Genomic DNA, 45,477 nt, shown 5'->3' with positions numbered 1-45,477 from the left:
GGTTTCATCGGTTCGCCCGCCATGAACCTCATCACGCTGCCTTGCGAAGACGGTGCAATGCGGCTAGGTGAGCAAATGCTCCCTCTGCCACCGCACACTAACCAGCATCAGCAGGTGATTTTCGGCATCCGCCCGGAACACCTTTCCGATGCCCCTGAAGCCGAACAGCATACGTTGCGTCTGTCTGGCATCGTGACGCAACGAGAATTGATGGGCGCGGACTATCTGCTGCACATCAGCACGCCGATTGGCGAACTACGCTACAGCCGCAAAAACCGCGGCGACGCCCCGATGGTCGGCGATACCGTCAACCTCGGTTTTTCACCTTTTGATGTTCATCTTTTCCATGCTGATACACAGCAGAATTTATACCAGGAGACGTCTCATGCATAAGCCCCTGAAACAGCGATTACAGGCGCTCACCCTCGGCATTACGCTGGCCTTCGCCGGTTCGGCACTGGCTAAACAAAACATCGATTTCATGTTCCCAGCCCCCGTGGACGGCAAACTGACGATGGAAATGACCCGCATCATCAAGGAGTTCAACAGCGCCCAGCAGGATGTGGAAGTACGCGGGATTTTCACCGGTAACTACGACACCACCAAAATGAAAGCGGAAGCGGCACAGAAAGCCGGTCAGCCGCCCGCACTGGTGATCATGTCCGCCAACTTCACCACCGACCTGGCACTGAAAAACGAAATCCTGCCGATGGACGAGCTGTTCAAATTCGGCAACGAAAAAGCCGGTACGTTTTTGACCAACGAATTCTGGCCAGCCATGCGCAAGAACGCACAGGTCATGGGTGTGACCTACGCCATTCCGTTCCACAACTCGACGCCAATCCTCTATTACAACAAAACGATGTTCGAAAAAGCCGGTATCACCCAGGCACCGCAAAACTGGCAGGCGCTACTGGAAGATGCCAAAAAGCTGACCGACCAAAGCAAAGGCCAGTGGGGTATCATGCTGCCGTCCACCAACGACGACTACGGCGGCTGGATTTTCTCCTCGCTGGTACGCGCCAACGGCGGCAATTACTTCAACGAGGACTATCCGGGCGAGGTCTACTACAACACCCCGACCACCATCGGCGCGCTACGCTTCTGGCAAAACCTGATCTACAAAGACAAAGTGATGCCGTCCGGCGTTCTGGACTCCAAACAGATCAGCGCAGCGTTCTTCTCCGGCAAACTCGGCATGGCGATGCTGAGCACCGGCGCACTGGGTTTTATGCGCGAGAATACCAAAGACTTTGAACTGGGTGTGGCGATGCTGCCCGCCAAAGAGCAGCGTGCGGTGCCGATCGGCGGTGCCAGCCTGGTCAGCTTCAAAGGCATTTCCGACGAACAGAAAAAGGCCGCCTACCAGTTCCTGAGCTATCTGGTCAGCCCGCAGGTCAACGGTGCCTGGAGCCGATTCACCGGCTATTTCTCACCGCGGAAAGCCTCATACGATACGCCAGAAATGAAAACCTATCTGGAAAAAGACCCGCGTGCTGCCACCGCGCTGGAACAGTTGAAGTACGCCCATCCGTGGTACTCCACCTATGAAACCGTCGCGGTGCGAAAAGCGATGGAAAACCAGCTGGCGGCGGTGGTGAATGACGAGAAAGTCACGCCGGAAGCGGCGGCCAAAGCCGCCCAGCAGGAAGCGGACACCATCATGAAGCCCTACGTGGACCAGACAGCGTTGGCTCCAGTGAAATAATCTTTCTGCACTATAGCGGACGAGATTGACGAGATATTAGTTACGATGCCGGCTTGACCGGCATCGTTTTTTCTCAACGAACCCGATCGCCAGAGCCCTGGCCGACGACGGTTTGTACCAGATAAGTGAAGTAATGTTTTACCGACAGGGTCTGGATCATGCGCTGATCCCACTCTGCCAGTTTCTGCGGCGTGGACATATCGATAGCGTTAACCTGCGCCAGCCCGGTAATCCCCGGCAATACATCAAAGACACCCCGCGCCTGACGCTCGGTAATCAGTTCCTGTTGATTAAACAGACAAGGACGCGGCCCCACCAGGCTCATCTCGCCTTTCAGCACATTAATCAACTGAGGCAGCTCATCCAGCTTGGTTTTACGCAAAAATGCGCCTAACCGTGTCACCGAACTACGGCTGGCAAGATGTGTCGCCACCGACTCAGTCGCCACCGCCATCGTGCGGAACTTGATCAGATTAAACGGGCGTTGATGTCGGCCAACCCGCTGCTGAATAAACACCGGCGAGCCGGTATCAAATAATCCCAAGACATAAACAATCAGCATCACCGGCCACAGGCACAGCAAGCCAATCAGCGCCAGTAACACATCCAGAACACGCAGCATGATAATCGGTCAACCTTCTTTTTTGGATTTGGACTCGGGAACGCCGGACATTTTCGCCAGAAACGCCCGCGCCGTGATGGCAATCGCCTGATGATAAGGGACGGCGGGCTGCCAGCCAAGTTGTTGCCGGGTTTCTCGGATATCCACCTGTAGTGAACCCAGCAGGCGCTCCGCCACCGCAGATTTTCCCAGCAGAGCCGCGGCGCTTTTCAATACCCACGGTGACAGCGGCCAACAGCGGCTTTTCACGCCCAGCGCCGCGGCGATATCCGCCAGCAGCTCAGCGGTGGAAACATCGTGGTCGTCCGACGCCAGCCACACCCGTCCCGGAGCCTGTGGATGGCGCAAACTCAGCAGAATCAAGTCAGCCAGATTGTCCACAAATACCAGACTGCGCTGATTATGAACCGCTGCCAGTGGTAGCGGCACACCTTTGTTGACCCAGTTCATCATCGCCCGGAAATTGGCTTTGACACCCGGCCCGTACACCAGCGGTGGACGAATAATTACCACCTCAATGCCGGTTTCCTGCGCCAGACGCATCAGCCCTTGTTCCGCTTCATATTTGCTCAGACCATAAGGGTCGGTCGGCGCTACGGCTACGTCCGGTTGGAAAGGCTGACCTGGCGGGGTGACCTCGCCATTCACCTTGATGGAACTCACAAAAACAAAGCGCTTAACACCAGCTTCTGCGGCCTGTCGCGCCAATCGTAACGTCCCCGCGACATTGGTTTCCCGGTAAAGCGCTAAGGCATCACCGCCGTCCTGCATCTGGTGCACTCTGGCAGCACAATGCACCACGGCATCGACTCCCTGTAGCGCTGACATCCAGTCTGTCGTGGCGGTCAAATTGGCACGAATTATCGAATCATCGCCTGCGTCGCTATGTTCACTGCCGTGCAAAACACAGGTTATGCCTTGCTCACCCGCCAACGCGACGACCCGGCTTCCGACAAACCCGCGGCTTCCCGTTACTAAAATTTTCAATGTAATTACCTTCCTGAATGGCTCGGCTCATGATACCCGGCATAGCGGCATAACTAAAATTAAGATGAGCACATCTGGTCAAGACATTGTTAGACCACTAAAATACCCCGCTAATACCATTCTATTGTCGCACACGGACATTCAGGCTCTGATGTTTAAACTTATTCCGCTTTTGCTTAATGCAGAGCGCGCCACTAAACGCATAGTGACGGTACTCTATGACGTTATCGCCATCGTTGTTTCACTGTATCTGGCTGTTGCCGTCCGTTTAGGCACCACGGATTTTTCTGTTGGTTATGCTGAAATAGCCAGTGTTGCCGTAACATTATCCATCACCATCTTAGTGTTCATACGCTGTGGCATGTACCGTGCCGTATTGCGTTACATGATGCTACCCGCAATCGGGTATGTATTTTTGTCCGTCTTTTTATCCGCTATCAGCCTGGCACTCAGTAGTTTCTTTTTTCAGTCATTTGTCCCTCGAAGCGTGCCGTTTATCTATGCTGGTCTGGCAACGCTCGCACTGGGTAGCCCTCGAGTACTCATTCGAACATTCTATTACCACTACTATAAACGACAGAAACCGAACGTTTTTATCTATGGCGCAGGGGCTACCGGGCGAGACTTGCTGTACGCGTTAATACAGGGGGACGAGTATCACCCCGTTATCATCCTTGATGATGACGAGAAAAAAATTGGTCAGATCATTTGCGGCATCAAAGTACATCACAGTAGTGAATTTGAGAGACTGAAACCATTGTATCAGCCGGTAAAATTATTATTAGCCATCAATAATATACAAAAAGGGCAACGGCTGAGATTACTGGAAAAGCTCTCTTACTGGCCAATCGAAGTGCAATCCGTGCCCTCAGTTGAAGACATTGCCGCAGGCAAAGCAACAGCGACAGAGATACGTGACCTGGATGTTGCGGACCTGCTGGGGCGTGAAGCGGTTGCTCCGGATAAGCAACTGGTGGCGAAAAATATTACGGGTAAATCCGTGATGGTCACAGGGGCAGGTGGGTCAATTGGTGCCGAACTTTGCCGTCAGATTCTAGCCCAACGCCCAAAGACGCTGGTGCTATTCGAACTGAACGAATACAACCTCTATACCATCGATCAGGAATTACAGGGTATTAAAAAGCGCCTGATGCTTGAGACAAAAATCGTCGCGGCATTAGGTTCGGTGCAAAAGCAGAACCGCGTACAAAAGCTGATACATGCTCATCAGGTCGAAACCATTTACCATGCCGCCGCCTACAAGCATGTGCCGTTGGTTGAGGACAATGTAATTGAAGGGATTCGCAATAACGTTTTTGGCACATTAGCCTGTGCTGAAGCGGCGATCGCCGAAGGGGTACAGAATTTCACACTGATCTCCACAGACAAAGCGGTACGCCCTACCAATATTATGGGCACCAGCAAACGGATGGCTGAATTAATTTTGCAGGCGCTGGCGGAACGCCAAAACCAAACAACATTCACCATGGTACGCTTTGGGAATGTACTGGGTTCATCCGGTTCAGTCGTCCCGTTGTTTAAAAGGCAGATTCGACAAGGTGGTCCGGTCACAGTGACACACCCGGATATTATCCGTTATTTCATGCTTATACCCGAGGCGGCACAGCTAGTCATACAAGCAGGTGCAATGGGGATTAACGGACAGGTGTTTGTGCTGGATATGGGCGAACCGGTCAAAATACTCGATTTAGCCCGCAGGATGATTAACCTGATGGGGATGAAAAGCTATATAGAGGGTCATGGCCCTTCAGAGGAAGGCGATATCGCAATTAAATTCACAGGATTGCGCCCAGGGGAAAAACTCTACGAAGAGTTATTGATCGGTGAGAATGTGGCGGGAACTAGCCATCCGAAGATCATGACGGCGCAGGAAGAGAAGCTGAGCTGGCAAGAGATGGAACAGTTACTAGATAAACTGGATAAGAATTGCCATGAGTTTGATGTCGAGACAATTAAAGAGCTCTTATTAAATGCGCCGACTGGCTACTCCCTTGGCTTGAGAGAATGCCAAAAGTAAAGATGGGGAGGAATATCCACAGACTACTGCCGGCACCGACTGCATCAGTAGTGCGTACAGTTAGGGTGTTAGATAGAACATGTCAACGCAGGGATATACTTTAGCAATCTATTTCATAGCAAGCTGATAAGTCAAAACTGATTTATATAGAACAAATAAAATCGACATACCATGTGTTTTCTGCTCACATTAACCAATGTATATTGAGCAAAAACACTGGAACTTTTACATCTATTCAAAGCACAGGTAAAGTCACATAACATTTGCAGTGGATATAATCAACAGATGATCTTGAATGAGATTAATCTGGGAAAATGTAAGTTGATAGATTAAGGCTATGATACATTAAAGATATTCACAAGATTATATCTATTACTTTCCTCTCATATATGCGAAAAAAAATTAGAATTACAGGAAACCTACAATAAAATGAATCCCGATAAACTTACTTCAAGTCAGTAATTCGGGTGAGAAAAGCTAACACACTTGCAACTGTAAGTATAAAGTGCATATTTTTGCACAAGAAATAAAAAATGTATCGCTTATTCATAAAATAGAAACATATAATACATCAACGGCATAGAATTCATATAACCATTTGGAATAAATTATGGGTATTTATAGATTTATACTTGCTACATTGGTGATGTTTTCGCATTGTCAAATAACATTTTTGGGGAAAAATGAAGGTGTATCTGCTGTTGTTTCCTTTTTCTTGATTAGTGGGTGTGCCATGACACATCTGTTAAATAAGACGTATGCAAAGAAAAACCAACTACTCCAATTTTATATTGATAGATGCTTAAGGTTATTTCCACAATTTGTTTTTTATTTGGCTATAACTTATTTGTTATATTCTTTAATGGGCCAAGGCCTCTCAATTGGCAAGTTGATAATAAATTTAATGATGCTGCCGTTGAATTTTTTACAGTATATAATTATGAATACATAATCATCCCGCAATCTTGGTCCCTGGGGATTGAAATGCAGTTTTATTTACTATTCCCTATAATTATTTTATATAAAAAAGAACTACCAGCATTAGCTTTCTCCGTTCTCTCATTTTTAGTGGCCTTCTTCGGCATTGTTAATTCGGATTACTTTGGGTATAGAATGCTATCCGGCATGCTATTTGTATTCATAATTGGTTCATTTATAGCTCAGGACAAAATAAAGGAGATTTTTATTTTCTACATTTTACTTATAGTAATTCTAATATATCCCACAACAAGAAGTTATTTGGGAAATGGATTCAACATTGAAATAATAGCAGGCCTATTAATAGGAGTCCCTATTGTTTTCTTACTAAATAAAATAAATTCCAAAGGTGCTTTGGATACATTTCTTGGCGACCTAAGCTATGCTATATATCTAAATCATTCAATTCCAATATCTATTATCCATAAATACAAAGGGAATGATGTGAATTTATCAGAATATGTCTTTTATGTTTTCTCCATTTCTTTTCTCATGTCCATCATCAGTAATATATTGATAGAATCAATATCGCAAAAATATAGAAGAAAAATTAGAAAAAAACTAACATTTTGATTGTTTGGTAATTCACTAAGGTATAAACGAGACAGGTATAGAGTTTTGTGGTCTACTGATTTACTAACAAATTCAGTGAAATCATCTCTATGCCTTTTTATGTGTAAATTTGTCATTCCCCCAGAATTTATGATCCTCCCCACCATCAGTGGACACGCGACTAAGTGAGTAAACTCTCAACCAGAGGTGATTACTCATGACAAAACCAGCATCAACCAGCAAAACGGCCCGTAAACAGTATACACCCGAATTCCGCGATGAAGCTCTGAAACTCGCTGAACACATCGGTGTCGCTGCCGCTGCCCGCGAGCTCAGCCTTTATGAATCCCAGCTCTACAACTGGCGCAGTAAACAACAGCAACAGATGACCACCTCAGAGCGCGAGAATGAACTGGCGGCCGAAAATGCCCGCCTCAAACGCCAGCTGGCTGAACAGGCCGAAGAGCTGGCCATTCTCCAAAAGGCCGCGACATACTTTGCGAAGCGCCTGAAATGAAGGTTGTCTTTATCGAAAAACATCAGGCAGAGTTCAGCATCAAAGCCATGTGCCGGGTGCTTCGGGTCGCCCGCAGCGGTTGGTATGCCTGGCGTTGTCGCCGCCATCAGGTCAGCTCGCGTCAGCGGTTCCGACGTGTCTGTGATGATGCCGTCAGTAAGGCATTCAATAACGCCAAACAGCGGTACGGTGCCCCGCGACTGGCTGATGAGCTACCGGAATATAATGTGAAAACCATTGCTGCCAGCCTGCGCCGTCAGGGGCTGCGGGCAAAAGCGGCCCGGAAGTTCAGTCCTGTCAGTTACCGGGAGCACGGGCTGCCTGTGTCTGAAAATCTGCTGAAGCAAGATTTCATCGCCAGCGGTCCAAATCAAAAATGGGTGGGAGATATCACGTATTTACGTACAGATGAAGGCTGGCTGTATCTGGCCGTCGTCATTGACCTATGTCGCGTGCTGTTATTGGCTGGTCGATGTCATCGAGGATGACGGCACAGCTGGCCTGTGATGCGCTACAGATGGCACTGTGGCGGCGTAAACGACCGAAAAACGTTATTGTTCACACTGACCGTGGCGGGCAGTACTGCTCAGCGGATTACCAGAGCCTGCTGAAACGGCATAATCTGCATGGGAGCATGAGTGCAAAAGGTTGCTGCTACGATAATGCCTGTGCGGAAAGCTTCTTCCACTCACTGAAAGTCGAATGCATCCATGGTGAACGCTTTGTCAGTCGGGAAATAATGCGGACGACGGTATTTAATTATATCGAGTGTGATTACAATCGGTGGCGCCGTCACAGTGCCTGTGGCGGTATCAGTCCGGAACAATTTGAAAACCAGAACCTCGCTTAGGGCTGTGTCCACATTACGTGGGTAGGATCACTCTACTGAATGCCCAGAAAAACCATGAAAATCACGGACAGCACGGTAAAATAATGGAATTGTTTCTTCTTCATTAAAAACAGGTACAACAAGAGATATTTTCATTACTCTGCCCTAAATACGATGTAAGTCGAGTATATAAATCCGACGAATAAACTTATCAAAGAGAAGCATAACAGGGTTAAAATTGGACTTAGCTCCACTCTATCCGCCAGATAGCCACAACCTAGAGCGAGCAAGCCCATGAACCCCACATATAAAAAATACTTTGCAGTAGTGTGCTCTACTTGATAAGTCCATTTTGCATTAGCAAAAAAACTAAAAGTAACAGCCATACAGAAAGCAGCAAAGTTACTAATCATTTGCTGTTGACCAAATGATGAATAAACAACTGCAAAGGTCAACCAATGGATGGCGGTGTTGATCCCGCCAATCAGGCATATCTAAGAAAAATTTTCAACATGGTTTTATACAGATTAAGGGTGATGCCTCTAATTAGTTGAATCTGGTATATAATACGGGATTTTGAGGTTCTATTATGGCCAGCGTTAACGTTCATTGCCCCCGTTGTCAGTCTGCTCAGGTTTACCGCCATGGTCAGAACCCTAAAGGCCACGACAGATTTCGCTGCCGTGACTGCCACCGAGTGTTTCAGCTCATTTACGCTTATGAAGCCCGTAAGCCTGGTATTAAAGCGCAGATCACTGACATGGCCTTCAATGGTGCTGGGGTTCGCGATACCGCCAGGACACTGAAAATTGGCATTAACACCGTCATCCTGACTTTAAAAAACTCGCGCCAAAGCGCATAACGTCCTCGCCCGTTACCCATGCTGATGTGGCGCTTATCTGCGAACTTGATGAGCAATGGAGTTTCGTTGGCAGTAAAGCACGGCAGCACTGGCTCTGGTCGCGTACAACACCAAAACAGGCGGTGTACTGGCCTACACGTTTGGTCCCCGAACCGATGAAATCTGCCGGGAGCTATTGGCACTGCTTACGCCATTCAACATCGGCATGATCACCAGCGACGACTGGGGCAGCTATGACCGGGAGGTACCGAAAGATAAGCATCTGACCGGAAAAATATTCACCCAACGTATTGAGCGTAATAACCTGACACTTCGCACCCGCATTAAGCGATTGGATCGTAAAACAATCTGCTTCTCGCGTTCAGTTGAGATCCACGAAAAAGTCATCGGAGCGTTTATTGAAAAATACATGTCCTACTAATTGGATGCATTACCATCCGACAGATACCTGTATAAATAACCGGTAACTGTCAGATCAGGTTTGAGATAATACAGCCACAGTCAACGTAGCAATATACTATCCAATAGTATAAAGTCGAAAATTACTAGCATCTAGCTATCTTATTGTTTTCTTTATACCAAGTATATGTTTTCTCCAGTCCTTCGAATAAATTATAACGAGGAGAAAAACCTATAGTTCTTAAATTACTTACATCATAATCACGCAAGTACTGTCCATCAGGCTTGCTACTATCCCAATTTACTGATCTCTTTAAATTAGAGATCTTAGAAAGCATTTCCACTACTTCATAGATAGTGTGAGTCATACCAGTCGCTAGGTTAATAGGCCCAGTAAAGCTTTCTGCTATCATACGCATTGCATATGCAGCATCATCACTGAACAAAAAATCACGTTTTGCTTTTCCCGTTCCCCATACGCTTACTTCACCATCATTTCTCTCTGCGTTATAAAACTTAGAGATAAGAGAAGGGATAACATGCCCCCATTTCTCATCAAACTTATCATATGGTCCATATAAGTTCGTTGAAATACAAAATGCATAATCCAGATCATATTGATCCTTGTAGGCCTCAAGATGAGCTAGCATAGACCGTTTACTATGAGCATACGGGGCTTCAGAATAGTGAGGAGCGCCATTCCAAACCTGATCTTCACTCATAGGTAAAATCACATTATCTGAGTAGATTGCTGAAGATCCCATGGCTATAATCTTCTTTACTCCACATTTTTGGCTAGCATCAACAACGTTAGTGTTAATTCTTACGTTATCTAGATAGGCACGACCTTTGTTCTGCAGGTTGCCCATGATTCCATAAACGCGAGCAGCCAAATGGTACACTATTTTAGGTTTTACTTCTTCAAAAAACGCTTCTGTAAGAGATTGATTTCTCAAATCAACCTGAGCGCTGGAAATAGAAACGACATTCATATATCCAGCCTTTTCTAATTCTTGTTCCAATGCTCTGCCGATAACACCTGACGCACCAGTAATTAGCACTTTATCAGAATACATTCCACACCCCGCAAAATAATTTTTTTCTATGAAAAATATTGATTAGCGACAGCAATCGCATCACCATCCAATTTAAGTTTTCCGTGTTCAAGCCACAATACTTTATTGCAAATTTTGTATATCAGTTCTTTTGAATGGCTGGCAATAATCAATATATTAGACGATTTCACCATTTCTACCATTCTCACTTCGGCCTTATGCTTAAAATTTTCGTCTCCGACAGAGAGCCACTCATCCATTATCAGGATCTCAGGACGTAGTATAGTAGAAATTGAAAAAGCAAGCCGAAGATGCATGCCACTAGAATAAGTCCTAAGAGGCATATCAATAAAATTACCCAACTCAGAAAACTCTATGATCTCATCAAGCTCCCTGGTAATTCTCGCTTTGCTCATCCCAAGCAACGCACCTCTTATATATATATTCTCTCTTCCTGTAGCCTCGGGGTCGATGCCCAAAGATATATCGATAAGAGAACCAATTTCACCTTGAATATCAACACGACCTGATGTGGGCTGATAGACACCACTCAACACCCGCAGTAATGTACTCTTACCAGCACCATTATGTCCTAACAGTCCAACTCTATCACCATCATTGAGAGTAAAAGTCAAATCCTCTAAAGCACGGACAACTACTTTCCCTTGTCCATCAGCCCCCAACTGACCACCTGTTGTTGCTCGTAAAAGACTATTTTTCAGAGAGCGCTGACTAGCATTATATATAGGAAAATCAACACATACATTATTAAATACAATCGAGGCCATTATATCTTCGCTTCTCAATGTTACAGCCAATATGCAATTCTATTTCTATACCGGCCATATACTAAAATAGTTATACTCCACCCTAAAATAGCTAAACTAGCGGAAACCCCCCAACTAATCAAAGAGGGATAATTGCCAAGGAGAGGAGCTCTTATCACTTCAATCAAATGATATATTGGATTAATATCAAGCAAATATAAACTTGAACGTTTAGGCAATAAATTCGGCATCCACATAATCGGTGTAAGATAAAAAACCACCTGTAATATGCTATTAATAATCTGGGATAAATCTCTGTAGCGCGTACACATTATACCTAAAATTAGTGAAATCCACATTAAATTAAGTATTACAAAAAAAAAGCCAGGGATTGACAGTAACATTATGAAGCCAGGTAATTTCCCGACTGATAAAAAAACCAATGGCAATATAATTATATTGTGCAATAAAATCAAAACATTCCGCCACATCATCCTAAGAATATGAACAAACAAAGGGATAGACAGTTGTTTAATAATTCCTTCAGAGCTAATAAAAGCTGTACATCCTTCAGATACAGTGGCAGACATGAAAGCCCATATAATCATCCCAATAGAAAGAAAAGGGAAAAAATCTATCATAGGAGAATTAAATATCTGACCAAAAACTATACCAATAGTACCGATCATAACGCCCATGCTCATAGTAAGCCAGAATGGCCCAAGAGCAGAACGCCGATATCGTTGTTTTATATCTTGCCACCCTAACATACTAAAAAGAGAATATCTCTTGAAAGATTGGGTTATATCTTTGATAGCGATTCTGCTAGTACAGCCTTGCATCGTTCTAGAACCTCTCCTTAAAAAGGACTTAGTATACCCCTATTGTATAAATAAAGTCTTCAAATTAATATGAACCTAAAACAAAGACAAATTTACCAATTAAGATATTAATAGCCTACATTTGACTGACAGTTATAAATTGATTATCACGAAGTTTATTCAATCATATTTAGCTCAAGCAACAGGCACCTGGTATATATACGATTTACGCAATATTCTCCATATGGAACATAATGAAAACTCGCTTATCTTTACTAAGAAAGATAAATTAAGCAATCCTGATTCAAAATAAAGTAACCTAACGACATCAGTAGCACAGCACTATACGTCGAGACAGCACCGATATTATCGGCAAGCTAAAATTGATAAACAAAATCAGCTTAGTACCATTTAAAACACTCAGCGAATATAATCAGATTCATAAAACATTACAAATATGATATCCAATTTCTTTCAGCTTGCGTTTTCGTAAGAAAGTAAAGAGAAAAATCATAACCTAGAACATCAAACAGCTGTTTATGTTTTTTATATATCTTAAACATATAGCTTGTTGGAATAAGCTTTTTATATAATCCAGGCATCCCTTTCCATCCATGCCGGTTAGGAGTTCTTTGCATATTTTCGATACTATTTTTTTCTAGCATGTCATAAATAGCTTTTTGAGAACCACCGAATCTTTCAACTAAAGTGCCCAACTCTCCAACAGGATCCGCAACACAATCCTCATATCGAATTTTGATAACATTCGGATCTTGCCACCAAAATTCAGATACCGATAATAAATTATATGCACCAAAACTCAATGCATAATCTAAGAAATCAGTTGAGGCAGATGATGCTAGCTTTAAACTATCCGGTATGCTCCCATTACCATCCAGCCACCTTGATGTGGCTTTTTCATATCGAATGTAATGCAAAATAGATAGTAGAACATCTAATGGATGCCGAGCTACACAAATTACTTTGAAATGGTTATCGTCTAACCACTTCTGAAAGCCTGGCTCCCTATACCAGTGTATTTGTAAAAAAACTCTTTCAGGCAACTCATCACGAATATCTGCAATATTGTGCACAGCCATTTCAGGCATATTCAAAGAGCCAGCAATCACACTGCGGATCCATGAATTACCACTTCTAGGCGAACTGACAATAGCAATTCTATTAACTTTCTCAGCTATCACAAAATTACTCACTCTTAATAAAATGAAGCTCTATTGCTGGATTTATATAAGAAACAGCGGTAGATACATTACTTACGACATGATAAAGAGTCCGACAATGGGACATGGTGATCGCATCCCGGATGACTTCCCAAGCCATTCGAAACGACCAACTGTCAGGATCCGCAGCGACGAGATGCTGAACCTGGAATCCTTCAGCCGCTTTATCTTCATCAGATAAGGCGTCATAAAGTTCATCTTCAGAGATCTTCGTCCTGCGAACATCGTCATAAAAACAGACTTTGTCTTTAAAGACATCTTTAAATTGAGCCACAACTCGATCTTGATCTGTCGCTAAAAAGACTCCCCAATTGTCATCATGAATACTAAAACCTAATTGCTCCACTTTTTCAAAAATAGCATTGATGAATAGTTCAGCATGTGCTATGCACATCCCAGGTTGCTCGATCATATGACTCGGATGTTTCACATGAGCGGCTATCATAAATTTTTCATTAAATTTCTGGTGACAAAAATCTTCTATTTCACGCTGATATTCATCTCTAAGATGAATATGCCTCTTATATACTTCATGATATTGTTTCCGGAATCGTTGGAATTCTCCACTAATATATAAGTCATATGCATAGACATAAGTTAATAATGGTTCACGGTGCTGGTTCCAGGTTGTTTCTGGCAGAACAGATTTAGAGTATAAGAAATGCTCATCATTCATCTGTTCATCACTTAGATCATATAATGGTTTAAATATTTTTAACCATATATTGCCATCATCAGGTTTCCCATAACAGAAACTGATTAGTTTTTTATCTCCCTGGCGCTTAAGTAATCTTGATACATCCCAATCAGGTAAAACCATATGACATTTATCTTCATTAACATCCCAACACAGATGGCTCATAAAAGCATTAAATACAGAGAAAAAACCACCATCATGTGCAGGTAAGACATATCTATTTCTGACTGATAGTGATTCGCCATGCTCTCCTAATATTTTCTTTGCTATATTCCTACACGACACTGGGATATGAGAGAATGTAGAGCTTTTTTTTGTATCTTTGAATTTAATTATCTCAGGAACAATAGTTTCAGCAAAACGTACAGCCAACGCAGAAAATGAAAATTCAGCAGCGCGTTGGCGACGTAATCTTATTTCCTCACAAGATGAATGCTGAAGAAATGATTCATAAGATTTTCTTAACCAAAAACGAGCATCTTCGACTGATACACTAAACTGGTGACCAATAATAAGATTATCGATCTCAGGATAACGCGCAGGCGTTCTAATCGAAGCCGTAGCACCATAAGTACCTGGAATACCGAGTAAATCATAGTGGGGACCAATTTCAGATAAAACCAATTGCTTGCCAAGAGCCAGCGCTTCTCTCGGACCTATTGAATATCCCTCACCTCGAGAGAAATTGACAAAAATATCAAATGACTCTAATAAGTTTAACTTCTCAGCATTGTTCAGATTCGAATGACTTAGAACAATATTCTTTACATTTAATTCATTCGTTTTCTTTTGTATATCATTTAAAACGGAACCAATCGCAAGATTAGAATGCATGACAAGCTCAACATCATCTTGCCCTTTGAATTCCTCTATAAATGCATCAATTAATATGTTGCTACCTTTTCTTTTATGAAAAGCTGCAATAGATCCGAATCTGACAACCTGATCATTCTTTCTGAAATCCCGACAAAGAAGTTCATCAAAATCTAAACCAACAGGTAATGTGCCAACTGCAATTTTAATACCACTATTAATAGCAATCTCTTCAAGATGATGGCTAGTAAAATAGGCCACATCGAATCGTTCGTTAAGTATACTCACCCATTTATTAGGAAATAAATCTGAATCGTAAGCAATATGAGCGATACGTAATACATTAGAAGAAAGAGGAATTAGTGTATAATTTAAATCATACTCACCATTCCATAAAACATCAGTATAAAAATAAACCTTTATATTAGAAAAATCCTTACATATAGGAATCAATCTATTATTAGGTAGAGATATATACTCTTGTGCATGTGGAGGTAAATCTGTAGGATACAGACAAACAGGGAAATATCTGGAAAGAAGTTCACAAGCTGAATAGCACACAGCACCAATTCCTGTAGAGAAATTAGTACGGCCGATAATACATATTTCCGGTGTTCCTTGCATAAAATGAATCATTTATAAATCCACTTTTTAATTATACGAAAAAACCAAGTAACTTTCCATGAGCTGCTATTGATAAAAGCAGCAACATTTCCATTCAACATGGCATTGCTTTCATTTAATCGTGTAATCTCATTATTATTATTTTTTATAATTTCGTTAAGCCGTTCAATTTCACGATCCAACTGATGAATTCGAATATATGCGTTATTTCTCTCTTTTTGAAGCGAGCCTATACAACGAGAGCTTTCGAAAAGCTCTTGATAACAACTATCAATTTCTTGATCTTTTTTATAAAGAACTGAATTTAATTTTTTATTTTCTTCATCCAGCTTCATCTTATCCCATTTCTCAAAATTATCAAACCAATTAGGCGGTACAGAAAAATATGACTCTAACAGAGGCAACTTCTCATTAGAAACATAATATCGGTTAAGCCCATCAAAATAAACAAACTTATAACCAGAGTCAATAACAATACTTTCCCAACTAGAGTGATTAGGAATATTAGTGTTCGGTAAGGTAGATTCAATAACAAGGATCCAGGGGCGATATTTTTTAAAATCAGCCCCAAGTAAAACATTTCGCTCATTCCCCTCAACATCAATCTTCAGAAAATGAATATCGTGTGAAACAAACTCTTCGCATATATCAGCTAATGTCCTGACATTTATCTGAACAGATAATACGTCTTTACCTTCTCTACGATATTTTTCAGCTATTTCATCGATAGTAGTAGACAAGCCATTCCCACCATCTACAGAATATAAACTAGCATTTCCATTATAGCTATCAATGGCTATATTTAGATTGATATCACGGCTTCGTTGCGATTTTACTAATTCATAAGCACTCTTTATTGGCTCAATATTAATGCCATACCATCCACGATCATAAAATGACTTTGTCACTGAATCATAAAGTGGATCACAAGCACCTACATCAATATAAAAACCAGGCCCAAATGCATTCAGCGCTCGCCATAGGATTACATCTTCAAAGTTCTGAGCATACGAGACAAATTTCATCGTACTCTCCATCATAAGGTTAGGCTCTACTACAAGTTAGTATTTAGAAAATAATCCATACCCTAAGGACTGAAAGCGCTATCTAACAAACAATACTATCAAGATGACAGCGTATCCTATACTTAGAGATCAACGACTAAACCATTTTCTGGTGAGTAATATAGACTCCTAAACAATAACTTATTAGCAATAAAAATAACAAGAAAACAACACCAATTAATATCTGAAAATTTATAAAATATAAAAGCTACAACTACTAATTCTATAAAAGATATCCCTAGTTTCTTTTTTTAATCAAATTCTCATATAATTCCATATAACTATCTATCATTTTTTCGGCAGTAAAATGCTCAAGAAATCGTATACGTGCCTGCTCACCCATGTTCATGGCGACATCCACATGAGACCATAGATACTGCAAAGCGTTGCTTAAATGCTGTGAGTTGGCAGGGGCAACCGCAAGCCCTGTCACTCCGTGCTGATTAATATAAGTAGTTCCAGTCCCAATATCACATGAGACCATCGGTTTACCATACATTGCAGCTTCAAGCAGTGTCATCCCATATGCTTCAGAACGCAGATGAGACGGGAAAACAACACTATAACAGAGCTCAAATAAAGTCCTTTTATCTTCATCCGTCACTGCACCCAAAAAATGGATATTTTTTAACCCAAGCTTTACTGCCTGAGACTTCAACTCTAATTCATAAGGCCCTTCTCCGACAATCACGAGGGGATAATCTATCCCCGCCAGTGCATCTAATAGATAAGACAGACCCTTATAGTAACGAAGAAAACCGACAAATAGAAAGAAGCGTTCAGGGAATCGGGCACGCCATTTATTAATCTGAACCGACGATGCTCGAGGGTAAGAACTAGGGTCGATACCAAACGGTATAACCTCTGGGGGCTTTTTCAGTGATTGCAGAACCGGGCTAGTACGCACATAATTAGGCGAGGAAGCTACAACGGAATCGACATGATCTAGAAAATATCGCATCAGAGGCTTATAGAAATATAATAGATATTTTTGTTTTACAATATCTGAGTGATAACTTACCACTGTTGGTTTATTAGGCTGAGTCAATAAGTGTAATAAATCCATGTACGGCCATGGGAAATGATAATGTACAATATCAGCTTTTTCAGCAAGTCGTCTGAAGTCACGAATTGCCGACAAAGAAAAACCTGTCGAAGCAATATACAGGTCTTGTTTTGAAGTATGAACATGATGATGTCCGATAACACCATCTTTTGAGGAACCATCCGGGCTGAGAGAAAGCACATCCACAGAGGCCCCTCGCTGAATTGAGCCTTCAGCAATCTGATAAATGACCTGCTGAACACCTCCGTAAGCTACCGGATAATATGTTTTAGTAAAGTGTAGAATTCTCATTAGTTATTAATAACTTTTTGATAAACTTTAATTGTTTGCTCAGCACACTTCTGCCAAGAAAATTCCCTGGCACGTTGCACACCCTTACTAATAATATTCTCTCTCCAGGAATCATCATCGATAGCCTTGGTAAGCAAATACGTCATTTGTTCAATATCATCTGGTTTACACATGAGCCCTGCATCTCCGATTACCTCAGGCAAGCATGATGAGTCAGAACAAACAACTGGAATCCCCGATGCCATAGCCTCAAGCACAGGTAAGCCAAACCCTTCATATAGCGAAGGGAAACAAAATGCCCTTGCGCCAGAAAACAGAATAGGTAAAACCTGAATCGGCAAATAGCCAAGATAACGAACCCATCCCTCTCTTTGCGCCGCTTCAATTCGATGCATGATAGGTTCATTCTGCCACCCTTTGTACCCAGTTAGAATCAAAGGAATTCTTAGTCTATAGTCTAGAGGAAGCCTGGAATAGGCATCCAATAATGCAATTAGATTCTTACGGGGTTCAATTGTACCGACATATAAAGAGTACTGACGATATGTCAATCGATATTGCGATAATACATTTTTGCACTCATCTGAAGTACGCGGATGAAAATCAGTGGAGCATGCTAAAGGTACAGTATAAATGCGTTCAACCGGCCAGCCAAAATAATCTGAAATTTCTTGACGCACATATTCAGAGTCAGTAATCAATGCGTCAGCAGACGAAATCGTTTTGAGTAATTCTTTTTGTGTAAAACGAATACGTTGTGGTGTATTGCAATGTGGCCACGTAAATGGTGACAAATCATGAAAAGTCGCAATTTTTCTTCCGGGAAATGGTGGAAGAAAAAAATTAGGACCATGATATAAATAGTCATCACTCCCTTTAAGCGCTCTTTTTTTCAACAAGGGCATTAGAAGCCGATAAGCTTCTGTTGCAATATAGTTTCCTTGCACTAATTGCTTAAGTCCATGTTTAAAGCCCGCACTTTCTTGAATGGCTGGAAGAGTCGGAATGAAATTCTTGCCAGAAAAAAGTTTCAGTTCAAGAATCTGTGGCATTTGCATTAAAGCAGATGCTAACTCCCATGTATAACGGCCGATTCCCGTTAAAGGAAATCTAATTACATCTACGGATAGTATTACCTTCACATCAATGATCCCAACATCCAGCGGAGAGTTTCTTCAAGTTTTGGAGGTTGCCACTCACCAATTAATGAACGTAACAGGCTGGCATCACCACACAGTGTTCTGACTTCATTGCTCCGGACAAACTCTGGATTAGTTTGTATTTTTGTCTTATGCCCAGAAATAGATTCACAAAGAGTAACAACTTCACGTAGACTATAACTCTCGCCAGAGCATACATTCACAACTCGCTTGAAGGCTTTTACTTCAATAAGCCTCCTGTATGCTTGAACTAAGGATCGAACATCACTGAAATCACGCCATACATCCAAATTACCCAATTCGATGACATCAGCTTTATGTTGGAAATGAGCTACAATTTTTGGCAGGAGAAAGCTTTCTGCCTGGCCGATCCCTGTGTAATTAAAAGGACGGGTAATAATAATTGGTAACCGATCCATCCACAGCCGAGCCATAAACTCCATAGATAGCTTACTAACCGCATAATCGTTTGCAGGGTCTGGCAAACTACTTTCAGATAAAGCACCTTCGGATCTATTACCATAAATATTAGCACTGCTGGCAATCAGTATAGCTTCTGGCGATTGGCGCAACTGCGCTAGACATTCGAGCAAATTGCGAGTACCTATAACGTTTACCTGATAAAAATCATTTGGATTGCCATGACCAACGAATGCTAATGCAGCTAAATGAATAACAACATGAGGTTGAATCTGCTCAATCGCATATTTAAGTGCAGCCTGATCAGTCAAATCAGCCTGATAAACATCTAATATAGGCGACAGCTGGCTTCCTAATCCCATGACCCGGTACCCAGATGCAGACATTTCGGCCGCCATATAGCGGCCAGTGAAGCCCTGAATTCCAGTTATCAAGACACGTTTTTCTGTCATCAGAAAGAGAATCCTGCTTCATTACGACGGATATCTTCTGTTACCATCATCTGGCACAGTTCTTCCAATGTAGTTTTAGGTTCCCATCCCAGTTTGGCCTTGGCATATACAGGATTCCCAATCAGCAATTCGACCTCTGCTGGACGATAAAACTTCGGATTCACCCGAACAAGAACCTTACCAGTATCAGTATCGATACCTATTTCATTTTCTGCAGAGCCTTCAAATTTCAAGGTAAATCCAGCCGCTTTGAATGCCATAGATACAAAATCACGCACAGTTTCAGTGCGATTAGTCGCTAACACAAAAGTATCAGGCTTATCCGCTTGTAACATGCGCCACATACCTTCAACATACTCTTTGGCAAATCCCCAGTCACGTTTTGCATCCAGATTACCTAGTTCCAGAACATCCAATTTGTTCAGCTTGATTTTGGCCACTGAATCAGTGATTTTACGCGTTACAAACTCACGGCCACGTAGCGGAGACTCATGATTAAACAGAATACCACTACAAGCAAAAAGACCATAACTCTCACGATAGTTGATAGTCATCCAGTGAGCATACAATTTTGCCACACCATAGGGACTGCGCGGGTAAAACGGGGTGCTTTCAATCTGTGGTATAGCCTGAACCTTGCCAAACATCTCTGAAGTGGATGCTTGGTAAAATCGGATATTCGGATTTACAATGCGAATAGCTTCCAACAGATTTAAAGGGCCGACCCCAGTAATCTCTGCTGTTGCTACCGGTTGTTCAAAAGAAACACCGACGAAACTTTGCGCAGCAAGGTTATACACTTCTGTAGTCTGAGTCGTTTGAAGAAGTCGAATACTGGCGGAAAGATCTGTCAAATCATATTCAACCAAATGCAGATTTGGATGCTTATCAATACCCAGCTCTTCAATTCGCCAGAAGTTAACGGAGCTAGTACGACGATAAGTACCGTATACAGCATAACCTTTATTTAACAATAATTCAGCGAGGTAAGCACCGTCTTGACCAGTAATTCCAGTAACGACTGCGGATTTCATAGATAATGCTCCAAGTTAAAATATAAACATCATAATAATAAAAAATGCAACCACCTGTTCAAGTAATACTTTTATATGAAATCAGTATTACAGATATCGCATATTCAACATTTTCTTCACGATAAGCTATAATCTCAAGTTATCCTCTAAAAGCTCCTAAAGAATACTTGAGACTTTCGGATAAAGATCAAATTATTTAATCCTTTCCATAAAAATATAAAAACCCAGTAAAACACTTAAATAGCCAGTTAAGGATGAAATAAAATATAAACCACCCTAAAAATCTGAATTTGCCATATAAGAGATGTCTAAAATGTGGCGACATGTCAATTTAGCTCAGCATTAATACCTAATGAAACCAAAAGTTGCTGCGCACTTTGCTTCCATGTCAGCCAGGGCATAGCAATTGATTTGGGGTGTTCGTTCATTTCAAAGAGTGCTAACCATTCAGTGAATTCTTTAGCGATATCTGACACTGATTTACCGGAAAAATAATAAGCATGGTCATCAGCAATCTCACGAAAAACAGGAATATCTCTGGCAATAATAGGAATTCCATGTTGAGCAGCCTCGATTAATGGCAAGCCAAAGCCTTCATCTTCGCTGGCTATAATTAATCCAGAGGAAATTGAATACAAAGACTCCAGGCATTCATCAGAAATACCATTACACCAATAAAATTGCTTATTTAATTTTGGATGCGTTGAAATCTGAGAAATAAGGTTATCAACGCCCCATCCTTTCTTTCCAACAAAAACAAGATTAATATTTAATTTTTGTGACCATAATATATTGAACACATCCAGGATTTGCTTTTGTTGCTTTCTCGGCTCTATAGTACCAACCATTAAAAAAGTAGGATTCCGTTTTAGATGAGATATCATCTCTTTCTCAGCATGGGATATACCTTTGGTTGGCAAAGAAGACTCCATATTGGCACCAAGGTGAAACGAGCCTACGATAAAATTTTCTCTAATTTTTATATCATTTTTTTCAATATAGTGATTAACCTGATTCGCAACAGCCTTTGAAATACACAAAACCCCCTGTGATTTTAAGATAGACTCGAACCAGGTTTTGAACTCTTGGCATAACTCTGGCCAAAAATATTGGGGGAAATTTAATGGCAAAAGATCATATACTACATGATAAACATTGACACCTTTACTAATTAAGTAATCGGTTCTCAGCTCATGTGAGATCGCAAGCGATGGATGTAAGTCTAAGAATAATAGAGTATCTCCGAAGATAAAATCAATATCAATGAGCATGGACGAGTCAAACTGCTCTCCCATAATTTCATCTAAAAGCTCTTTGGCTATTTTAAAAGAATTATCTTCTGGTTTTTTATATATAGGATAAACATCTAATTGTTCTAGCTTACTGCGAACCAACTCAAAAGAAATAGCCCTTACTACACGCTGAATCCCTGTTCGGTCACCATTTACCATAACAGCACTAACATCTAGATAGAGTCGACTTTTTCTATTTTCGATAGCTGGATAGGTCTCGGCAACTGATTGTGAAATACAGGCCAAGGTTGAGTAACTTAATGCATCAATGTCTTTTAAGGAGCTTATCTTACTAATAATCTCATCGACTTTGCCCTCAGAACAGGACTCGGTACAAAGAGAATAGCAATCACGCTGGCTTACTAAATTCTGCATAATCGCTAATAGCGCACAAGCACTTGCATCCCAAGAAAAATTACCTGATTGCTCAACAGCGTATCTTTTTAATCTGGAATAGAAATCATTATCAATAATAGCAGATTTAATTTTTTCAGCTATATCATCGATATCGTAAGGATCGAAGTAGGCTCCATTGAGATTATTAATCTCTATAATACTGGATGTACCTGAGCTTAGAACAGCGGCCCCACAAGACATAGCTTCAAGTACCGGTAATCCAAAGCCTTCTCTATAAGAAGGAAAAACAAAAAGATAACATAAATTATAAAGGGATATCAGAACATCATCACTAATAAAACCAGTAAATACTACATTTTCATTAATACCCAGTTTTGCTAATGTTGCACGGTGTATTAGCTGATCATTCCCTAATTCTTTACCTACCATTACTAGCTGATAGTTTTCTCTTATTTCATCAGGAAGTAAAGAAAAAGCCTTATATAGCCCACCTAGATTTTTATGTGCATCACTGCCACCAGAATAAAGAATAAATGGTTTTATTATTCCTATTCCAGCCAAGATACTAGCTTTTTCATCTTCAGATAAAGCTACAGGTTTAAACTTAACTTTATCTACTGCATTATGAATGGAATAAATTTTTTCAGACCCAACATTACAATATTTTAATATCTCATTTTTCGAATGATTTGAAACTGTAATAATGGCATCAGAATTAATAGCTGCATCAATTTTCTCCTGATACCAAGCTTTTGTTACCACATCATTAAGATAGGTATCCGGCTGGGATAAAGGAATAACATCATGTAAAGTTGTTACATATACCACATTATTAGCATAGTATTTTCGTACAGATGTAGGAGCTGGGTCAAAAAAGCCTTCCTGTAAATTGGTAGAAAAAATAACATCTGGGGAAAATGAATTCAAAAAAGCTTCACGCAATATCTCCGCTGCACTCATTTTTACATAACTATCACGTTGCTGCCCAGCGAAATATAAATACTGTTGCCAAACAACAATATTTGATTGTGGTAATATATCGTTGAAGTAATCTCTTATTTTTCTGATAGATTCAGGAAAGGCTCCGTTGAGAGCAAGAAAAACCTCATGTCCTTTCGAATTATTAATAACCGCTTTTATAAGATCAAGAGTATAACGCCCAACCCCGCGATGAGCAGAGAAAGGAGTCTGAGCTCCTTGCATATCTATAATGATTCTCATCGGGAGTTTTCCTTGTTTTTTATATTCTCTTTCATCTTATAATAAATTTTTAACGCAAATGGACTTAATAATGAAAAATCTACATTATCAAAATTATTTATTGGGAAATAATAATCTCTATTATCTTGATGAATAGAATTAACTGCAATACTTCTAATTCGGCTTTTAATACCTGGAAATTTATTCAAAAAATTAATAGCTATTCGCTTCAAAAAAGGTCGTTTTGATATAAATGAAATACTGTATTTCAATACCTTTTTTATCAATTTCCGAATTAAAGTAATGAGAAGTAATTTTTTAATATGACGACCTACCGTACGCATAGGAGCAGTTATTTTCCATGATCGGCTATGTGTAATTGCGTATAAGTGCTGTTCACACTGTTCTAATCTGAGAAGAATCTTTTTATTCTCATCCTGCAATTCACTTAACTGCTCATAATAAATATCAATTTTTTGTTTATAAATGATATTCATTTCTATACTTTCTCTTAACTGCAGAGACTGTTCTTCAAAACTATGAATGGTAGAAAGTTCTTTTCTATTCATTTTCTCAGGATGCATACTTTCAGCTTGTCGATTAAATGTAATGAGTAGATTTTATAAAAAATATTTCTCAATGTTAATATTTAAGATAACGATATAATTCTGAATAAAACACAAACAACACTAACATTGAATATCGTTCACAGAAACACAACCTATTCTTTATAAGAAAACAAATATAGAAAAATCAAAAAATAGAACTATGTATCTTACATATACAAAAACACATTAACTGGCATCATCATGCACTAACCAAATGATGCCAGAATCACACTATAACAACCTTGATACTCTACTAACTTTTGATTATTTTCTCGACTTCCGCTACTTTCTGCCAGACTAAATCAGTCAAAGCCCGTGTTTCAACATTTAAGCGAAGAAGTGGTTCAGTATTTGATGTTCGAACATTCAGACGCCACTCTGACATATCCATACTCAATCCATCAGTACGATCAATATTAATGGCGTCTAATTTAAAAGTACTTTCAATGCTGGCAATAATCTCTTTAGCATTATTAACTTTATAATTAATTTCACCACTGCACGGATAAGCTTTAACGCGAGCACCAATCATTTCAGATAACGTTATTCCACTGGATGACAGTAATTCTGCTACCAATAACCAAGGGATCATACCACTGTCGCAATAAGCAAAGTCACGGAAATAATGGTGAGCACTCATTTCCCCACCATAGATAGCGTTTTCCGCTCTCATACGCTCTTTGATAAAAGCATGGCCCGTCTTGCTCTGGACAGGAACGCCACCAGCCTTGCTGACCACATCAACTGTATTCCACGTCAGACGGGGATCATGGATAATCTTGGCACCAGGATTTTTAGCAAGAAAAGCTTCGGCTAGAAGGCCAACGATGTAGTATCCTTCAATAAACTCCCCGTTTTCATCGAACAAGAAACAGCGATCAAAATCACCGTCCCATGCAATCCCCATATCTGCCTGATGTAATTTCACAGCATCTGACGTCGCAGAGCGATTTTCAGGTAATAACGGGTTAGGAATACCATTAGGGAAATGACCATCAGGTTCGTGGTGTATCTTTATAAATTCTACTGGGACTTGATACTGTTGAAATCTTTTTTCGATTTCATCAATAACATGCCCAGCAGCACCATTACCTGCATTGACTACTAATTTTAGTGGCATCAATTTTCTCACATCAATATAAGATATGAGATGATCAACATATTCATTCAGCAAAGAACGCTTAGTATAATTACCTTTACAAGTGATAGCATTAAACTGTTCTCGTTCAGCAAGGTCACGGATATCGTTTAACCCCGAATCACCACTGATTGGCTTGGCTCCACGCCCTACCAGTTTCATACCATTATAATCCATTGGGTTATGGCTGGCTGTAACCTCAATAGCTCCATCCACATCCAAATGAAAAGCAGCAAAATAGATTTCTTCGGTTCCAGTTACTCCAAGATCGATAACATCGACCCCGGCATCTCTCAAACCATCAGCCAAAGCAGATTTTAATTCCTCGCTACTTAAGCGAATATCGCCCCCGACAACAACGGTTTTAGCATTTAAATATTGTCCAAATGCACGCCCAATACGATATGCAATATTCGTATTTAACTCATCACCTAATCGACCTCGTATATCGTAAGCCTTAAAGCACACCAAACTCATTGAATTAGACTCCCATTCTCATCAAATCGAATAACATCATCATCACCAAGATATTCACCACTCTGTACCTCTATCATTACGAGGTCTATGACACCAGGATTCTCAACACGGTGTTGCTCGCCAGCAGGAATATAAGTAGACTGATTAGTGGAAAGGAATATATTTTTATTACCGTTAACGATTTTTGCAGCTCCTGACATTACTATCCAGTGCTCACTTCTATGATGATGTAACTGCATACTCAATTTGGCACCAGGCTTGACAACAATTCGGTTAATTTTGAAGTTATTTCCTTCCTCCAGGATTGTTGATGTCCCCCAAGGGCGATGAACGGTACGATGAATTTTATAAGCCTGGTGTCCTTTAGCTTTAAGTTGATTATATATAGACTTAACATTCTGACCGTCATCTTTACTCGCAACCAACAAGGCGTCAGGAGTATCAACAATAACCAAATTATCTACGCCTACAGTACCTATCACTCTTTCATCGGCTTTGATATAACAATTACTTGTATTGTAAGCGAGAACTTCGGCGCAACCTTCCACAGTATTGCCATTACTGTCAATACTGCCCAGCTCACCTAAAGCAGTCCAGGAACCAATATCACACCAGCCAATATCGCAAGGAACTACAGAAACCTGCTTAGATTTCTCCATGACTGCATAATCAATAGAAATATCTTCAACCTGAGAAAACGTCCCCATATCTAATTCAAGCTGTGTTGCACCATTCATCTCCAAAAAATGAGAAACACTAATGCTATGTTCAACATCAACCAGAACCTCTGGACAAAGAGCCCTCATCTCTTCCAAAATCGTTCCACAAGAAAAACAGAACATACCTGAATTCCACAGATAATCGCCTGACTCTATATATTCATGAGCTTTGCTAGCAGACGGTTTCTCTACAAACCTTTCAACCTGATTTCCATGATACTTGATGTATCCATAGCCAGTTTCGGGTTTCTCAGGCCGAATGCCAAAAGTAACTAATTTTGACTGTAAAGCCAGTGAAGCAGCATGAGACACTGCACTAATAAAGGCATCACTATTATTAATTAGATGATCCGCAGCCAGGATCATCAGAATCGCATCATTGCCATATTTCTTATGCGTAAGCAATGCAGCAGATGCAATAGCTGCAGCTGTATTGCGCCCTACTGGCTCAAGAATATACGAAATCGGAATTTCGCCTTTATAAACTTCGGAAAAAGCATCTACTGCCTTAAAAAGCAATTCTTTATTCGTAACAGTGATGATCTCTTTTACGCCATCAAAAGCCAATGCCCTCAGCAAAGCTTTTTGAATCAAACTTTCGCCATCTGACAAACGAATAAAGGGTTTAGGGTGCTGTTCTCTCGATACAGGCCAAAGACGTGATCCACTACCGCCGCACATGATCACGGGAATAATTACTGTTGACAAACTAACCTCCTGGACCATGTTTTGCAGACATGGTGGATTTAACACTCTGATGCTTATTTTTCGCCCACAAAATCCAACACTAGTATACATTTCAGACTGATTAGTCCTAGAAAGTACATACGCCTATACGTTGTGATCAGATCATTTTAAGGAAAATGAGAGATAACTAATTAAGAATTATATAATTTCTTTTCATGTGAATAGTGGATAAACAGAGCTTGCAAGCCGACTTTAGTTCAATACGCGTTCTCTACAGCATGCCTGTAGTTACAGCATTGAATAGACACAACAGGCAAAAAAGCCTGCCTCCTTCTTCTGATAACCAGGCCAATGCAAAGTTACTAAAGACCTCATCTCAGATTGGATTGGAGGTTTTCCAGACAATAATCTAACTTCTGTATAGGTAGTTGCCACAGTTTCTATAAAGCTAACTATCTTTTAGACAATGCTACCGCCCTTGGGTATCCCCCCAAAGCACATAACCGACTGCTCACCATGACCCTCCCAAAGAAGCAGGGTAAATAGCGCACTATCTGCACATTTTACATGTCAGAGCAAACTTGGTGTAATGATATTACAGATTCGTTGAACTTAAACAGAAATTTGACGGAAATGAGCATTATCCTACCTAAAGATCCGGCCCGCTATTTAGACTGTGCTCATGCTTGTAAGCACGCCGAATGCATCTTAATCAAAAAAATAACTTATTGATAAATAATATTTTTATTGAATTACGTAGACATATTGATGGCTTTATTCATCACCAGGGTGTGTCCCGTAACTATTTTTTGTACAGATCAGCATTGTTATAACTGTGCCCAAAAACGCTTTTAAGCGATAAATAACGACTAAAAACGTTCAATTTTCAACCAAAAAATAACCTTTCGGAAATGATTCTTGCGGCACTTTTTAGCGCGCTGGGAGGTTAAGGGACAGACCCTAATACCGATATCACCGCCGAGGTAGAATTAAGTTCATCATACCGCTGCTGCGCCAGCATGACTTCATCGATGTTCCGCTCCGCCCAGTGGGTCAGTTCATGCACGGTCTTGACCAGTGTCTTACCCAGTGTAGTAATTGAGTACTCCACCGTCACTGGCACGGTAGCAAACACCTGCCGGTGAATCATGCCATCACGTTCCAGATGTTTGAGCGTTTGTGACAACACTTTCTGCGATACACCTTCAATATCACGTCTTAGTTGGTTGAACCTGACCGGCTCACACGCCAGCCGATCCAGAATCAGCAGCGACCATTTATTGGACAGGCGATCCAGCACCACGCGTGCCGGGCAGGTTTTACTGTAAACACTGAATTCAGGCATCCTATGACCTCTGTTGTCTCAGTTAAGATCTTACTCGGTATATTTTGGTATACCTGCTTACCATAGCGCATGTTATTTCTTTTGGGGAGTTAGTTTCTTTTTAAAACCAAGGAGGCAGGCACGGTGTTCATGGTAAAAACATGGGGAACGAGACAATAGCAGTACATCACTTACCTAAGCAGCAAGACGTGATAGCAAAAGGGCAGGGCTTAAAGGGACGGAAGAAAGGACTTGGAGCGGGCGAAGGGAATCGAACCCTCGTATAGAGCTTGGGAAGCTCTCGTTCTACCATTGAACTACGCCCGCATCGAAGTGACTGGCATTATAGCGTCATCTGTCTGGCGGGCAAGACAAAACACCGGTTGACTGCGCGTGTTTTAATCAAACGATTCAGTTGAGCGGCGTGAGTAGCGTTTGATATCCGTTAGTGATCACCTGTACGGCAAACATGGCAAAGAGTACCGCGGATACCGCGCTGCAGTAAAACGACAGTCGTCCTTTCAACGCGCTGCGCCCGTACTGGATCAACAGTGCCATGAATAGCGTCCAGAGCACACCGCCGATAAAAAATCCTCCCAGAAACAGCGCGACCTGCCTGGTAGAACCGTCGGTGGCCTGGGCAATCAACGTCCCGCCGACCGCCGCAAACCACAGCAGCGCACTGGGTGACGCCAGCGCCATTCCCATTCCACTAATAAAATGGCGGCGCGCAGGCGCGGATCCCGATGATGAAGGTCCACTTGTGGTATCAATGGCTAAAGCGCGATGCTGTCGATAATCGCGCCAGGCGCTACGCGCCATGCTGAACGACAGCCACAACAATACGCCGCCACCGCCAATCCATAGCAACCAGCGCACTGGCGTATAGTTGAAAATCACCGCCATTCCCAGTACGGACAACGTGGCGTAAATCAAGTCGCCAAAGCAGGATCCCAGCCCAATAAAAAACGCCGCGCCTGCACCATCCCGAACACCACGATTAATAATGGCAGTGTTGACGATCCCTAAATCCAGACACAGCGACAACGACAACAACAAGCCACTCAACATCACCAGTAACATAGCGTATCTCTTAAAACTATCGTGGATGAACAACTGCAGTTCCGCTGCATTCAAGAAAAACGACAGTAACATCAGTCTCTCGCCAACGGCAAGACGAGTCTATCTGATGTGATTTCGCTCTGATGGAAGTACAAGGAAAAGGAGTTAAGGACAGGAAGAGCGAACAACTCACCTGCCTGCTGGCAGGTGAGCCGAAATACTGTGGTGAGGCTTACTTCTGCGGACGCATCGCCGGGAACAGGATCACGTCGCGAATGGTGTGACTGTTGGTAAACAGCATCACCATACGGTCGATACCAATACCCAGACCCGCCGTCGGCGGCAAACCATGCTCCAGCGCGGTAACATAGTCTTCGTCGTAGAACATGGCTTCGTCGTCACCCGCGTCTTTCGCAGCAACCTGATCCTGGAAACGTTGCGCCTGATCTTCAGCGTCGTTCAGCTCGGAGAAACCGTTGCCGATTTCACGCCCGCCGATGAAGAATTCAAAGCGATCGGTGATTTCCGGGTTCTGATCGTTACGGCGTGCCAGCGGAGAGACTTCCGCCGGGTATTCGGTGATGAAGGTCGGCTGAATCAGATGCGCTTCCGCCACTTCTTCGAAGATCTCGGTGACGAGACGGCCCAGGCCCCAGCTCTTCTCTACCTTGACGCCGATAGATTCGGCGATGGCTTTCGCCGCGTCGAAGTTATCCAGATCCGCCAGATTGGTTTCCGGGCGATATTTCTTGATCGCCTCACGCATGGTCAGCTTCTCGAACGGCTTACCAAAATCAAACACCTGGTCGCCGTACGGCACTTCGGTGGTGCCCAACACGTCCTGCGCCAGGGTACGGAACAGCGACTCGGTCAGTTCGATCAGGTCTTTATAGTCCGCATACGCCATATAGAGTTCCATCATGGTGAACTCAGGGTTGTGACGCGGCGACACGCCTTCATTACGGAAGTTGCGGTTGATCTCGAACACACGTTCAAAACCACCCACCACCAGACGCTTCAGATACAGTTCCGGCGCAATACGCAGATACATGTCGATATCCAGCGCGTTGTGATGGGTGATGAACGGACGCGCGGACGCGCCGCCGGGGATCACCTGCATCATCGGGGTTTCCACTTCCATGAAGTCGCGGCCGACCATGAACTGGCGGATACCAGCCAGAATCTGCGAACGCACGCGGAAGGTGTGGCGTGATTCATCGTTAGCAATCAAGTCCAGATAACGCTGACGGTAACGGGTTTCCTGATCCGCCAGGCCGTGGAACTTGTCCGGCAACGGGCGCAGCGCCTTGGTCAGCAGGCGCAGTTCGGTACAGTGGATCGACAACTCGCCGGTCTTGGTTTTGAACAGCTTGCCGCGCGCGCCGACGATATCACCGAGGTCCCACTTCTTGAACTGCTCGTTGTAAACGCCTTCCGGCAGGTCATCACGCGCCACATACAGCTGAATACGGCCGCCCACGTCCTGCAAGGTCACGAACGAGGCTTTGCCCATGATACGGCGGGTCATCATGCGGCCTGCTACCGTCACTTCCAGACCCAGCGCTTCCAGCTCTTCGTTATCTTTTTCGTCGTAGCTGGCGTGCAGCCGATCAGCCGTGCTGTCACGACGGAAGTCATTCGGGAAAGCCACGCCGGTTTCACGCAGCGACGCCAGCTTCTCGCGGCGCGTTCTGAGTTCGTTATTAAGATCCAGCGCCTGCTCGGCACCCTGGTTTTGTGGTTCAGACATGAGATTCCTTATAACCCCGCTTTTAAACTTGCTTCGATAAACTTGTCCAGATCACCGTCCAGCACCGACTGGGTATTACGTGTTTCCACCCCGGTGCGCAGGTCTTTAATGCGGGAGTCATCCAGCACATAAGAACGAATCTGGCTGCCCCAGCCGATGTCGGACTTGTTGTCTTCCATCGCCTGTTTCTCCGCGTTCTTCTTCTGCATTTCAAACTCATACAGCTTGGCTTTCAGCTGCTTCATGGCCTGATCTTTGTTCTTATGCTGGGAGCGATCGTTCTGGCACTGGGTAACGATATTGGTGGGAATGTGGGTGATACGCACCGCAGATTCAGTACGGTTAACGTGCTGACCACCAGCACCGGACGCTCGATATACGTCGATACGCAGGTCCGCGGGATTGATCTCGATATCGATGTCGTCATCCACTTCCGGATACACAAAAGCGGAACTGAACGAGGTGTGACGACGGCCGCCCGAGTCAAACGGACTCTTACGCACCAGACGGTGTACGCCGGTTTCGGTACGCAGCCAGCCAAACGCATAGTCGCCCATGATCTTGATGGTAGCGGATTTAATACCAGCCACTTCGCCTTCGGACTCTTCAATGATTTCCGTCTTGAAGCCTTTACTTTCCGCCCAGCGCAAATACATACGCAGCAGCATACTGGCCCAGTCCTGCGCCTCGGTGCCGCCTGAACCGGCCTGCAGGTCAAGGTAGCAGTCCGCGCTGTCGTACTCGCCGGAGAACATACGACGGAATTCCAACTGACCCAGCTTGTTTTCCAGCTGATCCAGCTCGGCAACAGTTTCGTTGAAGGTGTCTTCATCGTCTTCTTCCACCGCCAGCTCCAGCAGACCGGATACATCGTCCAGCCCCTGAACCATCTGATCAATGGTGTCGACAATCATTTCCAGGGAGGAACGCTCTTTCCCCAGCGCCTGCGCGCGTTCAGGCTCGTTCCATACGTCGGGCTGTTCCAGCTCGGCGTTTACCTCTTCCAGACGCTCTTTTTTGGCGTCGTAGTCAAAGATACCCCCTCAGAACAGCTGTCCGGTCAGACAGGTCCTGAATGCGGTTTTTTACCGGATTGATTTCAAACATGGTGTTAGGATCTTAATGTTATTTGTCGATGACAGAATGCATGTAAACCGCGAATTGTAGCGGATCCACGCCGTGGTTTATAGCTTTTTACCGATTTTAGCGGGATGCACCGCATAACGAAAAGGAAACGCCGGAAGAAACCCGGCGTCGGTTTTAGCGCCTGTACGCTACAACGGCCATAGGTGTTCGATCAGCAGTTGTACCGAGCGTTTGCCGTGGAATTCGTTGACGTCCAGCCGGTACACCATTTCCACTTCTTTAATACTCGGATCAGGCCAGATGGCGGTATCTACATTAAACGCTATGCCATCTAACAGCGGCACCTGACCGGTTCCGCCGATCGGTTCAAACATTGCTTTCAAATGGCGTTCTTTTAACAAGCGAGGTTGCAGAATACGAAAGCGCCCGTCGAACGTTGGCTCGGGAAACGCCTGCCCCCACGGCCCCGCCTCGCGCAGCATTTCAGCGGTGCCCAGTGTCAGTTCCGGGATAGCGAGTTCGCCATCAGACCAGACAACACCCTCCAGTTGCGATTCATCCAGCCACTCGCCCACCAGATCGGCAAAACGCTGGCGAAACTCGTCAAAACGGTCCTCCGCCAGCGACAATCCCGCCGCCATCGCGTGACCACCGAACTTCAACATCAAACCGGGATAACAAGTATCAAGCCGTTCCAGCGCATCACGCAAATGCAACCCAGCGATAGAACGCCCGGAACCTTTCAGAATCCCGTCGCCCGCAGGCGCAAACGCGATCACCGGGCGGTGAAAGCGTTCCTTGATGCGTGATGCCAGAATCCCCACCACGCCCTGATGCCACTCGGGGTGGTACATCGCCAGCCCCAGCGGCAGCGTGTCGCGACTACGCTCCAGTTGTTCGCACAAGTGCAGCGCTTCCACCTGCATCCCCGCTTCAATTTCACGACGACTCTGGTTCAGCGCATCCAGATCACTGGCCAACATCCGCGCTTGCACGATATCGTTGCATAACAACAGCTCTACGCCGACAGACATATCATCCAGTCGACCCGCGGCATTAAGACGCGGCCCGAGCGCAAACCCCAGATCGCTCGCGACCAGTTGAACGGCGTCTCGGTTGGACACTTCCAGCAGGGCGCGAATCCCCGGCCGACATTTGCCCGCGCGAATCCGGTTCAGCCCCTGCGAAACCAGAATACGGTTGTTGGCATCCAGCGGCACCACATCCGCCACCGTGCCCAGCGCCACCAGGTCCAGCAGCTCTGTCAGATTGGGGACCGCCAGACCGCGTTCAGCAAACCAACCGGCGTCGCGCAGGCGCACGAACAGCGCCATCATTAAATAAAATGCGACCCCGACGCCCGCCAGTGCTTTTGACGGAAAGGCACAATCCGACAGATTAGGGTTGATCATCGCCTCAGCCGCAGGCAGGGTTTCTCCTGGCAGATGGTGGTCGGTTACCACCACCGCGATGCCGCGCCGGTGCGCATCGTCTACCCCGGCATGTGACGAAATGCCGTTATCGACGGTCACGATCAGCTCCGCGCCTTTGGCAGCAGCCTGCGCTACCACTTCCGGGCTGAGCCCGTAACCATCTTCAAACCGGTTGGGCACCAGATATTGAATCTCGTGGCCGCCCATACTGCGCAGCGCCAGTACCGTCAGCGCAGTACTGGTGGCACCGTCGGCGTCAAAGTCACCGACGATCACGATACGGCGGTTATCCGCCAGCGCCTGACGTAACACCTCTACCGCCTGCTCAATCCCACTCAGCAAGCGGTAATCCAGCAGCCCTCGCAGACTGCGTTCCAGTTCCTGCATCTGTCGTACACCACGCTGAGCATAGAGACGGCGTAACAAAGCAGGGAGGGTATCGGGTAACTCGGCCTCCGCCGTCGGCCGACGACGGAGTTGGGTAACAACATTCACGCTTGATTAACCACTCGATTTAATTAACCGCCGGATTTCAGCGAGGCCTGGTGCGCATCCAGCATCGCCTTCATCTCTTTGGGCGGCTGATACCCCGGCACTACCGTACCATCTTCCAGCACGATCGCCGGTGTGCCCTGCACGCCAAACAGCACGCCCAGTTGATAATGGGCACCGATGTCGGTTTTACAGGTGGCAGGTGACACATCATCACCTTTCATGGCAGCGTCAAACGCCTTGTTGCGGTCCGCCACACACCAAATCGACTGCATGTCTTTCGCCGCCTGAGAGTTCATACCCTGACGGGGATAGGCCAGATAACGCACGGTAATGCCGAGCGCATTGTAGTCTTTCATCTGCTCGTGCAGTTTGTGGCAGTAACCGCAGGTAATGTCGGTAAACACGGTAATGACATGTTTTTCCTGTGGCGCTTTATAGACGATCATCTGGTCTTTTAACGCATCCAGACGCTCGTTCAGAATATGGTTGGTGACATTCACCGGATTCTTGCCGCTGACGTCATACAACGGCCCTTGCAACAGGTGCTTGCCGTCTTCGGTGATGTAGAGCACGCCATTCTCGGTCAGCAGAGTTTTCATCCCGCTGATGGGGGAGTCCTTCACTTCCGCATTCTGCAAGCCCAGACGGTTTATCGTCTGCTTGATTGCGGCGTCATCCGCGCGCGCCACGCCGCTCAAGGCCAGCGTCAGCAATGAAAAGAGTACTACACGTTTTTTCATGGAATTATCCTGTTATCAGGGCGCAAGCGCCGTGCTTATCCATCATTGGCGGAACCCCGCCATGACATCCTGTCAGCCCGCCGGACATCATGCCCGGGGATGGTGCTGTTGATGCAGTTGTCTCAGCCGCTCCGTCGCAACGTGGGTATAAATCTGCGTAGTGGACAGATCGCTGTGGCCCAATAACATCTGCACCACTCGCAAATCCGCACCGTGGTTCAGCAGGTGGGTTGCAAAGGCATGACGCAAAACATGCGGAGAAAGTTTATTGCTGTCAATAGACGCCAGTGTCGCATAGTGCTTGATGCGGTGCCAGAATGTCTGGCGCGTCATCTGCTGGGCGCGGTTGCTGGGGAACAATACATCCAGCGTCTGGCCGTTCAGCAGCCAGGGGCGGCTGTACTCCAGATACTGCTCCAGCCAGTACACCGCTTCTTCTCCCAGCGGCACCAAACGCTCCTTGTTGCCCTTACCTATCACGCGTACCACGCCCTGACGCAGGCTGACATCGCTGATGGTCAACCCCACCAGTTCCGACACACGCAGACCGGTGGCGTACAGCAATTCCAGCATCGCTTTGTCGCGCAGTTCGAGCGGCTGATCGGTAACCGGTGCCGCCAGCAGCGCTTCCACCTGCGCTTCCGTCAGATCCTTCGGCAGCCGCTGCGGCAGTTTGGGTGACGACAGCGGTGCGCTCGGGTCGTCAGTCCGCTGCTTTTCCCGGTACAGGTACTGAAACAAGCGCCGCATCGCGCTCAGCAGACGCGCTGAACTGGTAGCCTTGTAGCCGCCTTCCTGGCGTTCAGCCAGAAAGTCCTGCAAATCCGACGGCTGCGCCTGCAACAGGCTACTGTCGTGATGAGCCAGCCAGTCCGCCAGCGAGCGCAGGTCGTTACGATAGGACGACAGCGTATTTTCCGCCAGATTGCGCTCCAGCCACAGGGCATCCAGAAACTGCTCGATTAACGTCTGATCCTGTTTCTGCATCACCCTCTCCCATCATGCCGCCAACGGCTTCATTCCGCTATTATGCCTCACAGAGTATGTTCGGGGTACAATTCGGTAATCATTCTCAACTTCACCACATCCTGTGGCAAAACGAAGCACAGAAGGGATTATATTTTCTTATTCCCGCGTATCCCGGAATGCCTTTGCCGCAAGGGTCTGCGTCAGTCGTGGGGCTGGTTTGAAAAGAACTTTTTTCTATGCATAGAATGCGGGTCCGTGTGTTACAAAAAAGCAAAAAACTATGCAAGCCTCCATCTCATCCACTATTGATACTCAAACACCAGATGCGCCGGTAAACTCGCGCAATAAAGTGGTGGTTGCCTCGTTGATCGGCACCGCCATCGAATTCTTCGATTTTTACATTTATGCTACCGCTGCGGTGCTGATATTTCCGCACATCTTCTTCCCGCAGGGTGATGCTACCGCCGCTACGCTGCAATCGCTGGCAACCTTCGCCATCGCCTTTATCGCGCGCCCGATCGGCTCCGCGCTATTCGGCCACTTCGGCGACCGTGTTGGCCGCAAAGTGACGCTGGTCGCGTCGCTGCTGACCATGGGTATTTCCACCGTTCTGATCGGCCTGCTGCCAAGCTATGAAACCATCGGCGTACTGGCTCCGCTGCTGCTGGCGCTGGCTCGCTTCGGCCAGGGGCTGGGCCTCGGCGGCGAATGGGGCGGCGCGGCGCTGCTGGCGACCGAAAATGCCCCGGCTAACAAACGCGCACTGTACGGCTCCTTCCCGCAGTTGGGCGCGCCGATCGGCTTTTTCTTCGCCAACGGCACCTTCCTGCTGCTGTCCTGGGTGCTGACCAACGAGCAATTCATGAACTGGGGCTGGCGCGTGCCGTTCATCGCCTCCGCCGTACTGGTGATCATCGGTCTGTACGTGCGCGTATCACTGCACGAATCGCCGGTATTCGCTAAAGTCGCCAAAGAAGGGAAACAGGTGCGTGTGCCGTTGGGCACCCTGCTGAGCAAACACGTGAAAGCCACCGTTCTTGGCACCTTCATCATGCTGGCGACCTATACCCTGTTTTACATCATGACCGTCTACTCCATGACCTACGGCACCACACCAGCACCGACCGGGTTGGGCATTCCGCGCAACAACTTCCTGTGGATGCTGATGATGGCGGTGATCGGTTTTGGTCTGACTATTCCGGTGGCGGGCTATCTGGCTGACGCCTTCGGCCGTCGCAAGACCATGATCACCGTAACCTGCATCATGCTGGTGTTCGCGATGGCGTTCCCGTCTTTACTGGGCTCTGGCAACCAGGCGCTGATTATGGCGTTTTTGGTATGCGGTCTGAGCCTGATGGGGCTGACCTTCGGCCCGATGGGTGCGCTGCTGCCAGAACTGTTCCCGACCGAAGTACGTTATACCGGAGCCTCGTTCTCCTATAACGTCTCCTCTATTCTGGGAGCGTCCGTGGCACCGTACATTGCGGCCTGGCTGACCAGTCACTACGGGCTGTTCTACGTAGGCGTTTACCTCGCCGCGATGGCATCACTGACATTGATCGCCCTGTTGCTGACGAAAGAAACCCGTCACCAGTCTCTCGGTTAAGTCATTTAGGGATGAAGGCACTACCTTCATCCCTTCCTCTCTGCATTCCCGCCCTGTACGCCCTTGTGATATTCCGTTAGGCTAATCGCTCTGCGATACCGCCTTTATTGATGCAATCACGATCAGACACTTATGAAGATTGGACTTTTTTACGGCACCAGCACCTGCTACACCGAAATGGCGGCGGAGAAAATCCGCGACATTCTCGGCGAGGAACTGGTAGAGCTGCACAACGTGAAAGACGTTGCGCCTCAGGAAATGGAACACTATGAGATGCTGATCCTTGGCATCCCCACCTGGGACTTCGGTGAAATTCAGGAAGACTGGGAAGCCGTCTGGGCGCAACTGTCGACGCTGAACCTGAAAGGCAAGATCGTCGCACTCTATGGTATGGGCGACCAGCAGGGATACGGCGAATGGTTTCTGGATGCGCTTGGCATGTTGCATGACCAGCTCAAGCCGTTGGGTGTGCGGTTTATTGGCTACTGGCCGACCGAAGGATATGATTTCACCAGCCCGAAACCGGTTACGGAAGATGGTAAACACTTTGTTGGCCTGGCGCTGGATGACGTGAATCAATACGACATGAGCGACGAGCGGATTCAGCAGTGGTGCGTGCAAATCCTGCACGAAATGGCGGAGTTACTCTGACGCGCTACGCCAGGGGTGACATTCAGGCGTTGCGTGTATGACATTCGTGACAGTCATGCAACACCTGATTACCGACTCGATGCCGTTCCCACCGCAGCCTTAATGATGACGAGTGGATTCCGTACCCGGCAACGGATGCTGCTGCAACAGCTGGCGCAACAGCCGCCATTCTTCATTACCCATACTGTCTGACGCCAGCCACAGACGCTGATGCCCTTTGCCCGTCGTCGCCCGCAACGACAGCAACACGCCATTGCGCATCACCCAGGGCCGCCGGGCTATCTGCCAGTCACGCTGCTGCCAATGCAGTTGATTTTCCCCATGCAGGGAAATTTCCCCTTGGCGCGACTTGATAATGCGCTGACTGCGCACGAAACCGAACACCACCAGCGTGACCAACCCCAGCCATAGCGGCGCATAACCGTCCGGCCAGGGAGCCAGCAGAATCATCAGCACCAGAAACCCGTGCGTCAGCAGAGAAAACAGCTGCATACGCCAGGACACGCGCAAATCACATTGCCACTGGGCCACGATCTTTATTTCGCGTTTGAATGAGGGAAACCATGCGCTTCAGCTCCGGATCCACCGGCTCACCATGATTCATTAGCCAGTTGAACAAGTCAGGATCGTCGCACTGCAACAGACGGATGAACTGCTGCTTGTCGTCGTCGCTCAGCGTGTCGTAATCATGCTCGAAAAACGGCATGATAGAGATATCCAGTTCGCGCATTCCACGTCTGCACGCCCAGTGAATACGTGATTTGTTATTGATGTCCATGTTCATTTCGCCCACTTCTCTGTATGGTTACCCGCGCAGCGTCATGATAACCGGCGGTATAACCCTATTCTACCTGATGGTCTTCGACTAATAGTAACACTTTGACATATTTTCGCGTATTACTGCGTGTACTATTTTACGGATGCACAGCATACCGCACGATTAGACCATTCATTTTGCCTTGTTACTTCGGCCTTCTGTTCCACCCATCGCGGCCTTATGGCGGAACACAGCCTAAACTGCTTGCAAACCGTTGTCGCTCTTTTACCATGGGCCATTCGCTGACATTACGCATCGCAGGATTGTAATATGGCTCATCCGTTTACCGCACAACCGCTGTTTTCTTCCGCTCAACTCCCCGCTACCCTGATATCACTGGATGACTGGGCACTGGTCACCCTGAGCGGACCAGACACGACCAAATACCTTCAGGGCCAGCTTACGGCCGATGTGGATGCCTTGCAGGCCAACCAGCACGTGCTGTGTGCCCACTGCGACGCCAAAGGGAAAATGTGGAGCAATGTGCGCCTGTTCCATTATGGCGATGGGCTGGCTTATCTGGAGCGCCGCAGCGTGCGGGATAGCCAACTGGCAGAGCTGAAAAAATACGCGGTCTTCTCTAAAACCACTATCGCCGCCGACGACAGCGTTGTGCTGCTGGGTGCCGCTGGCCTCGGCATTCGTGCGCATCTGGCACCGCTGTTTGATGCACTGCCCGACGCCGATAACACCGTGGTGCAGCAACCGGGGGCGACGCTATTGCATCTGCCCCACCCTGCCGAACGCTTCCTGCTGGTGCTGGATGCGCAGCGTGCTGCGGCGTTCATTGAAACACTGCAAGCCAGCCTCAAACTTAACGACAGCCGTCAATGGCACGCGCTGGATATCGAGGCCGGGCAACCCATCATTGACAGCGCCAACAGCGCACAGTTCATTCCTCAAGCCACCAACTTACAGGCGCTACAAGGCATTAGTTTCACCAAAGGATGCTATACCGGCCAGGAGATGGTCGCACGAGCCAAATACCGCGGTGCCAACAAGCGTGCGCTGTACTGGCTGGCAGGCACCGGTGCGCAGGCCCCCGCAGCGGGTGATGAGCTGGAACTGAAATTCGGTGATAACTGGCGTCGAACCGGCACCGTGCTGGCAGCCAGCCAGTTGCATGAAGGCACACTGTGGGTTCAGGCGGTGCTGAACAACGACCTGGAGGCTGACAGCGTGCTGCGGGTGCGCGACGACATCGGCAGCCAACTCGCCATTCAGCCATTACCTTATTCTTTGGAAGAGTAACCGGTCCTGCAAAGCATCGGGGATGCCCCGGCTCCCTGATGCTTATCCGGCTGACGGCGATATCTGCACCGGTTACCCCACGTACAGATAGATCGCCAAAAAGTGGCACACACTGCCTCCCAGCACAAACCCATGCCAGATAGCGTGATTGAACGGTATACGCTTGCTGACGTAAAACACCACGCCCAGGGTATATACCGCGCCACCGATTGCCAGCAACGTCACCCCGCCGACGGACAGTTTCATCGCCAGTTGATAGATAACAATCAACGACAGCCAGCCCATCACCAGATAGGTTGTCAGTGACAACACTTCGAAACGGTGTGCAAACGCCAGTTTGAAGATGATCCCCAACAGCGCCAGACTCCAGATGGTGATCATCAGCACGCGCGCCAGTGGCGAGTTGAGCCCCACCAGCAGAAAAGGTGTGTAAGTTCCGGCAATCAATAGGTAGATGGCGCAGTGATCAAATTTCTTAAGCCAGCGTTTAGCCCGCTGGTGTGGAATGGCGTGATATAACGTTGAGGCGAGAAACAGCAAAATCAGGCTGCCGCCGTACAAACTGTAACTGGTGATAGCCAGAGACGTAGCACCGTTATCCACCGCCTGCACCAGCAATAACACCAACCCGACAATCCCAAAAATAAAACCGATTCCATGGCTGATACTGTTGGCGATTTCTTCCGCCAGCGTATACCCCGACGCCCCCATTTTTTTCTTCATGTACACCTCTTGCCCTACACATACCTACACACTTGCACCAGCGGCCTTCCCTGCCACACTGAGCAAGCTTTGAGCAGCTTAACTGAGAACAATTCCAGTGTACACCTGTACGCTAAAATAAAAATCAGCGCCTTTCAGACGGTATTCTTGCATATTCATCTCATGACGCATCCCCTACAATAGAGCGTCTTTATTACAGGAGGTTAACGGATGTCGTTCGCTTTACCCGTACTGGATTTCGGCCCCATGACCGATGTCGTTCGGTTTCTGATGGAAATCGACAAACTCAAGAGTGTTCAGCGCCGTTCCAAGGTGATTGGCACCGATCGCCAGGAAGACTCCGCAGAACACAGCTGGCATTTTGCGGTCGCGGTGATGAGCCTGGCACCTTACGCCGATGACGGTATCGATCTCACCCAGGTGCTGAAAATGGCGCTGATTCACGACATCGTGGAGATCGACGCCGGAGACGTACTGGTGTATGACCTGAAAGCCCGTGAAGCCATTCAGGAACAAGAGCAAGCCGCCGCAACGCGCATTTTCGGCCTGCTGCCGCAACCGCAGCGCGACCAGTTTTTGGCGTTATGGCACGAATACGAAGCCGGGGATACTGCTGAAGCGCGTTTTGCGCTGATGATCGACCGCGTAATGCCGGTGCTGATGAACTTGCACAACGGCGGCCAAAGCTGGGTGGAACACGGTATCCGGCTGGAACAGGTACTAAGCCGCAACGATTTTATCCAGGATATTAACCCGGCGCTGTGGGGTTATCTGAAGCAACATCTGGAAGACGCACAGGCGAAGGGCTGGTTGAAGTAACCTGACACAGCCAACCATAACCAACAGAAAGAAAAACGGGAGGCCCTCGAACCGCCTCCCGATGATTCACACGATAAAAACCGCGCTTACTGATATTCACTCATCGGCACGCAGGAGCAGAACAGATTACGGTCGCCGTACACGTCATCCAGACGTTTCACCGCAGGCCAGTATTTGTGGGTCTGCCCGGCCGGGAATACCGCCAGTTCGCGGCTGTACGGATGCGGCCAGTCGGCTGCCAGCTCGGTCTGGGTGTGCGGCGCGTTGACCAGCGGATTGTCTTCGTGCGGCCATTCGCCTGCCGCCACACAGTCGATCTCCGCGCGGATCGCCAGCATCGCGTCGATGAAACGGTCCAGTTCCACTTTGCTTTCCGACTCGGTCGGCTCGATCATCAACGTACCCGCCACCGGGAACGACATGGTCGGTGCATGGAAACCGTAGTCGATCAAACGCTTGGCGATATCCATCTCGCTGATGCCGGTGCTCTCTTTCAGTGGACGAATGTCCAGAATGCACTCGTGCGCCACGCGATCATCGCGGCCGGTATACAACACCGGATAAGCATCTTTCAGGCGCGTCGCCACGTAGTTGGCGTTCAGGATCGCCAACTGGCTGGCCTGTTTCAGCCCCTGCGCCCCCATCATACGGATGTACATCCAACTGATCGGCAGGATGGACGCACTGCCGAACGGCGCAGCGGAAACCGCACCCTGACAGGTCAGCACGCCGTCCATCTCCACCACCTGATGGCCCGGCACAAACGGTGCCAGATGCGCTTTCACGCCGATCGGTCCCATACCTGGGCCGCCGCCACCGTGCGGAATGCAAAACGTTTTATGCAAGTTGAGGTGCGACACGTCCGCGCCAATATAGCCCGGCGAGGTAATGCCTACCTGTGCGTTCATGTTGGCACCGTCCAGGTATACCTGGCCGCCGTACTGATGAACAATCTGGCACACTTCGCGGATAGTTTCTTCGTACACCCCGTGGGTGGACGGGTAAGTCACCATGATGCAGGAGAGCTTATCGCCCGCCTGCTGCGCTTTTTCCCGCAGGTCATGCAGGTCGATGTTGCCCTGCTTGTCGCAGGCCACTACCACCACTTGCATCCCCGCCATCTGGGCAGAAGCCGGGTTGGTGCCGTGGGCCGAACTGGGGATCAGACAGAGGTTGCGCTCACCTTCGTTACGGCTTTCGTGATAACGGCGGATCGCCAGCAGACCGGCGTATTCGCCCTGAGCACCGGAGTTCGGCTGCATACACACTGCGTCATAGCCGGTCAGTTGCACCAGCCAGTCAGACAGTTGCGTGATCAGTTGACGGTAACCCAGCGCCTGTTCAGTCGGGCAGAACGGATGCAGTTCAGCGAATTCCGGCCAGGTAATCGGCAGCATTTCCGCCACCGCGTTGAGCTTCATGGTGCAGGAGCCGAGCGGGATCATCGCCTGATTCAGCGCCAGATCCTTACTTTCCAGACGATGCAGGTAGCGCATCATTTCGGTTTCGCTGTGGTACTGGTTGAATACCGGGTGAGTCAGGATGTCGTCACCGCGCAGCAACGCCGCCGGGATTGACGCCGACTGGCCGCTGACTGCCGCATCCAGCGTATCGATATCCAGCCCGTGATCGTTGCCCAGCAGCACGGCAAACAGCGACAGCACGTCGTAGCGGCTGGTGGTTTCATCCAGTGCGATGCCGACCGCGCCCTCCAGATCAGCACGCAGGTTGATGCCAGCGCTCAGCGCACGACCTAGTACCGCCGCCTTATCGGTAACCTCAACGGTCAGAGTATCGAACCAGTGCTGATGGCGCAGCGTCAGACCACGCTGGGTCAGCCCAGCGGCCAGAATATCGGCCAGACGGTGGATACGCCCGGCAATGCGTTTCAACCCCTGCGGCCCGTGGTACACCGCGTACATACCGGCAATGTTAGCCAGCAGTACCTGCGAGGTACAAATGTTGGAGTTGGCTTTTTCGCGGCGAATGTGCTGCTCGCGGGTCTGCATCGCCATGCGCAGCGCGGTGTTACCGGCGGCATCACGCGAAACACCGATAATGCGGCCCGGCATGGCGCGTTTGTATTCGTCGCGGCAGGCGAAAAACGCCGCGTGCGGGCCGCCGTAGCCCATCGGTACGCCGAAACGCTGGGCGGACCCCAGCACAATGTCGGCACCCTGTTTGCCCGGCGCGTCAAGCAATACCAGCGCCATAATGTCCGACACCACGCTGATGATCACTTTGCGGTTTTTCAGCTCAGACATCAGCGCGCGATAGTCGTGCAACTCGCCGGTGGTGCCGGTCTGTTGCAGCAACACGCCGAAGACGTCGTCATACTTCACCGCGTCAGCGGCGTTGCCGGTCACGATGTCAAAGCCGAAGGTCTGCGCACGGGTGCGCACCACGTCCAGCGTCTGCGGATGCACGTCATCAGCAACGAAGAAACGGTTTGCCTGCTTGAGTTTGCTGACGCGTTTAGCCATCGCCATCGCTTCTGCGGCAGCAGTCGCTTCATCCAGCAACGACGCGGAAGCCAACTCCAGCCCCGTCAAATCCTGCGTCACCTGCTGGAAATTCAGCAGCGCTTCCAGACGCCCCTGCGACACTTCCGGCTGATACGGCGTATACGCGGTATACCAACCTGGGTTTTCCAGCACATTGCGTAAAATCACCGGCGGCGTCAGCACCGCGTGGTAGCCCATGCCGATGTAGCTTTTGTAACGCAGGTTGCGGCCAGCGATCGCCTTCAGCTCGGCCAACGCCTGATACTCGGTGGCGGCGTCGCCTACCGCCGGTGGCTGGGGCAACTGGATATCGGCGGGTACGATCTGGCGGGTAAGCCCGTCCAGCGAATCCGCCCCGATAGCGGCCAGCATCTGTTGTTGCTGAGCGGCCGACGGGCCGATGTGGCGCTCCGTAAAGGCGCTGCCGTGTTCGAGCTGACTGAGAGTCTGGGTCATGTGGGGGAATTTCCTGCATTTGGCACAGTGATGTGCAGCACAATTAAGTCATTCAGAAAACAAGCAAATCATTCAGAAAAACAAACAAGCCATTGGCACAACCAGCCAATGACAACAATAAGCCGATAATAAAAACGCCCCGTCGCAGGGAGCAAACGGGGCATCAGGCTTATTCTTCTTCGTCGCCGTCTTCTTCTTCCAGCAGCGCCTGATAGCCAGCGGCATCAAGCAATTCGTTCAGTTCGTCTTCATCAGACGCTTTGATGCGGAACAACCAGCCTTCGGCATACGGCGCGCTATTCACCAGTTCCGGTGC

General features: G+C 46.7%; 36 protein-coding genes, 1 tRNA gene and 4 pseudogenes (1 of these 41 cut by a window edge). 10 read left to right on the top strand and 31 right to left on the bottom strand.

From position 1 onward, the window contains the following. Both OB87_RS17870 and OB87_RS17865 read left to right on the top strand, forming a co-directional pair. The coding region (locus tag OB87_RS17870) for a TOBE domain-containing protein (RefSeq protein ID WP_033570753.1) at positions 1-393 on the top strand (393 nt) is incomplete at its 5' end. Beyond that, positions 386-1,708 (top strand): ABC transporter substrate-binding protein, encoded by a 1,323-nt coding sequence (locus OB87_RS17865; protein ID WP_033570743.1) that lies wholly within the window; start codon positions 386-388, stop codon positions 1,706-1,708. The genes OB87_RS17870 and OB87_RS17865, both read left to right, overlap by 8 nt. Positions 1,709-1,781: 73 nt before the next feature. Here the strand turns inward: OB87_RS17865 and OB87_RS17860 are convergent, their stop codons facing one another. Both OB87_RS17860 and OB87_RS17855 read right to left on the bottom strand, forming a co-directional pair. Then, positions 1,782-2,330, bottom strand: a complete 549-nt coding sequence (locus OB87_RS17860; protein WP_033570742.1) for a sugar transferase — start codon at positions 2,328-2,330, stop codon at positions 1,782-1,784. Between the two features lie 9 nt (positions 2,331-2,339). Then, positions 2,340-3,317 carry a UDP-glucose 4-epimerase family protein gene (locus tag OB87_RS17855; RefSeq protein WP_033570741.1) on the bottom strand — a complete coding sequence of 326 codons (978 nt, stop codon included), beginning with the start codon at positions 3,315-3,317 and terminating at the stop codon, positions 2,340-2,342. 151 nt (positions 3,318-3,468) lie between these two features. On the opposite strand from OB87_RS17855, the gene OB87_RS17850 reads away from it, so the two are divergent. From OB87_RS17850 to OB87_RS20095, 3 genes and pseudogenes are all read left to right on the top strand, one after another. After that, positions 3,469-5,355, top strand: coding sequence for a polysaccharide biosynthesis protein (locus OB87_RS17850; RefSeq protein WP_033570752.1), 1,887 nt, complete (start codon positions 3,469-3,471; stop codon positions 5,353-5,355). Positions 5,356-5,965: 610 nt separating this feature from the next. Beyond that, positions 5,966-6,906: pseudogene (locus tag OB87_RS17845) on the top strand (acyltransferase family protein). A 196-nt stretch (positions 6,907-7,102) separates the two neighbouring features. After that, a pseudogene (locus OB87_RS20095) lies at positions 7,103-8,252 on the top strand (IS3 family transposase). Positions 8,253-8,282: 30 nt separating this feature from the next. Here the strand turns inward: OB87_RS20095 and OB87_RS21200 are convergent. Together OB87_RS21200 and OB87_RS20090 are read right to left on the bottom strand one after the other, a co-directional pair. Next, positions 8,283-8,387, bottom strand: a pseudogene (locus OB87_RS21200) (glycosyltransferase); the annotation flags it as partial. Continuing rightward, positions 8,387-8,686, bottom strand: a complete 300-nt coding sequence (locus tag OB87_RS20090; protein WP_318026092.1) for a GtrA family protein — start codon at positions 8,684-8,686, stop codon at positions 8,387-8,389. The pseudogene OB87_RS21200 and the gene OB87_RS20090, both read right to left, overlap by 1 nt. Before the next feature lie 134 nt (positions 8,687-8,820). Here OB87_RS20090 and OB87_RS20420 point away from each other — a divergent pair. Continuing rightward, positions 8,821-9,514: pseudogene (locus OB87_RS20420) on the top strand (IS1 family transposase). Between the two features lie 124 nt (positions 9,515-9,638). On the opposite strand, the gene OB87_RS17815 reads toward OB87_RS20420, so the two are convergent. The 22 genes from OB87_RS17815 to xerD all read right to left on the bottom strand — a co-directional run bounded on the left by OB87_RS17815 (position 9,639) and on the right by xerD (position 36,352). Further along, entirely contained in the window at positions 9,639-10,568 is a 930-nt protein-coding gene (locus OB87_RS17815; RefSeq protein ID WP_033570735.1) for a GDP-L-fucose synthase family protein, read from the bottom strand. A gap of 26 nt (positions 10,569-10,594) precedes the next feature. After that, positions 10,595-11,335 carry an ABC transporter ATP-binding protein gene (locus tag OB87_RS17810; RefSeq protein WP_033570734.1) on the bottom strand — a complete coding sequence of 247 codons (741 nt, stop codon included), beginning with the start codon at positions 11,333-11,335 and terminating at the stop codon, positions 10,595-10,597. 20 nt (positions 11,336-11,355) lie between these two features. Next, positions 11,356-12,156, bottom strand: a complete 801-nt coding sequence (locus OB87_RS17805; protein ID WP_033570733.1) for an ABC transporter permease — start codon at positions 12,154-12,156, stop codon at positions 11,356-11,358. A 428-nt stretch (positions 12,157-12,584) separates the two neighbouring features. Next, positions 12,585-13,337, bottom strand: a complete 753-nt coding sequence (locus tag OB87_RS17800) for a sulfotransferase domain-containing protein (protein WP_152605907.1) — start codon at positions 13,335-13,337, stop codon at positions 12,585-12,587. A gap of 4 nt (positions 13,338-13,341) precedes the next feature. Beyond that, on the bottom strand, positions 13,342-15,510 hold the full coding sequence (locus OB87_RS17795; RefSeq protein ID WP_200884319.1) for a glycosyltransferase: 2,169 nt from the start codon (positions 15,508-15,510) through the stop codon (positions 13,342-13,344). An 8-nt stretch (positions 15,511-15,518) separates the two neighbouring features. Next, positions 15,519-16,535 carry an FkbM family methyltransferase gene (locus tag OB87_RS17790; RefSeq protein ID WP_050515748.1) on the bottom strand — a complete coding sequence of 339 codons (1,017 nt, stop codon included), beginning with the start codon at positions 16,533-16,535 and terminating at the stop codon, positions 15,519-15,521. Between the two features lie 277 nt (positions 16,536-16,812). Further along, positions 16,813-17,931, bottom strand: a complete 1,119-nt coding sequence (locus tag OB87_RS17785; RefSeq protein WP_033570731.1) for a glycosyltransferase family 4 protein — start codon at positions 17,929-17,931, stop codon at positions 16,813-16,815. Continuing rightward, complete coding sequence (locus OB87_RS17780; RefSeq protein ID WP_033570730.1) at positions 17,931-19,073, bottom strand: glycosyltransferase family 4 protein; 1,143 nt, start codon at positions 19,071-19,073, stop codon at positions 17,931-17,933. Before OB87_RS17780 ends, OB87_RS17785 begins: the two co-directional genes overlap by 1 nt. Next, entirely contained in the window at positions 19,070-19,963 is an 894-nt protein-coding gene (locus OB87_RS17775) for a GDP-mannose 4,6-dehydratase (RefSeq protein ID WP_033570729.1), read from the bottom strand. Before OB87_RS17775 ends, OB87_RS17780 begins: the two co-directional genes overlap by 4 nt. After that, complete coding sequence (gene gmd, locus OB87_RS17770) at positions 19,963-20,997, bottom strand: GDP-mannose 4,6-dehydratase (protein ID WP_033570728.1); 1,035 nt, start codon at positions 20,995-20,997, stop codon at positions 19,963-19,965. The genes OB87_RS17775 and gmd overlap by 1 nt, the downstream gene beginning before the upstream one ends. Before the next feature lie 326 nt (positions 20,998-21,323). Then, complete coding sequence (locus tag OB87_RS17765) at positions 21,324-23,867, bottom strand: glycosyltransferase family 4 protein (RefSeq protein ID WP_033570727.1); 2,544 nt, start codon at positions 23,865-23,867, stop codon at positions 21,324-21,326. After that, positions 23,864-24,430 (bottom strand): hypothetical protein, encoded by a 567-nt coding sequence (locus tag OB87_RS17760; RefSeq protein ID WP_033570726.1) that lies wholly within the window; start codon positions 24,428-24,430, stop codon positions 23,864-23,866. Before OB87_RS17760 ends, OB87_RS17765 begins: the two co-directional genes overlap by 4 nt. A 277-nt stretch (positions 24,431-24,707) precedes the next feature. Continuing rightward, the gene (locus OB87_RS17755) at positions 24,708-26,069 is read right to left on the bottom strand and encodes a phosphohexomutase domain-containing protein (protein ID WP_033570725.1); all 1,362 of its coding nucleotides are present in this window, start codon (positions 26,067-26,069) and stop codon (positions 24,708-24,710) included. Then, the gene (locus tag OB87_RS17750) at positions 26,066-27,496 is read right to left on the bottom strand and encodes a mannose-1-phosphate guanylyltransferase/mannose-6-phosphate isomerase (RefSeq protein WP_081977414.1); all 1,431 of its coding nucleotides are present in this window, start codon (positions 27,494-27,496) and stop codon (positions 26,066-26,068) included. Before OB87_RS17750 ends, OB87_RS17755 begins: the two co-directional genes overlap by 4 nt. A gap of 925 nt (positions 27,497-28,421) precedes the next feature. Further along, positions 28,422-28,820 (bottom strand): winged helix-turn-helix transcriptional regulator, encoded by a 399-nt coding sequence (locus OB87_RS17745; RefSeq protein WP_033570723.1) that lies wholly within the window; start codon positions 28,818-28,820, stop codon positions 28,422-28,424. A 232-nt stretch (positions 28,821-29,052) separates the two neighbouring features. After that, positions 29,053-29,126: transfer RNA gene (locus tag OB87_RS17740), tRNA-Gly, on the bottom strand. An 84-nt stretch (positions 29,127-29,210) separates the two neighbouring features. After that, a complete protein-coding gene (locus tag OB87_RS17735; protein WP_033570749.1) occupies positions 29,211-29,882 on the bottom strand; it encodes a LysE family translocator in 672 nt (223 codons plus the stop codon). Between the two features lie 211 nt (positions 29,883-30,093). Continuing rightward, positions 30,094-31,611, bottom strand: a complete 1,518-nt coding sequence (gene lysS, locus OB87_RS17730) for a lysine--tRNA ligase (RefSeq protein WP_033570722.1) — start codon at positions 31,609-31,611, stop codon at positions 30,094-30,096. 8 nt (positions 31,612-31,619) lie between these two features. Next, positions 31,620-32,718 (bottom strand): peptide chain release factor 2 gene (gene prfB / locus OB87_RS17725; protein WP_123250227.1). Its coding sequence is split into 2 segments (ribosomal slippage): positions 31,620-32,642 and positions 32,644-32,718, totalling 1,098 coding nucleotides; the frame shifts between segments, so codons are not numbered across the junction. Positions 32,719-32,885: 167 nt separating this feature from the next. Continuing rightward, on the bottom strand, positions 32,886-34,625 hold the full coding sequence (gene recJ / locus OB87_RS17720; protein ID WP_033570720.1) for a single-stranded-DNA-specific exonuclease RecJ: 1,740 nt from the start codon (positions 34,623-34,625) through the stop codon (positions 32,886-32,888). Positions 34,626-34,648: 23 nt separating this feature from the next. After that, a complete protein-coding gene (dsbC, locus tag OB87_RS17715) occupies positions 34,649-35,365 on the bottom strand; it encodes a bifunctional protein-disulfide isomerase/oxidoreductase DsbC (RefSeq protein ID WP_033570719.1) in 717 nt (238 codons plus the stop codon). A gap of 87 nt (positions 35,366-35,452) precedes the next feature. Beyond that, a complete protein-coding gene (xerD, locus tag OB87_RS17710; RefSeq protein WP_033570718.1) occupies positions 35,453-36,352 on the bottom strand; it encodes a site-specific tyrosine recombinase XerD in 900 nt (299 codons plus the stop codon). A gap of 262 nt (positions 36,353-36,614) precedes the next feature. Between xerD and OB87_RS17705 the strand changes: the two genes are divergently transcribed. Together OB87_RS17705 and fldB are read left to right on the top strand one after the other, a co-directional pair. Continuing rightward, positions 36,615-37,940 carry an MFS transporter gene (locus tag OB87_RS17705; RefSeq protein WP_033570717.1) on the top strand — a complete coding sequence of 442 codons (1,326 nt, stop codon included), beginning with the start codon at positions 36,615-36,617 and terminating at the stop codon, positions 37,938-37,940. Between the two features lie 132 nt (positions 37,941-38,072). Then, positions 38,073-38,591 carry a flavodoxin FldB gene (gene fldB, locus OB87_RS17700; protein ID WP_033570716.1) on the top strand — a complete coding sequence of 173 codons (519 nt, stop codon included), beginning with the start codon at positions 38,073-38,075 and terminating at the stop codon, positions 38,589-38,591. 99 nt (positions 38,592-38,690) lie between these two features. Here the strand turns inward: fldB and OB87_RS17695 are convergent, their stop codons facing one another. Both OB87_RS17695 and sdhE read right to left on the bottom strand, forming a co-directional pair. Beyond that, positions 38,691-39,122 (bottom strand): protein YgfX, encoded by a 432-nt coding sequence (locus tag OB87_RS17695; RefSeq protein ID WP_033570715.1) that lies wholly within the window; start codon positions 39,120-39,122, stop codon positions 38,691-38,693. Further along, a complete protein-coding gene (gene sdhE, locus OB87_RS17690; RefSeq protein ID WP_033570748.1) occupies positions 39,103-39,369 on the bottom strand; it encodes an FAD assembly factor SdhE in 267 nt (88 codons plus the stop codon). Before sdhE ends, OB87_RS17695 begins: the two co-directional genes overlap by 20 nt. A gap of 309 nt (positions 39,370-39,678) precedes the next feature. Between sdhE and ygfZ the strand changes: the two genes are divergently transcribed. Continuing rightward, positions 39,679-40,659, top strand: a complete 981-nt coding sequence (gene ygfZ, locus OB87_RS17685; protein WP_033570714.1) for a tRNA-modifying protein YgfZ — start codon at positions 39,679-39,681, stop codon at positions 40,657-40,659. A gap of 72 nt (positions 40,660-40,731) precedes the next feature. Here ygfZ and trhA read toward each other — a convergent pair whose 3' ends face one another. Then, positions 40,732-41,382, bottom strand: a complete 651-nt coding sequence (trhA, locus tag OB87_RS17680; protein WP_033570713.1) for a PAQR family membrane homeostasis protein TrhA — start codon at positions 41,380-41,382, stop codon at positions 40,732-40,734. Between the two features lie 210 nt (positions 41,383-41,592). Between trhA and OB87_RS17675 the strand changes: the two genes are divergently transcribed. Next, entirely contained in the window at positions 41,593-42,201 is a 609-nt protein-coding gene (locus tag OB87_RS17675; protein ID WP_033570712.1) for an HD domain-containing protein, read from the top strand. Between the two features lie 86 nt (positions 42,202-42,287). Here OB87_RS17675 and gcvP read toward each other — a convergent pair whose 3' ends face one another. Both gcvP and gcvH read right to left on the bottom strand, forming a co-directional pair. Beyond that, entirely contained in the window at positions 42,288-45,161 is a 2,874-nt protein-coding gene (gene gcvP, locus OB87_RS17670) for an aminomethyl-transferring glycine dehydrogenase (protein ID WP_033570711.1), read from the bottom strand. 169 nt (positions 45,162-45,330) lie between these two features. Beyond that, positions 45,331-45,477, bottom strand: the final stretch of a protein-coding gene (gene gcvH, locus OB87_RS17665; RefSeq protein ID WP_033570710.1) for a glycine cleavage system protein GcvH. It continues 261 nt past the right edge of the window; the window shows 147 of its 408 coding nt (coding positions 262-408); the start codon falls outside the window, past its right edge; it ends in the stop codon at positions 45,331-45,333.

It is taken from the genome of Dickeya undicola, assembly GCF_000784735.1.
In the GTDB taxonomy this organism is placed as follows: Bacteria; Pseudomonadota; Gammaproteobacteria; order Enterobacterales; family Enterobacteriaceae; genus Dickeya; species Dickeya undicola.
The sequence above is the reverse complement of the archived record's forward strand: the minus strand, read 5'-3'. Positions and strand labels throughout refer to the sequence as shown.

What these genes read in the sequence shown, in the direction of transcription:
- OB87_RS17735 (WP_033570749.1), bottom strand. Translation starts at nt 29,882, where the DNA reads ATGTTACTGGTGATGTTGAGTGGCTTGTTGTTGTCGTTGTCGCTGTGT.
- dsbC (WP_033570719.1), bottom strand. Translation starts at nt 35,365, where the DNA reads ATGAAAAAACGTGTAGTACTCTTTTCATTGCTGACGCTGGCCTTGAGC.
- OB87_RS17760 (WP_033570726.1), bottom strand. Translation starts at nt 24,430, where the DNA reads ATGCATCCTGAGAAAATGAATAGAAAAGAACTTTCTACCATTCATAGT.
- trhA (WP_033570713.1), bottom strand. Translation starts at nt 41,382, where the DNA reads ATGAAGAAAAAAATGGGGGCGTCGGGGTATACGCTGGCGGAAGAAATC.
- OB87_RS17810 (WP_033570734.1), bottom strand. Translation starts at nt 11,335, where the DNA reads ATGGCCTCGATTGTATTTAATAATGTATGTGTTGATTTTCCTATATAT.
- OB87_RS17815 (WP_033570735.1), bottom strand. Translation starts at nt 10,568, where the DNA reads ATGTATTCTGATAAAGTGCTAATTACTGGTGCGTCAGGTGTTATCGGC.
- sdhE (WP_033570748.1), bottom strand. Translation starts at nt 39,369, where the DNA reads ATGGACATCAATAACAAATCACGTATTCACTGGGCGTGCAGACGTGGA.
- OB87_RS17785 (WP_033570731.1), bottom strand. Translation starts at nt 17,931, where the DNA reads ATGAGAATTCTACACTTTACTAAAACATATTATCCGGTAGCTTACGGA.
- OB87_RS17865 (WP_033570743.1), top strand. Translation starts at nt 386, where the DNA reads ATGCATAAGCCCCTGAAACAGCGATTACAGGCGCTCACCCTCGGCATT.
- OB87_RS17745 (WP_033570723.1), bottom strand. Translation starts at nt 28,820, where the DNA reads ATGCCTGAATTCAGTGTTTACAGTAAAACCTGCCCGGCACGCGTGGTG.
- fldB (WP_033570716.1), top strand. Translation starts at nt 38,073, where the DNA reads ATGAAGATTGGACTTTTTTACGGCACCAGCACCTGCTACACCGAAATG.
- OB87_RS17795 (WP_200884319.1), bottom strand. Translation starts at nt 15,510, where the DNA reads ATGCAAGGAACACCGGAAATATGTATTATCGGCCGTACTAATTTCTCT.
- OB87_RS17765 (WP_033570727.1), bottom strand. Translation starts at nt 23,867, where the DNA reads ATGAGAATCATTATAGATATGCAAGGAGCTCAGACTCCTTTCTCTGCT.
- lysS (WP_033570722.1), bottom strand. Translation starts at nt 31,611, where the DNA reads ATGTCTGAACCACAAAACCAGGGTGCCGAGCAGGCGCTGGATCTTAAT.
- OB87_RS17705 (WP_033570717.1), top strand. Translation starts at nt 36,615, where the DNA reads ATGCAAGCCTCCATCTCATCCACTATTGATACTCAAACACCAGATGCG.
- OB87_RS17850 (WP_033570752.1), top strand. Translation starts at nt 3,469, where the DNA reads ATGTTTAAACTTATTCCGCTTTTGCTTAATGCAGAGCGCGCCACTAAA.
- OB87_RS17755 (WP_033570725.1), bottom strand. Translation starts at nt 26,069, where the DNA reads ATGAGTTTGGTGTGCTTTAAGGCTTACGATATACGAGGTCGATTAGGT.
- OB87_RS17775 (WP_033570729.1), bottom strand. Translation starts at nt 19,963, where the DNA reads ATGACAGAAAAACGTGTCTTGATAACTGGAATTCAGGGCTTCACTGGC.
- gcvP (WP_033570711.1), bottom strand. Translation starts at nt 45,161, where the DNA reads ATGACCCAGACTCTCAGTCAGCTCGAACACGGCAGCGCCTTTACGGAG.
- gmd (WP_033570728.1), bottom strand. Translation starts at nt 20,997, where the DNA reads ATGAAATCCGCAGTCGTTACTGGAATTACTGGTCAAGACGGTGCTTAC.
- OB87_RS17805 (WP_033570733.1), bottom strand. Translation starts at nt 12,156, where the DNA reads ATGCAAGGCTGTACTAGCAGAATCGCTATCAAAGATATAACCCAATCT.
- OB87_RS17675 (WP_033570712.1), top strand. Translation starts at nt 41,593, where the DNA reads ATGTCGTTCGCTTTACCCGTACTGGATTTCGGCCCCATGACCGATGTC.
- OB87_RS17790 (WP_050515748.1), bottom strand. Translation starts at nt 16,535, where the DNA reads ATGAAATTTGTCTCGTATGCTCAGAACTTTGAAGATGTAATCCTATGG.
- OB87_RS17860 (WP_033570742.1), bottom strand. Translation starts at nt 2,330, where the DNA reads ATGCTGCGTGTTCTGGATGTGTTACTGGCGCTGATTGGCTTGCTGTGC.
- ygfZ (WP_033570714.1), top strand. Translation starts at nt 39,679, where the DNA reads ATGGCTCATCCGTTTACCGCACAACCGCTGTTTTCTTCCGCTCAACTC.
- xerD (WP_033570718.1), bottom strand. Translation starts at nt 36,352, where the DNA reads ATGCAGAAACAGGATCAGACGTTAATCGAGCAGTTTCTGGATGCCCTG.